At 48.6% G+C, this 57,671-nt stretch carries 50 protein-coding genes (1 of these 50 running past the window's edge); 27 read left to right on the top strand and 23 right to left on the bottom strand.

Features of this window, described 5'->3' with window-relative positions; translation table 11 throughout:
• From UF06_RS14715 to UF06_RS14690, 6 genes are all read right to left on the bottom strand, one after another.
• Positions 1 to 106: the 5' portion of a DeoR/GlpR family transcriptional regulator gene (locus UF06_RS14715; protein ID WP_039430350.1), read on the bottom strand. The gene continues 662 nt to the left of window position 1, outside the view; 106 of the gene's 768 nt are visible here — the first part of the coding sequence; its start codon is at positions 104 to 106; the stop codon falls past the left edge of the window.
• A 185-nt stretch (positions 107 to 291) separates the two neighbouring features.
• Entirely contained in the window at positions 292 to 1,809 is a 1,518-nt protein-coding gene (glpK, locus tag UF06_RS14710; RefSeq protein ID WP_045571111.1) for a glycerol kinase GlpK, read from the bottom strand.
• Between the two features lie 43 nt (positions 1,810 to 1,852).
• The gene (locus tag UF06_RS14705; RefSeq protein WP_045571110.1) at positions 1,853 to 2,704 is read right to left on the bottom strand and encodes an MIP/aquaporin family protein; all 852 of its coding nucleotides are present in this window, start codon (positions 2,702 to 2,704) and stop codon (positions 1,853 to 1,855) included.
• 546 nt (positions 2,705 to 3,250) lie between these two features.
• The gene (dapD, locus tag UF06_RS14700; protein WP_045571109.1) at positions 3,251 to 4,282 is read right to left on the bottom strand and encodes a 2,3,4,5-tetrahydropyridine-2,6-dicarboxylate N-succinyltransferase; all 1,032 of its coding nucleotides are present in this window, start codon (positions 4,280 to 4,282) and stop codon (positions 3,251 to 3,253) included.
• A gap of 248 nt (positions 4,283 to 4,530) precedes the next feature.
• A complete protein-coding gene (locus tag UF06_RS14695; RefSeq protein ID WP_045571108.1) occupies positions 4,531 to 4,839 on the bottom strand; it encodes a YebG family protein in 309 nt (102 codons plus the stop codon).
• 111 nt (positions 4,840 to 4,950) lie between these two features.
• Positions 4,951 to 5,844, bottom strand: coding sequence for a LysR substrate-binding domain-containing protein (locus UF06_RS14690; RefSeq protein WP_045571107.1), 894 nt, complete (start codon positions 5,842 to 5,844; stop codon positions 4,951 to 4,953).
• A gap of 106 nt (positions 5,845 to 5,950) precedes the next feature.
• On the opposite strand from UF06_RS14690, the gene UF06_RS14685 reads away from it, so the two are divergent.
• Complete coding sequence (locus tag UF06_RS14685; RefSeq protein ID WP_045571266.1) at positions 5,951 to 6,931, top strand: TDT family transporter; 981 nt, start codon at positions 5,951 to 5,953, stop codon at positions 6,929 to 6,931.
• Positions 6,932 to 6,964: 33 nt separating this feature from the next.
• Here UF06_RS14685 and UF06_RS14680 read toward each other — a convergent pair whose 3' ends face one another.
• Positions 6,965 to 8,791, bottom strand: coding sequence for a DUF3413 domain-containing protein (locus tag UF06_RS14680; RefSeq protein ID WP_045571106.1), 1,827 nt, complete (start codon positions 8,789 to 8,791; stop codon positions 6,965 to 6,967).
• Positions 8,792 to 9,044: 253 nt separating this feature from the next.
• Here UF06_RS14680 and recC point away from each other — a divergent pair, with 253 nt between their 5' ends.
• The 3 genes from recC to recD all read left to right on the top strand — a co-directional run bounded on the left by recC (position 9,045) and on the right by recD (position 18,537).
• On the top strand, positions 9,045 to 12,515 hold the full coding sequence (gene recC, locus UF06_RS14675; RefSeq protein WP_045571105.1) for an exodeoxyribonuclease V subunit gamma: 3,471 nt from the start codon (positions 9,045 to 9,047) through the stop codon (positions 12,513 to 12,515).
• A 287-nt stretch (positions 12,516 to 12,802) separates the two neighbouring features.
• On the top strand, positions 12,803 to 16,426 hold the full coding sequence (gene recB / locus UF06_RS14670; protein WP_045571104.1) for an exodeoxyribonuclease V subunit beta: 3,624 nt from the start codon (positions 12,803 to 12,805) through the stop codon (positions 16,424 to 16,426).
• Positions 16,423 to 18,537, top strand: coding sequence for an exodeoxyribonuclease V subunit alpha (gene recD, locus UF06_RS14665; RefSeq protein ID WP_045571103.1), 2,115 nt, complete (start codon positions 16,423 to 16,425; stop codon positions 18,535 to 18,537). The genes recB and recD overlap by 4 nt, the downstream gene beginning before the upstream one ends.
• A gap of 65 nt (positions 18,538 to 18,602) precedes the next feature.
• On the opposite strand, the gene UF06_RS14660 is transcribed toward recD, so the two are convergent.
• Both UF06_RS14660 and argA read right to left on the bottom strand, forming a co-directional pair.
• On the bottom strand, positions 18,603 to 18,785 hold the full coding sequence (locus UF06_RS14660) for a hypothetical protein (RefSeq protein WP_039430341.1): 183 nt from the start codon (positions 18,783 to 18,785) through the stop codon (positions 18,603 to 18,605).
• A gap of 220 nt (positions 18,786 to 19,005) precedes the next feature.
• Positions 19,006 to 20,343, bottom strand: a complete 1,338-nt coding sequence (argA, locus tag UF06_RS14655) for an amino-acid N-acetyltransferase (protein ID WP_045571102.1) — start codon at positions 20,341 to 20,343, stop codon at positions 19,006 to 19,008.
• 204 nt (positions 20,344 to 20,547) lie between these two features.
• Here argA and UF06_RS14650 point away from each other — a divergent pair, with 204 nt between their 5' ends.
• From UF06_RS14650 to csdE, 4 genes are all read left to right on the top strand, one after another.
• Complete coding sequence (locus UF06_RS14650; protein ID WP_226972192.1) at positions 20,548 to 20,961, top strand: DUF2850 domain-containing protein; 414 nt, start codon at positions 20,548 to 20,550, stop codon at positions 20,959 to 20,961.
• A 118-nt stretch (positions 20,962 to 21,079) separates the two neighbouring features.
• Positions 21,080 to 22,183 carry a murein transglycosylase A gene (gene mltA, locus UF06_RS14645; RefSeq protein WP_045571100.1) on the top strand — a complete coding sequence of 368 codons (1,104 nt, stop codon included), beginning with the start codon at positions 21,080 to 21,082 and terminating at the stop codon, positions 22,181 to 22,183.
• 82 nt (positions 22,184 to 22,265) lie between these two features.
• Positions 22,266 to 23,075 (top strand): tRNA cyclic N6-threonylcarbamoyladenosine(37) synthase TcdA, encoded by an 810-nt coding sequence (gene tcdA, locus UF06_RS14640; RefSeq protein WP_039430337.1) that lies wholly within the window; start codon positions 22,266 to 22,268, stop codon positions 23,073 to 23,075.
• 40 nt (positions 23,076 to 23,115) lie between these two features.
• On the top strand, positions 23,116 to 23,550 hold the full coding sequence (csdE, locus tag UF06_RS14635) for a cysteine desulfurase sulfur acceptor subunit CsdE (protein ID WP_045571099.1): 435 nt from the start codon (positions 23,116 to 23,118) through the stop codon (positions 23,548 to 23,550).
• 414 nt (positions 23,551 to 23,964) lie between these two features.
• Here csdE and csdA read toward each other — a convergent pair whose 3' ends face one another.
• The 4 genes from csdA to UF06_RS14615 all read right to left on the bottom strand — a co-directional run bounded on the left by csdA (position 23,965) and on the right by UF06_RS14615 (position 27,590).
• Complete coding sequence (gene csdA / locus UF06_RS14630) at positions 23,965 to 25,176, bottom strand: cysteine desulfurase CsdA (protein ID WP_045571098.1); 1,212 nt, start codon at positions 25,174 to 25,176, stop codon at positions 23,965 to 23,967.
• Positions 25,176 to 25,775 (bottom strand): DJ-1 family glyoxalase III, encoded by a 600-nt coding sequence (locus tag UF06_RS14625; protein ID WP_045571097.1) that lies wholly within the window; start codon positions 25,773 to 25,775, stop codon positions 25,176 to 25,178. Before UF06_RS14625 ends, csdA begins: the two co-directional genes overlap by 1 nt.
• Positions 25,772 to 26,662 (bottom strand): 2-dehydropantoate 2-reductase, encoded by an 891-nt coding sequence (gene panE, locus UF06_RS14620; protein ID WP_082069720.1) that lies wholly within the window; start codon positions 26,660 to 26,662, stop codon positions 25,772 to 25,774. The genes UF06_RS14625 and panE overlap by 4 nt, the downstream gene beginning before the upstream one ends.
• Positions 26,663 to 26,771: 109 nt before the next feature.
• Positions 26,772 to 27,590: an outer membrane protein OmpK gene (locus UF06_RS14615; protein ID WP_045571096.1), complete on the bottom strand. Its 819-nt coding sequence runs from the start codon at positions 27,588 to 27,590 to the stop codon at positions 26,772 to 26,774.
• Between the two features lie 309 nt (positions 27,591 to 27,899).
• Between UF06_RS14615 and UF06_RS14610 the strand changes: the two genes are divergently transcribed.
• The 3 genes from UF06_RS14610 (at position 27,900) to UF06_RS14600 (ending at position 29,847) form a co-directional block, all read left to right on the top strand.
• Positions 27,900 to 28,484, top strand: coding sequence for an LON peptidase substrate-binding domain-containing protein (locus UF06_RS14610; protein WP_045571095.1), 585 nt, complete (start codon positions 27,900 to 27,902; stop codon positions 28,482 to 28,484).
• Between the two features lie 116 nt (positions 28,485 to 28,600).
• A complete protein-coding gene (locus UF06_RS14605; RefSeq protein WP_045571094.1) occupies positions 28,601 to 29,185 on the top strand; it encodes an RNA polymerase sigma factor in 585 nt (194 codons plus the stop codon).
• Positions 29,182 to 29,847 (top strand): ChrR family anti-sigma-E factor, encoded by a 666-nt coding sequence (locus tag UF06_RS14600; protein ID WP_045571093.1) that lies wholly within the window; start codon positions 29,182 to 29,184, stop codon positions 29,845 to 29,847. Before UF06_RS14605 ends, UF06_RS14600 begins: the two co-directional genes overlap by 4 nt.
• 82 nt (positions 29,848 to 29,929) lie before the next feature.
• Here the strand turns inward: UF06_RS14600 and UF06_RS14595 are convergent, their stop codons facing one another.
• The 4 genes from UF06_RS14595 to UF06_RS14580 all read right to left on the bottom strand — a co-directional run bounded on the left by UF06_RS14595 (position 29,930) and on the right by UF06_RS14580 (position 33,707).
• On the bottom strand, positions 29,930 to 31,321 hold the full coding sequence (locus tag UF06_RS14595; RefSeq protein ID WP_045571092.1) for an MFS transporter: 1,392 nt from the start codon (positions 31,319 to 31,321) through the stop codon (positions 29,930 to 29,932).
• Positions 31,322 to 31,372: 51 nt separating this feature from the next.
• Complete coding sequence (locus UF06_RS14590) at positions 31,373 to 31,930, bottom strand: peptidylprolyl isomerase (RefSeq protein WP_045571091.1); 558 nt, start codon at positions 31,928 to 31,930, stop codon at positions 31,373 to 31,375.
• The gene (locus UF06_RS14585; protein WP_045571090.1) at positions 31,930 to 32,499 is read right to left on the bottom strand and encodes a YajG family lipoprotein; all 570 of its coding nucleotides are present in this window, start codon (positions 32,497 to 32,499) and stop codon (positions 31,930 to 31,932) included. Before UF06_RS14585 ends, UF06_RS14590 begins: the two co-directional genes overlap by 1 nt.
• Before the next feature lie 77 nt (positions 32,500 to 32,576).
• Positions 32,577 to 33,707 (bottom strand): methyltransferase, encoded by a 1,131-nt coding sequence (locus UF06_RS14580; RefSeq protein WP_045571089.1) that lies wholly within the window; start codon positions 33,705 to 33,707, stop codon positions 32,577 to 32,579.
• A gap of 205 nt (positions 33,708 to 33,912) precedes the next feature.
• On the opposite strand from UF06_RS14580, the gene bolA reads away from it, so the two are divergent.
• The 11 genes from bolA to dinB all read left to right on the top strand — a co-directional run bounded on the left by bolA (position 33,913) and on the right by dinB (position 43,475).
• Complete coding sequence (gene bolA / locus UF06_RS14575; RefSeq protein ID WP_045571088.1) at positions 33,913 to 34,224, top strand: transcriptional regulator BolA; 312 nt, start codon at positions 33,913 to 33,915, stop codon at positions 34,222 to 34,224.
• A gap of 484 nt (positions 34,225 to 34,708) precedes the next feature.
• Positions 34,709 to 36,049 carry a Na(+)-translocating NADH-quinone reductase subunit A gene (locus tag UF06_RS14570; RefSeq protein ID WP_082069718.1) on the top strand — a complete coding sequence of 447 codons (1,341 nt, stop codon included), beginning with the start codon at positions 34,709 to 34,711 and terminating at the stop codon, positions 36,047 to 36,049.
• A 5-nt stretch (positions 36,050 to 36,054) separates the two neighbouring features.
• A complete protein-coding gene (locus tag UF06_RS14565) occupies positions 36,055 to 37,299 on the top strand; it encodes an NADH:ubiquinone reductase (Na(+)-transporting) subunit B (RefSeq protein WP_039465269.1) in 1,245 nt (414 codons plus the stop codon).
• Entirely contained in the window at positions 37,289 to 38,056 is a 768-nt protein-coding gene (locus tag UF06_RS14560; RefSeq protein WP_045571086.1) for a Na(+)-translocating NADH-quinone reductase subunit C, read from the top strand. The genes UF06_RS14565 and UF06_RS14560 overlap by 11 nt, the downstream gene beginning before the upstream one ends.
• Complete coding sequence (locus tag UF06_RS14555) at positions 38,056 to 38,688, top strand: NADH:ubiquinone reductase (Na(+)-transporting) subunit D (RefSeq protein ID WP_045571085.1); 633 nt, start codon at positions 38,056 to 38,058, stop codon at positions 38,686 to 38,688. Before UF06_RS14560 ends, UF06_RS14555 begins: the two co-directional genes overlap by 1 nt.
• 7 nt (positions 38,689 to 38,695) lie before the next feature.
• Positions 38,696 to 39,292 (top strand): NADH:ubiquinone reductase (Na(+)-transporting) subunit E, encoded by a 597-nt coding sequence (gene nqrE / locus UF06_RS14550; protein ID WP_045571084.1) that lies wholly within the window; start codon positions 38,696 to 38,698, stop codon positions 39,290 to 39,292.
• 33 nt (positions 39,293 to 39,325) lie between these two features.
• Positions 39,326 to 40,549 (top strand): NADH:ubiquinone reductase (Na(+)-transporting) subunit F, encoded by a 1,224-nt coding sequence (gene nqrF, locus UF06_RS14545; protein WP_045571083.1) that lies wholly within the window; start codon positions 39,326 to 39,328, stop codon positions 40,547 to 40,549.
• Between the two features lie 153 nt (positions 40,550 to 40,702).
• On the top strand, positions 40,703 to 41,707 hold the full coding sequence (locus tag UF06_RS14540; RefSeq protein ID WP_045571082.1) for an FAD:protein FMN transferase: 1,005 nt from the start codon (positions 40,703 to 40,705) through the stop codon (positions 41,705 to 41,707).
• A 19-nt stretch (positions 41,708 to 41,726) separates the two neighbouring features.
• The gene (gene nqrM / locus UF06_RS14535) at positions 41,727 to 41,960 is read left to right on the top strand and encodes a (Na+)-NQR maturation NqrM (RefSeq protein WP_039430318.1); all 234 of its coding nucleotides are present in this window, start codon (positions 41,727 to 41,729) and stop codon (positions 41,958 to 41,960) included.
• A gap of 121 nt (positions 41,961 to 42,081) precedes the next feature.
• Entirely contained in the window at positions 42,082 to 42,315 is a 234-nt protein-coding gene (locus tag UF06_RS14530; protein ID WP_039433425.1) for a DUF2789 domain-containing protein, read from the top strand.
• A 95-nt stretch (positions 42,316 to 42,410) separates the two neighbouring features.
• Entirely contained in the window at positions 42,411 to 43,475 is a 1,065-nt protein-coding gene (dinB, locus tag UF06_RS14525) for a DNA polymerase IV (protein WP_039430316.1), read from the top strand.
• Here dinB and UF06_RS14520 read toward each other — a convergent pair.
• Positions 43,462 to 45,390 carry a RecQ family ATP-dependent DNA helicase gene (locus UF06_RS14520; protein ID WP_045571081.1) on the bottom strand — a complete coding sequence of 643 codons (1,929 nt, stop codon included), beginning with the start codon at positions 45,388 to 45,390 and terminating at the stop codon, positions 43,462 to 43,464. The genes dinB and UF06_RS14520 overlap by 14 nt on opposite strands.
• A gap of 204 nt (positions 45,391 to 45,594) precedes the next feature.
• Here UF06_RS14520 and UF06_RS14515 point away from each other — a divergent pair, with 204 nt between their 5' ends.
• From UF06_RS14515 to UF06_RS14505, 3 genes are all read left to right on the top strand, one after another.
• Positions 45,595 to 46,338, top strand: a complete 744-nt coding sequence (locus UF06_RS14515; protein WP_045571080.1) for a YggN family protein — start codon at positions 45,595 to 45,597, stop codon at positions 46,336 to 46,338.
• A 200-nt stretch (positions 46,339 to 46,538) separates the two neighbouring features.
• Positions 46,539 to 47,903 carry a sodium-dependent transporter gene (locus tag UF06_RS14510; protein WP_045571079.1) on the top strand — a complete coding sequence of 455 codons (1,365 nt, stop codon included), beginning with the start codon at positions 46,539 to 46,541 and terminating at the stop codon, positions 47,901 to 47,903.
• A 79-nt stretch (positions 47,904 to 47,982) separates the two neighbouring features.
• A complete protein-coding gene (locus UF06_RS14505) occupies positions 47,983 to 48,171 on the top strand; it encodes a DUF4250 domain-containing protein (protein ID WP_045571078.1) in 189 nt (62 codons plus the stop codon).
• A 53-nt stretch (positions 48,172 to 48,224) separates the two neighbouring features.
• Here the strand turns inward: UF06_RS14505 and UF06_RS26885 are convergent, their stop codons facing one another.
• The 4 genes from UF06_RS26885 to UF06_RS14485 all read right to left on the bottom strand — a co-directional run bounded on the left by UF06_RS26885 (position 48,225) and on the right by UF06_RS14485 (position 54,918).
• Positions 48,225 to 48,386: a hypothetical protein gene (locus tag UF06_RS26885; RefSeq protein ID WP_171816738.1), complete on the bottom strand. Its 162-nt coding sequence runs from the start codon at positions 48,384 to 48,386 to the stop codon at positions 48,225 to 48,227.
• Positions 48,387 to 48,483: 97 nt separating this feature from the next.
• On the bottom strand, positions 48,484 to 49,815 hold the full coding sequence (locus tag UF06_RS24580; RefSeq protein WP_171816737.1) for an RHS repeat-associated core domain-containing protein: 1,332 nt from the start codon (positions 49,813 to 49,815) through the stop codon (positions 48,484 to 48,486).
• Positions 49,816 to 49,818: 3 nt separating this feature from the next.
• A complete protein-coding gene (locus UF06_RS14490; protein WP_045571077.1) occupies positions 49,819 to 53,622 on the bottom strand; it encodes an RHS repeat protein in 3,804 nt (1,267 codons plus the stop codon).
• A gap of 99 nt (positions 53,623 to 53,721) precedes the next feature.
• Entirely contained in the window at positions 53,722 to 54,918 is a 1,197-nt protein-coding gene (locus UF06_RS14485) for a hypothetical protein (protein WP_045571076.1), read from the bottom strand.
• 351 nt (positions 54,919 to 55,269) lie between these two features.
• On the opposite strand from UF06_RS14485, the gene UF06_RS14480 reads away from it, so the two are divergent.
• Positions 55,270 to 56,019 carry a hypothetical protein gene (locus tag UF06_RS14480; protein WP_045571075.1) on the top strand — a complete coding sequence of 250 codons (750 nt, stop codon included), beginning with the start codon at positions 55,270 to 55,272 and terminating at the stop codon, positions 56,017 to 56,019.
• Between the two features lie 60 nt (positions 56,020 to 56,079).
• The gene (locus UF06_RS14475) at positions 56,080 to 56,532 is read left to right on the top strand and encodes a hypothetical protein (RefSeq protein ID WP_045571074.1); all 453 of its coding nucleotides are present in this window, start codon (positions 56,080 to 56,082) and stop codon (positions 56,530 to 56,532) included.
• Here UF06_RS14475 and UF06_RS14470 read toward each other — a convergent pair.
• Positions 56,529 to 57,671: IS1634 family transposase (locus UF06_RS14470; RefSeq protein WP_045571073.1), on the bottom strand; the 1,143-nt coding region annotated here is incomplete at its 5' end. The two genes, UF06_RS14475 and UF06_RS14470, sit on opposite strands and share 4 nt — an antisense overlap.

The following is a 57,671-nucleotide window of genomic DNA, read 5'->3' as shown; positions in this document are numbered from 1 at the left end:
TGGTCTGCGGGCTAACATTAAATTTCTCGACCAGCTCCTCGGTGCTGACGTATCCCTGCTTTTTCACCATTTCGATAATTTGTTGGTGTCTTGGTATCTGCTTCACTTTGTCTCCCTGATGCCTCTAACCAGCTTAGTCCTTAAGGGTTAGAAATGCTGGCATTCGAAAATAATCACTCGGGCTATTGTGCGCTAAATAACGCATTCATAGAAGCAACCAACATCAAGAAATCGGCTGAAACAACAAAAAAGGGCGCCATGAAGGCGCCCAAACATAGGGGGAGGTAAGAATTAATCTTCGAGATCGCGCATTTCAGACCAAGTTTGCGCACACTTAACGGCACGCTTCCAGCCTTTGTAGCGGCGGTTGCGTTTCTCTTCGTCGTGATGAGGAAGGAAAGAGCGATCGATTTCCGCTTTGTTCTTCAGCTCATCAATGCTGTTCCAGTAACCCACGGCAAGGCCGGCCAGGTATGCTGCGCCAAGTGCGGTTACTTCGGTCACTTTCGGACGGTGCACTTCGGTATCCAATACATCGGATTGGAACTGCATTAAGAAGTTATTGGCCACCGCACCACCATCGACGCGCAGCGCAGAGAGCTTGATGCCTGAATCGGCTTGCATTGCATCCAACACGTCGCGAGTTTGGTAGGCGATGCTTTCTAGTGTCGCGCGGATGATGTGATTCGAGTTCACGCCGCGAGTCAGGCCGACAATGGTGCCGCGAGCATAGGCATCCCAGTATGGTGCGCCAAGGCCAGTAAAGGCAGGCACCACATACACGCCGTTTGAAGTGTCAACTTTGGTAGCAAAGTATTCAGAGTCGTGCGCATCAGAAATCAGCTTAAGCTCATCGCGTAGCCATTGAATCGATGCGCCGCCCATAAATACCGCACCTTCCAGCGCGTAGGCGGGTTCGCCTTGTGGGCCACAAGCCAGTGTGGTCAGTAGGCCGTTTTGCGACGCCACTTTCTCTTTACCCGTGTTCATCAGCAAGAAGCAGCCCGTACCGTAGGTGTTTTTCGCTTGCCCCGCTTCAACACACATTTGTCCGTACAGTGCTGCTTGCTGGTCACCTGCGATCCCGGCGATTGGAATACGCGTACCACCTTTACCACCGATGTTGGTTTGGCCGTAGACTTCAGAAGAGCGTTTCACTTCTGGCATCATTGAGGCTGGAATGTCCATTTCGTCTAGAAGCTTCTGATCCCAACACAAATCGTTGATGTTAAATAGCATGGTACGAGAGGCGTTGGTGTAGTCGGTTACGTGCACACGGCCTTGGGTCATTTTCCAAACGAGCCAAGTATCGACGGTACCAAACAGCAGTTTGCCGGCTTCAGCGTCTTCGCGAGCGCCTTCCACGTTATCGAGAATCCACTTCACCTTGGTGCCCGAGAAGTAAGGGTCGAGCACTAGGCCTGTATTGTCACGGATGTAGCTCTCCAAGCCGCGTGCTTTCAGATCTTCACAGATATCGGCGGTGCGGCGGCATTGCCACACAATCGCGTTATACACCGGTTTGCCAGTCTCTTTGTTCCACACAATGGTGGTTTCACGTTGGTTGGTGATACCGATGGCGGCGACTTGGTCGCTACGAATGCCGGATTTACCCAAAACTTCCACTAAGGTTGAGCTCTGGGTGGCGTAAATTTCCATGGGATCGTGCTCTACCCATCCTGCTTGAGGGTAGATCTGAGTGAACTCGCGCTGGGAAACGGAAACAATATTCGCGTCGTGGTCTAAAACCACCGCGCGAGAACTGGTTGTGCCTTGGTCCAGCGCCACAATGTACTTCTGCTCAGTCATGGTAAGATCCTTTCGTTTCGTTAGTTATATTTTAGTCAATTTATTAAGCGCGAGCTTCTTCAACGTCTTCAGCAGCATCGCATTGATTCGGGATGGTGCAACCTTGGCCAACATTAGGTAGGTAGGCCGCAATCGCTTTTGGATACAACCAGCCACCAAAGCAAGCACCAGCAATCGGAGCAAGGATTGGCACGATAAAGTAAGGAATGTCTTTCGCACCAGTCAGGGCATAATCCCAGCCTGCAAAGTAAGCAAACAGTTTTGGTCCAAAGTCACGAGCCGGGTTCATGGCAAAACCGGTTAGTGGGCCAAGTGAGCCACCGATGACCGCAATCAAAATGCCGATCAACAGTGGGTTCATCGCGCCGCGAGAAGCGCCGTTGTGCTCATCGCCTAGCGCCAAAATGGCGAACATCAGTACCGCGGTAATCACAAATTCCACCGCAAAAGCGCCAAGGAAAGAGATTGAAGCGTGTGGGTAAGTGGAGAAAATACCAGCCGTTGCCAAGCCCTCTTTGCTGCCACGGATCAGGTTGTGCGCCAGTTCGTAGTCAGTGAAGAGGTTGCTGTACAGGCTGTAAACCAGCGCCGCAGAGCAAAATGCGCCAAGCAATTGAGCGATGATGTAAGGCACGACTTTCGCTTTATCGAAGCCATGGAAAGCAGCCAGAGCGATGGTCACCGCTGGGTTGATGTGCGCACCCGATACCCCTGCGGTGCAGTAGATAGCGATGGTGACCCCAAAGCCCCACACAATGCTGATTTCCCATTGACCAAATTGAGCACCGGCAAGAACCAGCGCGGCAACGCAGCCAACACCGAAAAAGATAAGTAGACCTGTACCGATGAATTCGGCCAGGCACTCTCCGAAGAGAGTTGTTTTTTTGTTTGTCATGGTAAGAGTCCTTTATGTTCCACAGTCGGCGTGCTTATTTTTATAAACCACATGCACAGCGGTTATTTTGCACATTTAAACGATTGCGAAAACAAACAAACAATCAAATTGAGCGTTCGAGCATAATTTTATTAATGATACGTATCTTTTTTGTTAAATAAGTCATTGTTTGAGTATTTTTCGCGCAATGAGCAATTGAAGACATAGCTTTCATAGCCAATCCACCATGTATTTGACGTTCAGAAGCCGCATATTCTCGTTAACTATCAGAGAATATTACATTTTATTAACTAGATAAGCAGAGTTAGGTTAGGGGAATGTGAGATGAGTTCGCGGCATGTTTGCTGTTTGGCTAAATAGCCAGCGACGGAAAATGAGACTGGTCATACCAAATGGAATTTAAAGGAAGGTTCGAAGTCGAGTGTTTAAGCAGCGAAATCGGGATCCGTTGGTAAAATAAAAGGCGACAGCCTGTGCTATCGCCTGAATGGCCAAGCAAGCGGAACAGTAAGCAAAGGTGCTGTACGTGCTCAGTGATGCTCTGGCTTAGTTATTTTTGTGCAGTTCGCTGTTGAGTTCTACCGCGGTTTTGTTGGCAAGGCACTCGATTTGCCCTGTCACTGAGTTGCGGCGAAACAGCAGATCAGAGACACCAGCCAGATCGCGCGCTTTGACCATTTCGACTTCTTGACCGCTTGAGTCAAGCATGCGCACTTTTGAACCAGCGGTGACGTACAAACCGGATTCCACCGTGCAGCGATCGCCCAGCGGGAAGCCAAGACCTGCGTTTGCGCCAAGCAGTGAGTTTTCACCAATCGATACCACCACTTTACCACCACCCGAAAGCGTGCCCATGATAGACGCGCCGCCGCCGATATCTGAGCCATTTCCGACTACCACGCCAGCAGAAATACGGCCTTCAACCATGCTCACGCCCGCCGTGCCCGCGTTAAAGTTGATGAAGCCTTCGTGCATTACAGTGGTGCCTTCGCCCACATGAGCGCCAAGACGCACGCGAGAAGTGTCTGCAATGCGCACACCCGTTGGTACGATGTAATCAACCATTTTCGGGAATTTGTCGACGCAATCGACAGTCAGCACTCGGCCTGCAAGGCGCGCTTCGATCTGGCGTTCTACCAGCTCAGGCAGATCGATCGGGCCTTCGTTGGTCCATGCAATGTTGTGCAGCAGGCCAAAAATGCCGTCCAGTACGGTGCCGTGTGGCTTGATCAAACGATGCGAAATCAACTGTAGCTTGAGGAAACCTTCCGCCACCGACTGAGATTGTTCATCTGTTGCGAGGATCACCAATACCAGCGGCTGGGCAGACTGTGCCGCTTTAGCCGCAAAGGCTGCGTTAGCCGCATCGCCGTTTTTCTCAAACGCGCTAGCAAGCTCGGCACTTTGCGCGGCAGAGATCTCAATGGCTTGGTTGCCTTGTTCGTATCCGGCCACGGCAGCCAGTGCGTCAACCAGCGCTTCGCTTGGGTTTAAAACTGGATGAGGAAAAAATGCTTCGATAATTTTGCCATCGCGGTTTTTAGTCGCCGTGCCAAAGGCTAGGGAAAAGTAAGCCATAGGAAATCTCCATTTGTTGAATCTTTGTGCTCGTCTGTTCACTGAAGAGCATGAATAAGGTTGAGTTCATCATAAAGAGACAAAAAACGAACTTAAAGGTCTAGCGGGGAGAAAGTCCGTCAGTGGATACCTTTTGTCTTTTTAGGGATATATTGCTTTGATGAGAAATTGCTTTGATGAGAAATTGTGTTGCACGACAAATAAAAACCGCCACTTGTGCGACGGTTTCTCGGAGGCGTGGTGAGAGCTTAAGCCGCGTCTTCGGCAGACTCTTCTGCTGACGGTTCATCTACAGCAGCCAGCTTTTTCTCTTTCTTTGGCGCTGGGCGACGTTTCGCCCCCAGAGCGTAGAGAAGCTCTTCTTTGTTTTGTGCGAGGAACATCGCCAGATCTTCCTGCTTGCCTTCATCTTCTAGAAGGTCGCTTTTACCCAGTAGTTCGAAAAGCTCGTCTGCCATATCGAGCATCTTGTCGTATGCGTCAGCATCCGCTTTAGAGGTAAAAGTCATTTTCTCTTCTCCGTTGCGTTCTACCACGTACTTGACGATAACAGCCATGGTTAATCCTCTAGGTTAGTCGTTGCGAAAATTTACTGTCTGTTTATACAGCTTTTGCTCAGCAATGTCCAATTGTGCCTGTCAGAATGAGAGTCTGGCGAGCATGCGGTTTTAGACGTTCTGCCACTCTTTACAAAAGGCGATAAACGCTTTCAAAAGCGGGTTTTGGTATTTCTCTTTGTGTACCAGCAGCCAAAAGCGGCGTTTCATATCCAGAGGCATGTTGAGCATTTTTACCCGCCCATCACGAATTGCGTGCTCAGCCGATAAGCGCGACAAGCAGCCAAGCCCGAGCCCTGCAGCGACGGAGTTAATCAGCGCCTCAGTGGTATTGAGCTGAAACGCTTCGTGCCATTGCTCTATGCGCGGTGCGATAACGCGTAAGAAAAACTCGCGGGAACCAGAACCGGCTTCGCGCAAAATCCACTCACTGTTTTCCAGTTCACTCAGCGTCATCATTTGATTGGCGTCGAAAGGGGCATCCATGGCGCAGATCACGCACATTTCATCTTGGCTAAATTGGCTGGAATGTAACTCTGGGTGCAGTGTTTTGCCTTCGATCAGCGCAATATCCAGCTCATAGTCCACAAGTTTGTCGCAGATCTGTGCCGAATTGGAAATAAACAAACTCTGTGACTGATGCTGGGTCTGACGGCGAAAATCACGCAACAGATAAGGGGCCACTTGGTTGCCGATGGTGTCACTCGCGCCAATTCGTAACTGGCCGGATAAGCTCGCGTCACCATCAAACAGGCTTTCGATATCTCGGGCGCGGCTGAGCAGTTCGTCGGCTAAAGGCAAGAGCTTTTGCCCTTCTTGATTGAGAATCAAACGGTTATTCACCCGATCAAACAGCGCGTGGCCGATCTGCTTCTCTAGTTCAGAGAGCGCCATGCTGACAGCGGCTTTGGAAAGAAACAGACTTTCGGACGCCGCCGTCAAGGTATGATGCTGCGTGATGGTGGTGAAGACTTTCAGTTGTCGCAGTGAAATGTGGCTGGCCATATTTGTTTAGATTCTCTGAACGTTGGTTGTAAATAATTAGATATCTTCAAACATGATGCAAGCTTAAAATGAGCTTGTTTCCTAAATACAGTAGGTCGAGGTCATGATGATTCAAGCAACAAAAGCAAAAGTGATGGGTGCTCCGACGCCGATGGCTGGCTTAGCGCTAGGAATTGCCAGTTTGGGGTGGTGCTGGGAAAACTTCGCCGAGTTCCATGCCTACGGGCAGTGGTTGAGCGCTGCGGTCGCCAGCGCCTTGCTGTTGATCCTCGCGGTAAAATTCCTTTTTCATCGCCATTTATTGAGACAAGATTTGGCGCACCCCGTTGTGGGCAGTGTGGTACCGACTTTTGCCATGGCGACCATGGTGGTATCGAATTCGCTAGGGCATTTCTTCCCTATCGCTGGTGATGTCATGTGGTCTGTGGCGGTTGCGCTACACATCGTATTTTTGCTGAGTTTTGTCTATCACCGTGCAAAAGAGTTTGAACTTCACCACATGGTGCCCAGTTGGTTTGTGCCTCCGGTTGGCATCATTGTCGCGGATGTCTCTTTCTCCGGTAACCCTGTATTGGCGCCTATTGCGCACGGTGCTTTGCTCTTTGGCATGCTTGCCTATGCGGTGATGCTACCCATCATGATCTACCGTTTCATGTTTACCCATGAAGTGCCCGATGCAGCCAAACCCACCATGGCGATTCTGGCCGCGCCAGCGAGCCTCTCTTTGGCCGGGTATTTGACCGTCACCGCGCATCCTTCGCCTGTGATTGTGGCGCTGCTGTTTGGCATTGCAGTGTTGATGACGGCCATCATCTATCTGGCGTTTTTTACCCTGCTGCGACTGCCTTTTAGCCCCGGTTATGCGGCGTTTACCTTCCCGATGGTGATTGGTTCGACCGCGCTGTTTAAAATGGCGGCTTGGATGAAAACCGTCGACATCAGTGCGGAATATGTGGCGCAGGTGCAGTGGCTGGCGAGCCTAGAACTTATTGTCGCCACCTTAGTGGTTGGCTATGTGGCGTTGCAATACAGTTATAACCTGCTTATTTTGCCAAAGATGCAGCAGGCTCAAGTAAGACAGTGCTAAAGTAGCAAGCCCGGCGGGAAGCCGGGCTTGGTATTAGCTTTTTTTAGCGAAAAAGCGCGACATTTCGTCGAGCGATTGTTGAATCACACTCGGCGGGATTGTCTCTTCCCGGACCACACTCAGTTGGCTGTTCAACTGTTTGGCATTACCTGCCGGATTAACCACCATCATGATCTCTTGCCCCACTAGCGCATAGTTGTAGTAACTGCCAGCAATAAACCACTCACGTTTCACTGAGTCATCAAACAAATTATGCCCGACGCTGTAAGTAGCGGTATCGGTTTGCTCACCGAATAAGCGCTCCATCAAGGTCGGCACAATATCAAAATGGGTGGTACGGTAATCGTAGCGAGCCGCTGGTTGGTCAGGCGTGTAAATGTACAGCGGCACATGGATCTGCGCTTGACTGTAGTTACCAGAGTGGCCCCAGTAGTTCATACCGTTGTCGTTAAACTCTTCACCATGATCTGATGTGAGTACTACGATGGTGTTGCTTAAATCTATATTTTTCAGCACCTTGCTAATCAGACTATCGATGTAGTAGAGCGAGTTTTTGTAGCGATTGTGGTAGAGCTCGGCGTCAAAATCGTTATTGAGCAGAATGTGATCCACACGTTCCCAGTAGGGGGTGAATTTCGCCCCTTCAGATTCAGGAAACTCAGTGCCGTGGGCTGAATCGTAAAAGAGAAAACCGAAGTACGGCTGTGAGTTCGGTTGCTGAACAAACTGCAGAAAGTCGTTTGTGATGCGCGCGTCACGCTCCACTTGGCTATCGCCTGGTGTTTTAAGACGTAAATCTTTCACCTTCTTAAACACGGTACGCGACAGCGGAGGGCTGGTGAGTGACGCAGAACCAAAGATCCCCATGCGGTACCCCGAATGTTGTAGCGCATCGAGAAAGATAGGCGCAGTTTGGCTGGCATAAACGCTGTCCCAGTACGTTGCGGGTAAACTATAAAACAGGCTAAACATCCCCGCTTGAGTCGAATTACCGCCACTCATGTGTTGGGAAAATTGCGCGCTCTTTTGGGCAAATTGGCTGACGTTTGGCATGATCTCGGCGGTTGCATCACTGTAGCGCCACGCGTCAATCAGGATAAACAGCACGTTTGGCTGCTGCTCTGGCGTTGTCACCGCGACAGGTTGCAACGGGTAGTGCAATGGACTGCTGGTGACATTTTTTAGCTCAACTCGATTGCGGGCGGCCACTTTCTCATCCACCCAACCGTGCTGATAAATCCAAGAGCGCGCGGTGAGTGGGTAGTACAGTGGCCAATTACTGGTGAACTGGCTCACTTCGTTGTCATACAAGGCATTCTTGTAAGCATGGATTGCTTGGCTACTCACGAGCAGTGCAAACCACACAGCCACCATCGCATATTTGCTTTTCCGTGTGGCTAAACGGCCTGTTAGCCAGACAGTCACGGCTAAGCCGATCAGCAGTACGGCGATTTCGGAGATAAACAGTGCCCAACTGAGCCACGAGATATGAAACACTTCGCTGCCACTGTCGACAAACATACGCACCAGCAAGCCATTAATGTGAAACTTGTAGTGCTGAAAGACGGTAATGTCCACTTGCAAAATGATCAACAAGAGGGCCGCGAGCAGCACCACGCCCCCCCTAAACCACTTGGTTGGCAACCAAGTCAATGGCAGAGCTAAAAGCACAAGCAAAAAGGCCAATAATCCCAGCCAGCCGAGTTGAGTGGCGATCAGATAGAACACTTGCAAAGTGCTGAACGTTTGCTGTGCATCGGCTGGGAGCAAAAATGGATAGCAAGCCAGAGCCAGAAACAGGCTAAAGCAGACAAAAAAAGCGACTAGCCAAGCGCTGTTGTCAGACAGTTTACGCAGCATACGAAAGGGCCCTCTGCAAGATTGGAAAGCGGAAGAGTATAAAACGGCGTTTTTTAACATGGAATAGTTGTGGGGTATGTCACACTTTGTATCACTGTGTCAGTAATATTTTACAGTCCACTTGGACAGCTAAAGAAATTTGTATGGAATGCGTTATAACCATTTAGCAAATCAGTGAGTTACAGCGGTGCTTGATTTTGCAGGCGTATGTTAAGCTTAGGCACAGTCACGCTTACTGCTCGGAAGCCTTATTTTGTTTACTGTTTATCACTCTAATCAGGTTGATGTTCTTAAATCTCTGTTGGTGGAACTGATCCGCCGAGAGCCGCTGCAAAACCCGTTCACGCAAGAGCGCATCTTGGTGCAAAGTCCGGGGATGTCGCAGTGGCTAAAGATCGAACTGGCCAAAGAGTTTGGTGTAGCGGCGAATATTGAGTTTCCGCTGCCGGCGACGTTTATTTGGGAGATGTTTACCAAGGTACTGCCGGATGTGCCCAAGCGCAGCGCATTTAACAAAGAAGCCATGACTTGGAAACTGATGCAATTGCTGCCGGGCATGCTAGATCAACCTGCGTTTACCCCTCTAGCGCGCTATTTGCAGCAAGATGAAGACCGCAGCCGGCTCTACCAGCTGGCCGAGAAAATCGCCGATATTTTCGATGGTTACTTGGTCTATCGCCCCGAGTGGATCGCCAAGTGGGAGGTTGGGCAAGCGGTGGAGGAAATTGCGGATGAGCACCCTTGGCAGGCGCCGCTTTGGCAGGCGCTCTATCAGCACACCTTGGCGTTAGGGCAATCGCCCTATCATCGTGCCAACCTCTATCAAGACTTTATTCACACTCTGCAAGCATCATCGGCAACTTTTGAACAACTGCCCGAGCGGCTGTTTGTGTTTGGTATTTCGTCGCTGCCGCCGCGTTATCTCGATGCGCTTAAAGCGCTCGGAGAGCATATCGATGTGCATCTGATGTTCACCAACCCTTGTCGTTACTACTGGGGAGACGTGCGCGATCGCAAGTTTCTCGCGCGCTTGGCGGCCAAGCATCGTCAGCATGTAGTGTGGCAACAAGACCATTCACAAGCGCTGGGTGAAAGTGAGCAGTTGAAAGGCTCGATTGAAGATAATCTTGCCGATGAACTGCATAGCCAAATGGTCGGTAACAGTTTGCTCGCCTCGATGGGCAAATTGGGGCGGGATAATATGTATCTGCTCTCGCAGCTCGAATCCCATGAGATTGAAGCGTTTGTTGAGGTGGAACGCGACACTCTGCTGCATCAGTTGCAAGCGGACATTCTCAATTTAGAAGAGCACCAAGACGACAATCAACTCGACCACAGTGGGCACAAACAGGTGGTTTCACTGGGTGATCAGTCACTGTCACTGCACGTTTGCCACAGCCCTATGCGGGAAGTGGAGGTGCTGCACGACCGTTTGCTGGCGATGTTTGACGCCGATCCCAGTCTAAAACCGCGCGACATTATCGTCATGGTGGCCGACATCAACGCCTACAGCCCGGCCATTCAGGCGGTGTTTGGTAACGCGCCGGGCGAGCGCTTCATTCCGTACTCAATTTCAGACCGCAGTGCCGCGCAGGAAAGCCCGATTTTGAGCGCTTTTCTACAGTTGCTGAACTTACCTCAAGCGCGCTGTTTAGCGTCAGAACTGCTCGAACTTCTGGAAACGCCGGCGATTTTGCGCCGTTTTGCACTCAGTGATGACGATTTTCTGCAAGCCAAGCAGTGGGTCGAAGCGTCCGGCATTCGCTGGGGGCTGGATGAGCACACGGGCGGTGAGTTCGAACTGCCGCAAACCGAGCAAAATACCTGGCAGTTTGGCATTCGTCGCATGTTGCTCGGTTATGCCATGGCCGATACGGCGGGCTTATTTCAATCGCGTAGCGGACTGATTGCACCTTACAACGAGGTGCAAGGAATGGGCGCTGAGCTGGCGGGCAAATTGAGCCATTTTATTCAAAAAATTACCGAATATCGCAGCAAATTAGCGCAAAACCTTCAAGTGGATGGCTGGCGTGACGCTTTGAATGCTTTGCTGGATGATTTCTTTCAGGTCGATCTGGATGGAGAAATGGCGCTTAAGTCGATTCGTGACACTTTAACGCAACTGAAAGAGCAGTTGAGCGATGCCGCATTTAGCGCGGACTTGTCTCCGGCGGTGGTGAGTGAATACTTGCACAACAAACTGTCGGGCACGCGGGTTAGCCAACGCTTTCTCGCCGGACAAGTCAACTTTTGTACTCTTATGCCCATGCGTTCTATTCCGTTTCGCACCGTTTGTTTGCTCGGCATGAACGATGGCGTTTATCCGCGCACGGTGCCGCCGGAAGGCTTTGACCTGATGAACGGCCGCGCTCGGCCGGGCGATCGCTCACGCCGCGATGACGACCGTTATCTGTTCCTCGAAGCCTTGCTCTCTGCGCAGCAGACGCTGTACATCAGTTATGTTGGCCGCTCGGTGCAAGATAACAGCGAGCGGGTGCCTTCGGTGCTGGTCTCTGAACTGCTGGAATATTGCCAGCAAAACTACTGTTTGGTGGGCGATGAAGCGCTGGCGGTGGATGCTTCCGGTGAGCGTTTGGTGCGCAGCATACAAACTCATCATCCTTTGGTGCCGTTCAGCCCTAGCGCGTTTCAAGGTGAGATGAGCAGCTACGCCAAAGAGTGGATCCCGGCCGCGCAGTTGCAAAGTCAAACTTCACTCAATCAAAGCCGCGGCGCATTTTTACGTGCATTGGATGACTATTGGTTGGGGATAAGTTTTCCTTACGAGCTGGATCTGGTTGAACTGCACCGCTTCTGGCGTTTACCGGTCCAGTACTTTTTCAATCGCCGCTTAAAAGTCCTGTTTGAACCGCCGCTGCCGGTGATGGAAGATGATGAGCCTTTTACTCTCGACGGGCTCAGCAGTTTTCAATTGCGTGATGAGCTCCTTGACCGCTTGCTTGAAGCGAGTGTGGCTCAGCAAGATCCACAAGCGGTGATTGAACAGTTTTTACAACAGCAGCGAGCTTGCGGCCATTTGCCCGTTGGCGCTTTTGGTGAAATCGAGTTTGCCGCTAACCGTGCTCAAGCAGAAGCGCTGGTGGATAAGCTGACCTTTCTCGCAGTACGTGAGCAAGAAGACATCGAGATCGATTTGACCTTTGATCTGCTTGGCGAAGGCAAGCCGATCCGCTTAACGGGCTGGTTAACGCGTCATTATCAATGTGGTTTGATACGTTACCGCAGTGGCCGGATCCGCGCGCAGGATTATTTGGCTGGCTGGATAGATCACCTAGCGATGTCCGCCAGTGGCTTGGCTCAGCCGACACACCTGATTGGTTACGATCGCAAAGAGGGCGTGCAGCATCTTATCTACCCGGCGCTTACTCAACCAGAGCAAGCCAAAGCCTTGCTTGCCGAGCTGGTGCGTCTGTTTGTCGAAGGGATGAATCGCCCCTTAGCCTATTTCCCGCACACCGCCTTGGCGGCGATTGAAGCGGGCTTTAACCGCGGCCAGTGGGTTGATGACCAAGAAAAAGCCCACAAAAAAATGGCCGATACCTTTAACGATGGCTTTTTAGGCGCAGGTGAGGGCAGTGATGTCTATATTGCGCGCATCTGGCCGCAGTGGAACGAAACGTTGGTGCATGAAGTCCGTCTGCTCAGTAGTTTAGTGTTGCAAGGAGCAAGGCTGAGTGTGGTTGACGGTGAGGATGCGTCTTGACAGTGCGGGTGATGATGAGAAGTGCAAGAGTAGAGTGGCCGCCAGAAAATCATTATTGGTGTAGGGCGTTCGCTGTACGGCCACGAGGTCAGAGGGACCACGATTCGATGGAGAATACCGTCAACAGTACGGCAGAGCTCGTGAGGCGCATACTAACCAGAGCCGCACAGAGCTTCCGTGAGTGAGATCTCACAACATCCTAATATTTATACACTTTGCATATATTCATAGAATTTTTGATGTTTGATCACAGTTCGATTAGCAGATAATCCGGAGATATTACGCCGATGACTGACAAGCCTGTCGCCATTCCTTTGCACACCATGCAGTTTCCCTTGCATGGCGCGCGCTTGATTGAAGCGTCTGCCGGAACGGGCAAAACCTTCACCATCGCGGGCCTCTATTTGCGCTTGCTGCTCGGCCACGGCAGTGACGATACCCGCCACCGCGTGCCGTTAACCGTCGATCAAATTCTGGTGGTGACTTTTACCGAAGCGGCCACGGCCGAACTGCGTGATCGGATCCGCGCGCGCATTCATGCCGCAAGATTGGCGTTTTCCCGTGGGCAAAGTGATGATGCGGTGATCAAGCCGCTGTTGGCCGAGATTGACGATCATCGTCAGGCCGCGCAGATCTTGTTGCAAGCGGAACGGCAAATGGACGAGGCTGCGGTGTATACCATTCACGGTTTTTGTCAGCGCATGTTGTCGCAAAACGCGTTTGAGTCCGGTAGCCGTTTCAACAATGAGTTCGTCACCGATGAAAGTCAGCTCAAAGCGCAGGTGGTCGCCGACTACTGGCGACGCAATTTCTATCCTTTACCGCAGGCTTTGGCCGCGGAAGTGCGCCAATTGTGGAGCTCGCCAGCGGCACTGCTCGCTGAGATTGGCTGCTACTTAACGGGCGCGCCGCTCAAACTGACAGTAGAGCCGATGGCAGGCAGTTTGGCCGAATTGCATCAAGCCAATCTAGAAAAAATTGCCGACTTAAAAGCGCGTTGGCGCGCGGTGCAAGACGACCTCATGCCTTTGATTTCGGCGTCCGATGTCAATAAACGCAGTTACAGCAAAAAGTCGCTGCCAGAATGGCTCGCCGCCGTCAATCAGTGGGCGGCGAGTGAAACCAGCAGCTACGATTTTCCGGACAAGTTGGTCAAGTTCTCACAAACCGAACTGACAGAGAAAACGCCGCAGGGCGTAGTGCCCGAGCATGAGATTTTTCTCGCTATTGATGCCTTTCTTGCTCAGCCGATCAGTTTAAAAGCGCCGCTGTTGGCTCATGCGATTGCGCAGTGCCGCACTTGGCTGGCGAAAGCCAAAATGCAGAAGCAGTGGCTCTCTTTTGATGACTTGCTCACCCAGTTATCCGCAGCAATTGATAATGATGAGCAAGATTTGCTCGGCAGCCGAATTCGCACCCTCTATCCGGTGGCGATGATTGACGAATTTCAGGACACCGACCCGCTGCAATACAGCATTTTCAGCCGTATCTATCTCAACCATCCTGAGTGCGGTCTATTTATGATTGGCGATCCCAAGCAGGCCATTTACGGCTTTCGCGGCGCAGACATCTTCACCTACATCAAAGCGCGTAATCAAGTGAGTGCTCACTATACGCTTGGCACCAACTGGCGATCGAGTGCCGAGATGGTGCAGGCGGTTAATCAGGTATTCCAACGGCCGGATAGCCCGTTTATCTACGATCAAGACATTCCCTTTCTGCCCGTTAGCGCCAGCCCGGGTGCGGAACATCGCTTTTGGATCATGGGTGGTCAAAAGCAACCTGCGCTCACTTACTGGTTGCAAGAGGCGCAGCAAGGCCCGGTCAGCAAAGGCGAGTACCAGCAAGTGATGGCCGCGTCGAGCGCGAGTCAAATTCAGCACGTGCTCAGCCAGTCGCAACAAGGCCATGCGTGGCTGCTGCGAGGAGAAGAGCGAAAAGCCATTTTGCCGGGCAACATTGCGGTGCTGGTCAGAACCGGGAGTGAAGGACGTTTGATCAAAAAAGCATTGGCAGAGCAGGGCATCGCTAGTGTCTATCTCTCCAATCGTGACAGCGTCTTTCTTAGTCCGGTTGCGCAGGACATCCAGCGTCTTTTGCAAGCGGTGTTAACCCCAGACAACGATCGCGCGCTGCGCGCTTCGCTGGCGTCTGAGCTGTTTGCTTTAGATGCCGCCACGCTTGATGCGCTTAACAATGACGAGCTGGCTTGGGATACGGCGTTGAATGAATTTCGCGAGTACCGTCGCCTGTGGCAGCAGCGTGGCGTGCTGCCTATGCTGCGTTCGGTGATGGCTAAGCGCCACGTCGCAGAGCGCCTACTCGGTGAAGAGAACGGTGAGCGAGTACTGACGGACCTGATGCACATTGGTGAGCTGTTGCAGCAAGCCAGTGGTGAGCTCGACAGTGACCACGGCTTGCTGCGCTGGCTGGCACAGGCGATCAGTGATGCACAAACGGGCATGGGCGGCAGTGACGAGCAGATCCAGCGCTTGGAATCAGAACGGAATTTGGTGCAGATCGTCACCATCCACAAATCGAAAGGGTTGGAATACGATCTGGTGTTTCTGCCGTTTGTTTTTGCTGCCCGAGAGGCGAGTGAAGCGAAATATTACGACGCGCACAGTGACACTACGGTGCTGGATATCACCCGCCACGAAGCGGCGTTAAAGCAGGCAGACAAAGAGCGCTTGGCCGAAGATTTACGCCTGATCTATGTGGCGCTGACCCGCGCCGTGTATGGCTGTTTTATCGGTAGTGCGCCGCTGCGCAATGGCCGCTCAACCAAAGAGCCGACAGGGGTACATCAAAGTGCGATGGGCTACCTGCTGCAAAATGGTCAACAGGGCGGTATTGCCGATCTCACTGCGGCGCTGTTGCAGCAAAAAGCGGCGTTGGCGTGCGTCGACGTTTGCGCGCCGTTGCCGCTGCCGGAGGAAAAATTTCAGCCCAGTGCGCAGCCCGTCGGTGCGCTCGCGGCGCGAGAGCTGCACACGCCGATTGATCGTCTGTGGCGCATGACCAGTTATTCTGCCTTGGTCAAACAAGGATCGCAGCACAGTGATTACGATGTCAGTTTGGAACTCGGCGGCTTTGATATCGACTCGTCGGCGGAGCGAGATGAGAGCGCGGTGCTGGAAGTGGAGAAAAATATTTTTAACTTCCCTCGCGGCGCCCGTCCGGGCACGTTTTTGCATGCCCTGTTTGAAGAGGTGGAGTTTACCGAGCCAGCCACATCAGAGCACAATACCCAAGTCATCTCAGAGCTGATGGCGCAAGAGCAGATTGATAGTGATTGGTTACCCGTACTGCAACGCTTAATTGATACTGTGCTGGAGACGCCGCTGGATGGCAAAACACTGCGCCTTCGAGACAAAGCGCCTAGTCAGCGTTTGGTCGAGATGGAGTTCTTTCTCCCCATCGAAGTGCTGAGCGCCGCCGCGCTCAACCGTGTTTGCCAGCGGCACGATCCGCTCTCTGCCCAAGCTGGCGACCTCGGTTTTCAAACTGTGCAAGGCATGCTCAAAGGCTTTATTGACTTAGTGTTTGAACACAAAGGACGCTATTACGTACTCGACTGGAAATCCAACCACTTAGGCGATGCGACGCACTTTTATCACGGCGAAGCGCTCAAAGGGGCGATGGTCGATCACCGTTATGATTTGCAATACCAGATTTATGCCTTGGCGCTGCACCGCTTTTTACGTAGCCGAGTCGCGGATTACGATTACCAGCGTCACTTTGGCGGCGTCTACTACCTGTTTCTGCGTGGCATGGATGGCGAAAGTGGCAGCGGCATCTTTTCGGCGCGCCCTTCGCTGGCGTTTTTACAACAAATGGATCGTCTGCTGGATGGTCAGGAGCCACAAGAGCCAGCCAGCAGTCAATCTGGTCAGATGGAGTTATTATGAGCGCCCATTCAGCGATGCATTTTTTGTCATTACTTGCCGATCTTGCCAAGCAAGGCAGTCTGCGCCAGCTTGATTACCAGTTTGCCCGTTTGATTGCCTCGCAAAGTGACGATGAGGCACTGGCGCTGTTAGCGGCGCTGGTCAGCGCGGAAGTGGGGCGTGGTCATATCTGTTTGCCATTAATCGATTCACACGGGCAGGGCCTCGATATCGCGGCGCGCTTGGGGTTATACGGTGAGGCGGCGCAAGCGCTGAATACTCAGTTGGCGTCGATTGATTGGGCCGAAAAGCTCAAAGCATCGCCAATTGTCGGCGAGAGCCATGAGGCTTTACCGCTGATCTTTGATGGGCTGCGACTCTATTTACAGCGCTACTGGCACTATGAAGTGATGGTTGCTGCCAAGCTCAACCAGCTCAGTAGCGCGGTAAGTTTAGACGCCGATGAGATGAAAAAACTGGCCAACTTGCTTGATCACCTGTTTGCGCGTGATTATCGCTTTTTGCTTGAGGCGCTGCTGCGTGGCCGCAACGAAAGCACGGACTCGGCAGGCCTGCGCCAGCAGTTAGTGTGCGATCATCTGGATGTGGTTAATGCAAGTCAGCTTGACTGGGCGGCGATTGAGCGCGTAGTCGTGGCGGCGACTAAGGTCGAGCAGCTCAGCGCCTTGGATAGTTTGGTGCCGCAAAGTGTGTGTCTCAACTGGCAAAAAGTGGCGGCTGCGGTAGCGTTAACGCGCCGCTTTACGGTGATTTCCGGTGGGCCGGGGACGGGCAAAACCACCACAGTGTGTAAACTTTTGGCGGCCTTGATTGAGCAAGCTGGCGATCATGATCTCACCATCAAACTGGTGGCTCCAACCGGAAAAGCCGCCGCGCGCCTGACGGAGTCGATCGGTAAAGCGGTATCGGCTCTGCCTGTGTCCCCTGAGTTGAAAAACAAAATTCCGACCGAATCGTCAACCTTACACCGCTTACTGGGCGCGATTCCCGGCAGCGCCGAATTTCGTCATCACAGTAAAAACCCGCTGCATCTGGACATTTTGGTGATTGATGAAGCGTCCATGGTGGATTTATCCATGATGTACAAAGTGATCGATGCCTTGCCTAAGCAGGCCAGAGTGATTTTGCTTGGCGATAAAGATCAGCTCGCCTCGGTGGAAGCAGGCGCAGTGCTGGGCGACATTTGCTCCTTTTCTCACACCGGTTACCGCCCGGAGCAAGCGAGCGCGTTGGCGCGTTTGACTGGCTTTGCCAGCTTAACTTCGCTGGGCCGAAGCAAAGTGTCGATTGCGGACAGCTTGTGCATGCTGCAAAAAAGCTTTCGCTTTGATGCCCGTTCAGGGATTGGTCAGTTGGCGCGTGCAGTTAACGCGGGGGATGCGCACGCGGTGGATCAAGTCTGGCAGCGAGAGATGAGTGACATTACCCACTGGGATCTCAATGCGCAGAACTACCATCAGATGATCCAAACGCTGGTTAGCGAATATGGCCGCTATCTCGCCCGCCTGCAAGAGACTCAGCTCAGCCCAATGACGGGCGAAAGCGAAAGTAGCGCTGAGAAGGCCAAAGTGGTCTTGGCGCTGTTCAATCAATGCCGCTTATTGTGCGCGCTGCGTGAGGGCGACTTTGGTGTCAGTGGGCTTAACCAACGGATTGAAAAAGCGCTTGCGGCGCGCAAGTTGATCCGCACTCAAGATGAGCTCTGGTACCACGGTCGCCCTGTGATGGTGACGCGCAACGACCATGCGCTGGGCTTGTACAATGGCGATATTGGCATTTGTATGCGTGATGAGAGTGAGGACGAGGTGCGCTTGAAAGTCTTTTTTGAACTGCCTGACGGCAGCATGAAGGCGATCTTACCGAGCCGTGTCCCCGAGCATGAAACAGCCTATGCCATGACCATTCATAAATCGCAGGGTAGTGAATTTGACTTCACACTGATGGTGCTGCCAGCAGAGTTTAGCCCGATCCTGACACGGGAGCTGATTTATACCGGTATTACTCGAGCAAAGAAAAAACTGGCGCTGTATGCCGACGGCCAAGTGCTCAAGCGAGCGATTCGTGTCCGCACTCAGCGGGCGAGTGGCTTGGTGGAGCGCTTACAAGGATAGGCCGTTGTCACCGTGTATCGCACTGATGCAACAAGGCCGGGATAACCCCGGCCTTGTAAAACTGTTTAAGCATGAAACGCTTTGGTAAAAGTGATGCTGCGAATTCGGTATTGCTGTTGGTAGTTCATGATGAACTCTTTTAACGCGGCGTTCACTGGGAAAACACAGTGAACATCCAGACCTTCTAGAAACTGGTTATCTGCCATATCCCAGAAGCTTTGCAACGAATTACAAATAACGGTTTTCATATCAGTGCTCTTTATTGCTTAGCCGTGGCCTACTGACGGCGGTTAAGTAATCAATCGAGCAATCCGTGCAATGGTGTATTTCCTATGTCCTTGGTTCAGGTTGTAATCCTGAATGGCGCGCATTATAAAGTAGTGCGCTGATTAAAAAAAGAACAAAATGTGAGCAAAAATAATGTAAAGCATTGCATATCGGATTTCACGCTTTTGCCAGTAGGAAGCTCTACAAATGCAGCGCTAAGATCTTAGAACGGCGCTGATAGTTGTAGAGATTTTTCTTCGCCATCGGCAGAGAATCCACGCCAATCTCATAAAAACCTTGTTCTCTAAACCAGTGTACACTGTGGGTGGTGAGAACAAAGATCTGCTGAATACCGATTGGTTTCGATTTATGTTTCATATGGTTAAGTAACATCAAGCCACGGTTGCCATCGCGATAATCGGGATGAATCGCCACGCAAGCCATCTCCGCCATCTTCTCTTCGATATAAGGATAAAGTGCCGCGCAGCCGATGATCAGGCCATCTTTCTCGATGATGGTAAAACGTTCCACCTCTTGCTCTAACTGCTCGCGCGAGCGTCTCACCAAGATGCCTTGCTCTTCCAGCGGGCGAATCAGATCCAAAATGCCACCGATATCGTCAATATCTGCCTGACGAACCTGCTCAGAGCTGGCCATGACCACCTGTGTGCCGATGCCGTCAAACGAGAACAGTTCTTGGATCAGCGCACCGTCGATCTTGTAACTGATCAGGTGGCTGCGGGGCACCCCCGCGCGACACGCGGACACTGCTCCTTTGAGAAAGCGCAATGTACCTGAACTAAAATCGCTGCTGAGATCGACATCTTGCGACAGCTTTTTGATCACCGCATCCGCTTCACTTGGGAACAGCTCAGCGACTGCATTGCCGTTCTCATCGATCACCCCTTGCTCGGAGCAAAATCCGATCAGCTTATCGGCATTGAGGCGAATCGCGACCTGAGTGGCGACCTCTTCCGACAGCAAGTTAAAACATTCGCCTGTCACCGAGCTGGCAATCGGACCAAGCAGCACAATCGATCCTTGACTGAGCGAGCCATTAATCGCTTCGGTATCGATACGACGGATACGCCCACTGTGGCAGTAATCGACGCCATCATCCACGCCAAGCGGCTGGGCGATGACAAAGTTGCCACTCACCACATTCAGTTGAGTACCCGCCATGGGCGTGTTGTTAAGGCTCATCGACAGGCTGGCGGTGATCGCCAGTTGCAGTTGTCCTGCTGCCTGCATAACTACCGAAATGGTGTTTTCATCAGTCACACGAATGTTTTTATGATAAGGCGTTTGGCACGCTTGCTTCTCCAGTAAGTGATTGATTTGTGGTCTGGCACCATACACCAGAACAATCTTCACGCCGAGACTGTGCATTAATGCTATATCATTAATTATGTTGCCAAAGTTTTTATCTTCAATCGCTTCCCCACTGAGCAAAATCACCATGGTTTTGCCACGGTGAGCGTTAACATAAGGGGTTGACTGTCTAAAACCTTTTACGAGAGCGGTGCTGCGAATTTTCACAATTGGATTTCCTTGTGATTTTTTATGCACAAATTTTGTCTTTTTATTTTTATTTTAGCAAGGTGTTTTTTTGTTGAGATAGCAACTATTGATCTGCGTGATTGTTCAGCGCGACCAGAGGTGTAATATAGCCGGGTTGTATTAATGAAAGATAGCAAGATGCCACCGACTGTTAAGAAGAATCAAACCGACTTAGATAGCGCAATGGAGATGGATGCGCAAAAGCGTAAGCAGCGCAAAATTGTGGAACGACTCCTGATGGGGATAGCCCTTGTAGGTACGGTGGTGGTGCTGTTTTTGTATGGTGATTTGATTTCGCGCGCGATTAATCCACCGCTGCCGAAAAGCCTGATTTATGGCAAATGGGTGGAACAAGATGTGCCCCATTATGACCGTGAAGTGTTTGAGATCAGCGCGGAAGGGGTGACGTCAAACGGCTCAGTGGTGGCGACCAGTTTCGAGTTCGATGGTAAATACTTTTCCTACCAAACCGGGGGGAAAGAGCGCCGCTTTCGTATTTTAGGTCAGCAGCAATACGTTGAGATGAAGCTGGATTCCAACGATCACTACTTGCCTATCTTCCGCTTAGAAGGGCGGCAAAACCTCTCTTTACGTTAGTTGTCAATCCTATCGGGTCAGATTTGTGTCAGTCTCACAGTCGGTTACGCCTTTATCATTGCGCTTGTGGCGTGAGTTTGCCATCCTTCACTTCACCTTGATTGATGGATGATAACGTGTGCTAAAACCTTCCTTTCCTCTGTTTGCTTCTTTACTTCTATTTGGCTGTGCGCAGCCAACCGATCGGGCTCAGCAGTATCTTGATGGCGAGTTCGTCGATTCGCTCAATAAAGTGGAGCAAGTCAACTCAAGCAAACCGCGCGATTTTACCGAATTTGCCCGCCAGTCTGAGGCGGTAGTAAGCAACTCTCCATCGCTGGCAGCGCTCTACCAACCGCTGTACGAAAAACTCAATGAATGGGTGTTGCAAAGCGGCGAGCCGAGTGAGTTGAGCGCGTTTGGCATTCAAACCGCGCAGCTCGGTGGTGGAGATAAGCAAGGCAATGTATTGTTTACTGGCTATTTTTCTCCGGTGATGGAGCTTCGCCATCTGCCTGATGAGCGTTTTCGCTACCCTGTTTACCGCAAACCGGAGTGTAGTGAAGATTGTCCGACTCGCGCGCAAATTTATGCTGGTGCGCTGCAAGGACAAGGATTGGAGCTTGGTTACGCAGAGAATTTGATCGATCCGTTTATCATGGAAGTGCAAGGCAGCGGCTTTGTTCATTTTGGTGACGACGATACGCTGGAATATTTCGCTTATGCTGGGAAAAACAACAAAGCGTACGTCAGCATCGGTAAGGTGTTGATTGAACGCGGCGAAGTGGCACGAGAAAAAATGTCGCTCAAGGCGATCAAAGATTGGGTACTGCGTAATGATGAAGCCCGTGTGCGAGAACTGCTCGAACAGAACCCTTCTTTTGTCTTTTTTGCGCCGCGCGCCGCAGCGCCTGTGACGGGAACGGCTGGGATCCCTCTGCTGCCGATGGCTTCGGTTGCTGGCGATCGCTCGATTTTCCCGATGGGCACGCCGATTTTGGCTGAAGTACCGCTGCTCAACGCTGATGGCACTTGGAGTGGGGCTCACCAATTGCGCCTGCTGATTGTGCTCGATACGGGCGGGGCGGTGAAACAGAACCACCTTGACCTCTATCATGGTATGGGGCCGCGAGCGGGAACGGAAGCGGGCCACTACAAACATTTTGGCCGAGTATGGAAATTGGGTTTGGAAGGCACGCCGACGCAAGCCCCTTGGGCAATGCCACCGGAAAAGCGACAATAGCTTTTCCTCATCTGGACATTTCCTCTTAGAGTGCGTATAAATCGCACTCTTTGTTTTTCTGGCGAGCTTTGGAACTTAGATTATGCGCGAACTCGATACCCCAGCCTCTGATAGCTACAACCAACGATTTGGTGGCACGCGTCGTTTGTATGGCAACAGTGAAGTAGAGATACTTCGCGCCGCGCACGTGTGCGTGATTGGTATTGGCGGCGTGGGCTCTTGGGCGGTCGAAGCGTTAGCGCGAACGGGGATTGGCGAACTGACGCTGATCGATATGGATGATGTGTGTGTGACCAACATTAACCGCCAAATTCATGCGATGAGCGGTACCATCGGGCAAAGCAAAATCGAAGTGATGGCTGAGCGAGTCAAGCTGATCAACCCGGAGTGCAAAGTGAACCTGATTGACGATTTCATTACGCCCGACAATCAGCACCAGTATCTCAGTAAATCATTCGATTACGTGCTGGATGCGATTGACAGCGTCAAAGCCAAAGCGTCGCTGCTGGCATACTGTCGCAGCAATAAAATCAAAGTGATCACCATTGGCGGTGCGGGTGGACAAGTGGATCCGACCCAAATCCAAGTGGCGGATTTGACCAAGACGATTCAAGATCCGCTGGCGAAAAAGATCAAAGATACTTTGCGTCGCCATCATAACTTCCCGAAAAATCCGGCGCGTAAGTTTGGCATAGACTGCGTGTTTTCCACCGAGCAGTTGAAATATCCGCAAGCGGATGGGTCTGTTTGCGCGGTGAAGTCGAGCGCCGAAGGACCAAAACGGATGGACTGTGCCAGTGGTTTTGGCGCGGCGACGGTGGTCACGGCCTCGTTTGCTTTTGTCGCCGTGGCGCGCATCGTGGAAAAGTTAATCCAAAAGCACAAACAGTAAATATTTGTCTCAACTTCCCTGCAATATTAGGAGCCTCACCATGTCTGATTTTCCCGCTTCCCCTTTTGGTCATGAGATCAACTGTGATGAGATTGTGTCGGTGATGCAAGGTTTCTCTGGTTGGGAAGATCGCTATCGTCAGGTGATTTTGTGGGGCAAACAGCTACCAGTCATGCCTGAAGCGTTAAAATCGACGCAAATCACGGTGGCCGGCTGCGAAAGCCAAGTTTGGCTCTTGAGTCAGCAGCGGGATGGACGTTGGTACTTCTGCGCCGATTCAGACGCACGCATTGTGCGTGGCTTGATTGCGCTGGTGATGGCCGCTTTTGACGGCAAGAGCGCCGAGCAGATTTTGGCCTTTGATATCGATGATTACTTCGCCAAACTGGGTTTGATTGCTCACCTTAGCCCGTCGCGTGGCAACGGGCTAAAAGCGATTGTGGAGCAGATCAAACAGCAAGTTCAAGCCGACTAGACAACTCGTCCGCAAAAGAGAGACTCGCTACCCAGCACCCAGCACCCAGCACCCAGCCCTTCCACAGGACCATAGGACCGCTCTTAACCGCTTTTCCTAGCACCTAGAACCCAGCACCTAGAACCCTGCCCTTTCACAGGACCATAGGACCATAGGACCATAGGACCATAGGACCATAGGACCATAGGACCATAGGACCATAGGACCGCTGTTAACCGCTCTTCCTAGCACCTAGCACCTAGAACCCTGCCCTTTCACAGGACCATAGGACCATAGGACCATAGGACCATAGGACCATAGGACCATAGGACCATAGGACCATAGGACCATAGGACCATAGGACCGCTGTTAACCGCTCTTCCTAGCACCTAGCACCTAGAACCCTAGCACCTAGAACCCTAGCACCTCTCTTCCTCACAACAACTCGAGTGCTTTTTTCACCGCATTGATGAGACGTTCAACGTCATCCATGGTGTTGTAAATCGCAAACGACACCCGCACAGTGCCCGAGACGCCCAGCGCGTCCATCAAAGGATGGGCGCAGTGGTGGCCTGCACGCACCGCAATGCCTTGCTGGTCGAGCAAAGTGGCGATGTCTTGATGGTGTACGCCGTCGACGACAAAAGTCAGCACCGACGCATTGGCTTGGTAACCGAGCACACGAATATCATCGATGTTGACCAGCGCCTGATACGCTGCGGTTTGCAACTGATGCAAATGCGCTTCGACTTCTTGGCGCTCAAAGCCCTGATACCACTCAATCGCTTTCGCTAGGGCAAGTGCTCCCGCAACGTTGGGCGTGCCTGCCTCAAATTTGCCCGGCAAAGCGGAAAACGTCGTTTTGTCAAACGATACCCTCTCTACCATTTTCCCGCCGCCATGCCAGGGTGGTATCGTTTCCAGCAGGGCGAGCTTGCCATATAACACGCCAATACCTGCGGGTGCGTAAAGTTTATGCCCTGAAAAAACGTAAAAGTCGGCGTTTAACTCCGCGACCTTCACAGGTTCGTGCACGATGCCTTGCGCACCGTCGACCACCACAATGGCCCCCACTTGGTGGGCAAGTGTAATGATCGCTTCAATCGGTTGACGGCTGGCGGTGACGTTAGTGATTTGCGCCACGGCAACAATTTTACATCGGTTGCTTAAACGCTGCGAAAAGGCCGCCATGTCCCATTGGCAATCTTGAGTCATGGGGATTTTCACCACTTTTGCCCCCGTTTGCTCGGCGACCATTTGCCATGGAACGATATTGGCGTGATGCTCCATCTCACCAACCAAAATCTCATCACCGGGCTGCAAAGTGCTGCGCGCATAGGTCTGGGCGATCAAATTGAGCGCTTCGGTGGCGCCGCGTGTCCAGATGATCTCTTGGTCACTTTGCGCGCCGATAAACTGCGCGATGCTATGCCTTGCCTGCTCAAACTGACTGGTGGCTTCGGCGGTTAAACTGTGGCTACCGCGATGCACATTGGCATTGTGTCGGCTGTAGTAGTGGCTGATGGCATCAATCACGCATTGGGGTTTTTGCGTCGTGGCCGCGCTGTCCAGATAGACCAGCGGTGACCCATGGACGCTTTGTTGCAGCGCGGGAAATTGCGCGCGTACCAAATCGACGTCAAACATCACTCTTCACCCAGCTTGTGGTAGTTCAGCACTGGAACCGTCACCATCGGCTCAGCGACTTGGCGAGCATGCTGTTTGCCGGAAAGCAGAATGATGATTTCCATAGCAAATTCCAACGCAGTCCCGGGCCCTTGGCTGGTGAGCAGATTGTGGTTGATATCGTAAGTCACCCGTTTGGCGCGCCAGTTATCTTGTGGGATGTGCGTGCGAAAATTGGGGTGACAGGTCATGAGCGCCTTGGGGTAGAGGTTGTGGTGTTGCAATACCAGTGCTGGCGCGGCGCAGATTGCCGCCAGCAGTTTGCCTTCGTACATATGCTGTTTGATCATCTCTAGCAACAGTGGGCTGTCGCGAAACGCCTCAGCACCCGCAACGCCGCCAGAAAGGATAATTACGTCAAAGGGTTCATCGGCGACGTCGATCAAAAGGCACTGAGCCCCCAAAATCACGCCGCGCGACGCCGTGATCGTGAGGTTGCCCTCAAAGTCGGCGCTGGCGACCGTCACCTCATACCCGGCGCGCACCATCATATCAATGGCGGTAACCGCTTCCATCTCTTCGGTTCCCGGTGCAATCGGCACCAAAATTCGTTTTGTCATGATGTTGTCCAGCTCTGTTCTATCTGTTTGATTTGTTCAAACAGTTTTTGATTGTGAGGAGTCTTGATGTGATGTTTGGCAGCGCAGCGCAGTAAGTAACCGTTAATAAAGTCAATTTCGCTTTTGCGTTGGTAATAGATGTCTTGCTGCATGGAGGAGTAATTTTCGGCGGTTGCCTCAACTACCTGCATGACGCTGCGCAGCAGATGCGAGTGATCGCTCGCTATTCCTTCCCGTTGCATCACGGAAACAAGCTCTGCGCTGATTTCACTCAGCATAGGCGCAAAACGAGCGTCTGCCAGTTGACCGTTTTTGCATTGATGAATGGCGGTGAGCGGGTTGATGGTGCAATTGATCGCCAGTTTGGTCCACAGGGCGTGCTCAATCTGCTCATTCCAGTGCACAGCGGGCAGGGCGTGGTCAAACACGTCAGCGAGAAAAGCGCACTGCTTACCAAGCGCATTCACTCCGCCAAGTTGGGTAGTGCCTATGCCAGTGTGCAAAACCTGCTGGCGCGAAGGCTTGTAAGCCCCATGTGTGGTGGTGGCGACGACCAGAGGATTACCCGGCAGCAAAGCCGTTACCTGTTCAGCCGTGCCCATGCCGTTATGCATTAGCACAATGATGCTGTCGCTTGACAGTGAATCGACCAGCGGTGCCAAAGCCTCTGCAACCTGCCAAGCTTTAACGGTGACAAGCAACAGATCCGCATGCTTTATCTCTTGCGGCGACTGATTAATAAAAGAGTATAAGGGGCCTTGTTCCAACTGCAATGAGAGTGTCGGAGCATTCTCTCTTGCCCACAGTGCCACTTGGTGGCCAGCTTGCTGTAATTTGAGCGCCCAAAGTGAGCCAACCGCGCCCGGGCCTAAAATGACAATGTTCACCAAATCATCTTCATCAAAAAGGATTTGCTGCAAGGATAATGAGGGAATTGGCGAAAGCAAATAAAAATGGCGCTCGAAAGCGCCATTTTTGCATTACAACTCAGTTCAATTAGAACTTGTAAGTGACTGCAACGTAGTGACCTACACCAGACGATTCTGGTTTGTGACCCCAAGCTAGAGCTTCGCCATCTGCGAAACCGTACACATCTTTGTATGCTTTTAGGCCGTAACCTACTGCAAAGCGGTCTGAGTGCCAGTAGATACCGTTAAACATCGCGCCGCCACTGCTAGCAGTAGTGTCGAATTTGCTATCAATCTTGTCATCGTCCATTGCAAATTGCCAATCAATGTAGCCTTGGTAAGAGATAAATGAACCGTTTTCAAAGAAGTAGAAAGGTTTAAACCAGTTGGTAGACAACTGGAAACCGTTCCAGTCTTTCTTATTACCATCGTAGAATGCGTAAAGGTTTAGACCGATTTTACCCAGCCAAGGCACATTCACATCAGAACCTAGACCGATTTTTTGGTTGTTTACAACAGAGCTACCACCCCACTCGATTAGAGATGCAACGTACAGTTCTTGTACTGGACCGAAAGAGAGATCTTTGCCCGTCACCGCATCAAGAGACATACGCGGTGCGAACTTCATAAAGATTTTTTCTGCGCCAGCTTTATCACTACCAGGATCTGAAGCTAGGTTAAACACATCTACGTAACCGTATAGGTCGAAAATACCAGAGCGGCCGCCAAATTCCATTTCTAGGTAATCATGAGAAGATTCAGAATAACCTTTCTCGTCGAATGCACCCATTAGGTTGAATTGCATCCACTTGTAATCGTTCTTGTGAACGTCGCCAGAGTAGTCAGCAGCCATAACTGGAGCAGCGGTGGCTGCTAGCAGACCAAGAGTCAATAGTGTTTTACGCATAGGGGAACTCTCTATATTTGTAACGGTGTTAAGACACACTGTTCGTGTGCTTGTGTTCTATGATTTGCGCGCATCATAGCGATTTAAATCGCAAATAAAAGTGATGTGAGTGCAATTTTTCTTCAATTTGGGTGATCACGATCTCCTTTTGAAACGAAAGTTGGGAACTTTTATAAAACTATCAATCTGGATGCAGGCGAGGATTTGTTGAAAGCGAGAGAGAGGCAGGGTTGTTAATAAATTGCCTTCATTGTGATCTAGGTAAAGGTTTGCGCGTAGAAAGCTGCAGAAGTTTTAAGCGGGGTGACTATGACGCAACTAATGCTTTTTCCTCTCAGCTCAACCGTGTTGCCTAGCGGAAAAATGAAATTGAGGATTTTTGAGCCAAGATACCAACGCATGGTGAAAACCTGCTGTGAGCACAATTTGACCTTTGGCATGTGTTTGGTGGATAGGAGTGCAGGGCGCAGTACCTTATCCCAATGTGGTACGGAGGTGAAAATCATCGATTTTGATGTCTTGCCTGATGGCCTGTTGGGGATTACCGTGCAGGGGGTGCAACGCTTTACTATCGAGCAAATTGCGCTCGAACAGGATGGTTTGCGTTTGGCGACCGTGCAACCTCTGTCACCTTGGCCGCAAGCCGATCTGCCAGAGCAAGAGAGCTACCTTGGCAAACAGCTTGACCAAGTCTATGCGCAATTTCCTCAGTTAGCTGATCTGTACCCGCAAAGGCTCTACGCTGATGCGAACTGGGTGACTCAGCGTTGGCTGGAAATTTTACCGCTCAGCGTGCAACAATTTGAACAATTTGCCGGGCATCCTGATTGCTCTAGTGGGCTAAACTTTCTCAGCCAAGTAGTGGAGAATGACAATGCACGCTACCAGCACTAAGCAAAGCGTCTATTTAAGCGTTAAGCGAGAAAAATTTGTGTGATGAGACTGATCCACACGGTGAACAATAACGTACAACCACCAAAGCGAGCATAACGCCTTCAGAAGGACTGGCTATGTTGAATGAAAATCCTCAAGCGATGACCCGGCAAGATTGGTCGGCGTGCATGGAAAGAGTGAAAGAGAAAGATCGGCAGGCATTTGCTGTGATTTTCAACTTTTACGCGCCCAAATTACGTCATTTCGCTTACAAGCATGTGGGTAATGAGCAAGTTGCTTTGGAGTTAGTCCAAGATACCATGATGACGGTGTGGCACAAGGCACACCTGTTTGATGGCAGCAAAAGTGCGCTTTCTACTTGGGTTTACACCATTGCTCGCAATCTCTGTTTTGATTTGTTGCGCAAACAGAAAGGCCGAGATTTACACATCCATGCCGACGATATTTGGCCGAGTGACTACTACCCACTCGACTTAGTGGATTGCTACAGCCCAGAACAAGATCTACTCAAAGAGCAGGTGTTGAAGTTTCTTCAGTGTCTACCCAAGGCACAACGAGAAGTGATGCAGGCGGTGTACATCGAGGATTTACCACAACAGCAAGTGGCAGAGATGTTCGATATTCCTCTGGGGACGGTTAAGTCACGTTTAAGACTTGCGGTAGAGAAGTTAAGACACAGTATGCAGGCGGATAAGTTATGAGTTTTCACCCCGACATTACCATGTTGCAGGCGTATGCCTGTGGAGAAGTTGACGCGGTCACAGGGTTGATGGTCGCTACCCATTTGGAAACCTGTCCTGAGTGTCAGAACGCCGTGGCGCACATGGAAGGCGCGCAGGCACAAACTATGTTTGAACCAAACTCGGAACCGCTGGCTGAGATCGATTTTAGCCACATGCTAGCGCAAGTCATGGACAGCCAGATCCGCTCCGATGCGCGCGAAGTCTATGATCGCCGTTTTGTTACGGTGAAAAACCGTCGTTTCATGTTGCCCCAAACGCTGAGCCGCTACGCCGACTTGGTGGCAGAGTGGCGCAGCTACGGTGGCAAAGTCTACAGTGCACCAATTGACTTTGGCGAAGAGGCGAGAGTCAATCTGATGTATATATCCGAAGGAGTGCAAATTCCGCAGCACACACACAAAGGCTTGGAAGCAACTTTAGTGCTGCACGGCAGTTTTGGTGATGAAGATGGTGAGTACCAAGCGGGAGATTTCTTACTGCGTGATGCTTCGGTTAAGCACAGCCCAAGAACCAAAGCAGATACCGATTGCTTGTGTTTGACGGTGCTTACCGAGCCAATGGTGTTTACCCAAGGCGTGGCGCGCATCTTTAATATGTTCGGACGTGGTATGTACCCTTAAAAAGCACAAGGCTTGCAAATTCTGCAAGCCTTTCTCTTATCCTGTTTGTCGTTTATATCTATCTCTGTTATTGCTCTTTTTGCTATTGCGCCTTTAACTCACTATCCGTTTTTGCGTCTACTTGGTCGTTTTGTGCTGCTTTCTTTAACACATCGCTAAAGTAGTGCCGCAGCGAGTAGAGCATTAACAAACTCGGGATCACCATAATGGCCGTAGCGATAAAGAACATCGACCAATTGTCCAGATAATCCACCAGTTCGCCACTGAACGATGCCAGCGTCGTGCGGCCAAAGTTACCCAGTGATGCCAATAGCGCGTACTGAGAAGCGGAAAAAGCTTGGCCAGTGACCACGGTGAGGAAAGAGACAAAGGCGACGGTTGAAAAGGCAGATGTAAAGTTATCGACCACGAGAGTGGCTAAAAATAGCGGCTCATTTGGTCCGACTTGCGCAATCCAAGCAAACATCAAATTACTTGCGGCCATCGCCGTGCCGCCTATCATCAGCCCTTTGACGATGCCAAAGCGAACATTCACCATACTGCCAATTAAGGTGAAAAACATGGTGATTCCCCAACCGAGCAGTTTGGAGTAGTAGCCGATTTGTTCATTGCTAAAACCAATTTCCTTGTAAAAGGTGATCGACATGCGGCCAAGAAAAGCTTCGCCAATTTTGAACAGGAAAACGAACAAAAGCAGTGTGATGGCGACGCGCGTACCGTTGCGTTTAAAAAAGTCGATAAAGGGTTCCAGTACCGTCACACTCAGCCAAGCGACCCATTTCGAGCCGACGACATCACCATGGCGCTTTTGCGCGGCGGCTTGCAGTTCGTCGCGGTGGGTAACAGGTTCACCCACGAGCAAGGTAAACAGCATGAGTAAAGCGACAATGGCCGCCATGCCGTAGTAAACGCCGTTCCAGCCTATGGTGTCTGCGTTCACAAAAGCCAAGTAGCCCGGCAGTGAATACCCCGTCCACCAACCGATCACCGCCATGGCAGACGCTTGTGGCAACTTAGAGGTGTTGGACTTGGGAAAGGTATCGATACGAAAGGCGTCAATCGCGACATCTTGCGTGGCGGAGGCGATGGCAATCGCCAGCGCTAATGCGGACGTTAAAGCGAGATTGTCGGCCGGATTGACCCCAGCAATCAGCAAAGTTGCCAGCAAAACAAAAATCTGACAAAGGAAAATCCAGCTGCGTCTTTGGCCCAAACGTGCGTGCAACAGCGGAATTTTGACCCGGTCCACCAGCGGCGCCCAGAGAAAGTTGATCGCATAGACGGCAAACACACTGCCGAAATAGCCGATTGCAGCTCGAGTGAGCCCAGCATCTTTCAACCAGCCAGACATGTTTGATCCAATCAGAACCCAAGGAAAGCCGCTCGAACATCCGAGCATAAATACCCACAGCAAACGTCTATCTAGGTAGCTTTGTAAGGTCTCGCGCCAAGAAATGGCAGGGGAAGAAGACATAACCTATCCCGGAAAAATAGAACGCGCCCCTTTTTATCAAGGGGCGGGTCATTATGGAAGTAAAGTGGCTTTGGTGATGACAATCGGCACGACCGGAATGTCGCTCATCCGACCTTGGCTCTTGGTTGGCTTAGTGGCCATCTCTTGCACCACGCTAAAGCCGTCGGTCACCTTGCCAAACACCGCATAACCCGGAGGCTGCACATCGTAGTTGAGAAAATCATTGTCATTGAGATTAATGAAAAACTGCCGTGTGGCTGAATGTGGGTCTTGAGTGCGTGCCATGGCAATGGTCGCTGTGTCGTTTTTTAAGCCGTTATTGGCTTCGTTTTTAATTGCATCGTAGGTCGGCAAGCGATTCATCTTTTCATCAAAACCACCACCTTGTGCCATAAAACCAGGAATAACGCGGTGGAACTGTGAACCGACGTAGCTGCCATCATTCACATACTTAAGAAAATTGGCGACGGTGTTTGGTGCTTTTTCTTCATCCAACTCAATGGTGATCGTGCCGAGCGTCGTTTCAAACGCCACTTTAGGGCCTGCGTATGCTAGAGAGCTGAGCAAAGCCATCGTCGTGATTATGGCTTTCATGGTCGGTTTAAGCATTAGAAACGTTCCTTCATGTATGATTGCAGTTCTTGATCATTGGCAATTTCAGCCATGACCAAATTGAGCACGTCATTGAGCACCATTTCGATCTCTTCGTCCGAAGCGCTCAAAGAGCCAGTGCGCTGCGCGGTGCCGTTGTAGGTTTTTTCCAACTTACCACGCGGTGTCTCTGCGGTAACCACCAACACCACTTTGGCGTCAATCTCATTTTGCATCACGCTGTGGCGCACATTGACCAGAGCTTCACGTATCTCTAAGTTGATCAAGTTATTGCTGTTGAGATCCACTTTATAGCCTTGTGAGGAGAATTGCTGCTCGAGCAGGCTTTCCAGTAGAATGCGCATATTCTGTTTGGCATGCAGTGGCAGAATATTGGAGCGCCCACTATCGAGCAGGGCAACGTATTGTGCGGCGCGCAGATCTTTACTTGTTAGACTGTAAGTTTTGCCTTGTACAAGTGGATTGGTGCTTAAGGTCGCTTGCGGGTTCAGATTGAGTTGTTCCTGCTGAGGAGTCGAACAGGCCGCAAGCAGGGCGATAGAAGCAGCGATAACCAGTTTTCTCATGGTGTATTCCTTTGTTAGCAACGATGGCTTATAACCTAACATTAAAATCAAGAATGGAGCGGATTAAAACTAGCAGCTTATTTAGTTGCCTGTAAAATCACAAACTTACTATTTGAAGCGACGAGCTTTACATTCTTCTCACCGTAAAGGCGTCTTAGTTTGGCATCGTACCCTAAATGGCGATTGCCGATCACCAAAAGTTTCCCCTCTTTTACCAGCACCCGTTTTGCATCACAAAACATCTGCCAAGCAATATGGTCAGTGACGGTTTGTTGCTGATGAAATGGCGGGTTACACAAGATCAGAGCAGCGCTTTGCGGCGAAAATCCTTCCAAGCAGTTGTTGGCAATAAATTCCACTTCGGCCGTGTGCTCCGCATTGTGTTCAATGTTGAGTTTTGCACTGGCCAACGCCATAAAACTTTCATCCACCAAGGTGATTTTTGCCTGTGGGTTGAGCCGCGCGGCTTTGACCGACAACACCCCGTTACCGCAGCCTAAATCAATGATGTGTGTGAGTTTTTCATCGCTTGGAATATGCTCTAACATAAAGCGAGCGCCTAAGTCTAAGCTTTCACCCGAATAGACATTTGGCAGATTTTGCAGCGTCATTTGATGCTCTGGCACATCCCAACTGACGAGCGCAGCTGGTGTGTCTGGCTGCAAACTGTTGGCGTGACAAAAGACAAGGCGATGTTTTTTCCACGCCAGTGATGTCGTAGTCGTACCGAGATATTTCTCAAACAGATTCAGCGTGGAAGTGTGAATGTCTCTGGCCTTGTTGACTGCAATCACTGGCACATTACTCGGGAGGGCTTGGCGAAGTTGGCTTAGTTGCCATACCAGATGGCGATTGCTTTTTGGCAATTGCATCACAACGACATGGGTGTCATTGGGTATGGCGTCCATCGATGTCAGGATGGTGACATTATGACATTGATTCTCTAGCAAATTGTTCCGTGTACCTTGATGAGAAATATAGGAATCGCTCATCAAAGTCACTTTATGCTTGGCCGAGAGCCAGCAGGAAAGCGCTCCAAAATGGTCGTTCAACACCAGAATGTTCTGCCCCGGATTTAAGTCGAGCGCTTCGACATGATTGATCAGATACTCATCTCCGGCGTCCCACGCTTGCAGTGTTTCATTGGTTAATTTTGGATATCTGAAGAGAGTGAGGTTTCTGTCGTGAAGAGAAAGATCGGTTTTCATAAAATGGTGCGTGTCATATTGAGTTCTAACAATATTCTCGCAGATGGCTGGCAAACAAGATAGGCAGAGTCTACAAAAAAACACAACGGATCTTCTTCTGTAGCGGTTGATGTTGATAGAATGTTCAGTCTTATTCTATTCATCAGACCAATGTCGGTAAAATAGGGTATATACTTGTAGGGTTCGTGAGCAAAGGGGATGAAATATGATCCAAGAAGTCATAGAAACGAAGCTGCACAATACGTTTGAGCCAGATTATCTGAGCGTCGTGAACGAAAGTTACATGCACAACGTACCACCAGGCTCAGAAAGTCACTTCAAAGTCATTGTGGTGACTAACAAATTTGAAGGGCAGAGACTGCTTGCCCGTCATCGTCAAGTGAATCAAGCATTAGCCGATGAGCTGAATAATCACATCCATGCGTTGGCGATTCACACCTACACTGAGAAAGAGTGGCGATTAGAACGCGGCGGCGCGCCAGACAGCCCAATGTGTATGGGCGGCAGCCGTGTTTAAAATCGGTCTTTGTACCAAGGCTGGTTTGTTTGATGATTGAGGGAAAGATGGTGTAAACCATCTTTTTTTATGTCCATCAATGGTTCGCTTTCTTAGCGATACTGATTAAAAAATGTATTAACAGCGTTTCAACAAATGAGTGTAACAAATGATAGGTCGAGATCGATAGTTTCTGCCTATGCTAGAAGTTTGTAATCCGGTTGCCATTTGTGCGACGTGTCAAAGTTATGAACAATAGTTAGTCTATATCTCTCAATTCATTCGAAATAAAACGGCTAATGCGTTTATTGGTCATGGCATCAAGTTCGCAAAAGATGCTAAAATATCGCACCTGATAAATCTCTCCAATTTCATGTGAAGAGATTTTTAAAAGGATGTTGCGATTTTGGCGTTTAAAACGACGCCAGAACCGGACACAAATGTCGTGTCTAAAAGTTACGCAATCAAAAGAATCTTTTTCCCGATAAAAGTAGTGCAAGTGCGTATGATTACAATAAAAAAGGGTTTGGACCTTCCTATAGCAGGAGCTCCTACCCAGGTGATTAATGATGGCAAAGCCATCAAAAAAGTCGCCTTGCTTGGCGAAGAGTACGTTGGCATGCGTCCTACGATGCATGTACGCGTAGGTGATGAAGTGAAGAAAGCCCAAATTCTTTTTGAAGACAAAAAGAACCCTGGCGTGAAATTTACTTCTCCAGTGAGCGGTAAAGTTATCGAAGTCAATCGTGGCGCGAAACGTGTCCTTCAATCGGTTGTGGTTGAAGTGGCAGGTGACGAGCAGGTTACTTTTGATAAGTTTGAAGCTAGCCAACTGGCAGGTCTTGATCGCGCAGCGATCAGAACTCAACTGGTTGAGTCTGGGCTTTGGACTGCTCTGCGTACTCGTCCGTTCAGTAAGGTTCCGGCAATCGAGTCTTCAACTAAGGCGATCTTCGTGACGGCAATGGATACCAATCCTTTGGCAGCGAAACCTGAGTTGATTATCAATGGACAAGCTGAAGCTTTCGTTGCTGGATTGGATGTGCTTTCCGCTTTGACTGAAGGCAAGGTTTACGTGTGTAAATCTGGCTCTAGCCTGCCACGCAGCGCGCAGTCTAATGTCGAAGAGCATGTATTTGATGGCCCGCATCCAGCTGGCCTAGCTGGCACCCACATGCATTTCCTTTACCCTGTAAATGCACAAAACGTGGCTTGGAGCATTAACTATCAGGACGTTATCGCTTTCGGTAAATTGTTCCTGACTGGTGAACTGTATGCTGAGCGCGTAATTTCTCTGGCTGGTCCGGTTGTCAACAATCCTCGCTTGGTTCGTACCGTTATCGGTGCAAGCCTAGATGAAGTGACCGATAACGAGATCATGCCCGGTGAAGTGCGTGTCATCTCTGGCTCGGTACTTTCTGGTGTGCATGCAACGGGTCCTCACGCTTATCTGGGTCGTTACCACCTGCAGGTTTCTGTTCTGCGTGAAGGTCGTGACAAAGAGTTCCTTGGTTGGGCAATGCCTGGCAAGAACAAGTTCTCTGTTACCCGTTCATTCCTTGGTCACTTGTTCAAAGGTCAGTTGTTCAATATGACAACCTCGACTAACGGTAGTGATCGTTCAATGGTACCGATTGGCAACTACGAAAAAGTACTGCCGCTCGACATGGAGCCAACGTTGTTGCTTCGTGATCTTTGTGCTGGTGATTCTGACAGTGCGCAAAGCCTAGGTGCTTTGGAGCTGGACGAAGAAGATCTCGCGCTGTGTACCTTTGTGTGTCCAGGCAAATACGAGTACGGTCAGCTACTGCGTGAATGCCTCGACAAGATTGAGAAGGAAGGGTAATTTTCATGGGCCTCAAAAAGTTTCTTGAAGATATCGAGCATCACTTTGAGCCGGGTGGTAAACATGAAAAATGGTTTGCCCTGTATGAAGCTGTCGCAACAGTTTTCTACACACCTGGTCTGGTGACGAAAAAAAGCTCACACGTTCGTGATAGCGTTGACCTAAAACGTATCATGATCATGGTTTGGCTAGCCGTGTTCCCAGCGATGTTCTGGGGGATGTACAACGCGGGTGGTCAAGCAATTGCCGCGCTCAATCATATGTATGCTGGTGATCAGCTGGCAGCAATTGTTGCTGGCAACTGGCACTACTGGTTGACAGAAATGCTCGGTGGCACACTGGCCGCTGATGCAGGTTGGGGCAGCAAAATGCTGCTGGGTGCGACTTACTTCCTGCCTATCTACGCGACGGTATTCATAGTCGGTGGTTTCTGGGAAGTGCTGTTCTGTATGGTGCGTAAGCACGAAGTTAACGAAGGTTTCTTTGTGACTTCTATCTTGTTCGCACTGATTGTTCCGCCAACACTTCCGCTATGGCAAGCTGCGCTGGGTATTACCTTCGGTGTGGTTGTCGCGAAAGAAGTCTTCGGTGGTACTGGTCGTAACTTCCTGAACCCAGCTCTCGCGGGCCGTGCATTCCTATTCTTCGCCTACCCAGCGCAAATCTCGGGTGACCTAGTTTGGACTGCGGCGGATGGTTTCTCTGGTGCTACTGCTCTGAGCCAATGGGCGCAAGGCGGTAACGGTGCGCTAGTTAATGCCGCAACAGGTCAGGCGATCACTTGGATGGATGCCTTCATCGGTAACATTCCGGGTTCAATCGGCGAAGTATCGACTCTTGCTCTAGCTATCGGCGCTGCGTTTATCGTGTACATGGGTATTGCTTCATGGCGCATCATCGCAGGTGTGATGATCGGTATGATCGCTCTGTCTACCCTGTTCAACGTGATTGGTTCAGACAGCAATGCGATGTTCAACATGCCTTGGCATTGGCACCTCGTTTTAGGTGGCTTTGCATTCGGTATGTTCTTCATGGCGACCGATCCGGTATCAGCTTCGTTTACTAACAATGCGAAATGGGCCTACGGTATTCTGATTGGCATCATGTGTGTGCTGATTCGTGTGGTCAACCCTGCATATCCAGAAGGCATGATGCTAGCGATTCTGTTCGCTAACCTATTTGCCCCTCTGTTCGACCACATCGTTGTGGAGAAAAACATCAAGCGGAGACTAGCACGCTATGGCAAGTAATAACGATAGCATTAAAAAGACGCTGTTTGTTGTTATCGCGTTGAGCCTAGTGTGCTCAATCATCGTATCGGCAGCGGCGGTTGGCTTGCGTAGCAAGCAAAAAGCAAACGCACTCCTAGATAAACAAAGTAAGATTGTCGAAGTAGCTGGCATTACAGAAAAAGGTTCTGTACCCGAATTGTTTGCCAAATACATCGAACCACGTCTGGTTGATTTTAAATCTGGCGACTTTGTTGAAGGTGACGCAACCACATTTGACCAACGTAAAGCAGCAAAAGATCCTGCGGAATCGATCAAGCTATCAGCCGATCAAGATGACGCAAAAATCCTTCGTCGTGCAAACACGGGTGTGGTTTATCTGGTTAAAGATGGCGCTCAAGTGTCTAAGGTGATCATTCCGGTTCACGGTAACGGTCTGTGGTCAATGATGTACGCGTTTGTTGCAGTAGAAACTGACGGCAATACCGTATCTGGTATCACTTACTACCAACAGGGTGAGACTCCGGGATTGGGCGGCGAAGTAGAAAACCCATCTTGGCGTGCGCAATGGGTTGGTAAGAAACTGTTTGACGAAAACCACCAACCAGCGATCAAAATCGTCAAAGGTGGCGCACCTGCAGGTTCTGAGCACGGTGTTGACGCTCTATCAGGCGCAACATTGACCAGTAACGGCGTTCAACACACATTCGACTTCTGGTTAGGTGACATGGGCTTTGGTCCGTTCCTAGCTAAAGTTCGTGACGGAGGTCTGAACTAATGTCTAGCGCAAAAGAGCTGAAAAAGAGCGTGCTAGCGCCAGTATTGGACAACAACCCAATCGCGCTACAAGTTCTCGGTGTTTGTTCTGCACTGGCAGTAACCACCAAACTGGAAACGGCGTTTGTTATGACTATAGCGGTAATGTTTGTTACTGCATTTTCTAACTTTTTCGTTTCACTTATTCGTAACCACATTCCTAACAGCGTGCGTATCATCGTGCAGATGGCGATCATCGCATCTCTAGTAATCGTGGTTGACCAAATCCTGAAAGCGTACCTGTACGACATCTCTAAACAGCTGTCGGTATTCGTTGGTCTTATTATTACCAACTGTATCGTAATGGGCCGTGCGGAGGCGTTTGCGATGAAGTCGGCACCAATTCCATCGTTTATCGACGGTATTGGCAACGGTCTAGGTTATGGCTTCGTTTTGATTACCGTTGGTTTCTTCCGTGAGCTTTTGGGTTCAGGCAAACTATTCGGAATTGAAGTGATGCCACTGATCAGCAATGGCGGTTGGTATCAACCAAACGGCCTAATGTTGCTGGCACCTTCAGCGTTTTTCCTGATCGGTTTCATGATTTGGGCGATTCGTACGTTCAAGCCTGAACAAGTAGAAGCGAAGGAGTAAGGTCGTCATGGAACATTATATTAGTTTGCTGGTTAAATCGATTTTCATCGAGAACATGGCACTCTCTTTCTTCTTAGGTATGTGTACCTTCTTGGCGGTATCGAAGAAAGTGAAGACCTCTTTCGGCCTAGGTATTGCGGTCGTGGTTGTATTGACTATTTCTGTGCCAGTTAACAACTTGGTGTACAACCTAGTGTTGAAGCCAGATGCATTGGCTCCTGGAGTCGATTTAAGCTTTCTGAACTTTATTACCTTTATCGGTGTAATTGCGGCACTGGTACAGATTCTGGAAATGATCCTTGATCGCTTCTTTCCTCCTCTGTACAACGCACTGGGCATCTTCCTACCGCTGATCACAGTAAACTGTGCGATCTTCGGTGGTGTATCTTTCATGGTACAACGTGACTACAACTTTGCTGAATCTGTCGTGTACGGTTTCGGTTCTGGTGTGGGCTGGATGCTAGCTATCGTCGCTCTTGCAGGTATCCGTGAGAAAATGAAGTACTCTGACGTACCTCCTGGTCTGCGTGGTTTGGGTATTACCTTCATCACGGCTGGCTTAATGGCGCTAGGCTTTATGTCTTTCTCTGGTGTTCAACTGTAAGTCGGGTAAACCGCAACAATAAAGGAATAGTCAATGGACATTATTCTTGGTGTAGTGATGTTTACTCTGATTGTGCTAGCTCTAGTACTGGTGATTCTGTTCGCCAAGTCTAAGCTGGTACCAACAGGTGACATTACAATCTCTATCAATGGCGATCCTGCAAAAGCGATCGTAACGCAACCAGGCGGTAAACTGCTGACTGCACTGGCTGGTGCCGGTGTCTTCGTTTCGTCTGCTTGTGGTGGTGGTGGCTCATGTGGTCAGTGCCGCGTAAAAATCAAATCTGGCGGTGGTGACATTCTACCTACTGAGCTTGATCACATTACCAAAGGTGAAGCTCGTGAAGGTGAGCGTCTAGCTTGTCAGGTTGCTGTGAAGAACGATTTGGATCTTGAACTGCCAGAAGAGATCTTTGGTGTTAAGCGGTGGGAATGTACGGTTATCTCTAACGATAACAAAGCGACATTCATCAAAGAGCTTAAGCTGCAGATCCCTGATGGTGAGTCTGTGCCATTCCGTGCGGGTGGTTACATTCAGATCGAAGCGCCTGCGCATGAAGTTAAGTACGCTGACTACGATGTTCCGGAAAAATTCCGTGGTGACTGGGACAAGTTCAATCTGTTCCGTTACGTTTCAAAAGTGGATGAGCCAATTATTCGTGCTTACTCTATGGCGAACTACCCGGAAGAATTTGGCATCATCATGCTGAACGTACGTATCGCGACGCCGCCACCAAACAATCCAAACGTACCACCGGGTCAGATGTCTTCTTACATCTGGTCGCTAAAAGCGGGTGATAAGTGTACGATTTCTGGTCCGTTTGGTGAGTTCTTCGCCAAAGATACCGATGCAGAAATGGTCTTCATTGGTGGTGGTGCGGGTATGGCACCAATGCGTTCACACATTTTTGACCAGCTAAAACGTCTGCAGTCTAAACGTAAGATGTCTTTCTGGTACGGTGCGCGTTCTAAGCGTGAAATGTTCTACGTAGAAGATTTCGATGGCCTAGCGGCTGAAAACGACAACTTCGTGTGGCACTGTGCGCTGTCTGATCCGCAACCAGAAGATAACTGGACGGGTTACACCGGCTTCATCCACAACGTACTGTACGAAAACTATCTGCGCGATCACGATGCGCCAGAAGATTGTGAATACTACATGTGTGGTCCACCAATGATGAACGCTGCCGTTATCGGCATGCTGAAAGATCTTGGTGTTGAAGACGAAAACATCCTACTGGATGACTTCGGTGGTTAATTCCGCTAAGTGACTGAAACTATGGCTGGCCCTTGTGGGTCAGCCATTCTTTTTTCTTATTAAATGATTTTGACGTAATAGAGTTGATATAGAAAATGGAGGCCAAATTTTGCACCTATTTTCTATATCCATTCCACAATAGGAGTTAAACAAGTGAAAAAGTGGCTTGTTGCATTTGCTTCTCTATTGATTCTCGCTGGCTGTGAAAAGCCTGCAGAACAAGTTCATCTTAGCGGCCCAACCATGGGCACGACGTATAATATAAAATACATCGTTCAACCCGACATCCCGAGCGCTGAATCGATCCAAGCCGAAGTGGATCGCTTGTTGGAAGAAGTGAACGATCAGATGTCGACTTATCGCAAAGATTCAGAGCTGAGCCGTTTTAACCAATACCAAGGTTCAGAGCCGTTTACTGTTTCTGAGCAAACCGCAACGGTGGTGAAAGAAGCTATTCGCCTTAATCAGTTGACTGAAGGAGCGTTGGATGTCACGGTTGGGCCGTTAGTTAATCTGTGGGGATTTGGCCCAGAAGCACGCCCTGAAGTGGTGCCGAGCGATGCTGAACTCGCACAGCGCAAAGCCAAAACGGGCATTCACCATTTATCCGTACAAGGCAATCAACTGACAAAAACCTTGCCGAACTTGTATGTGGATCTTTCGACCATTGCTAAAGGCTGGGGGGTGGATGTGGTGGCCGATTACATTCAGTCGCAAGGCATTAACAACTACATGGTTGAAGTGGGCGGGGAGATTCGTTTAAAAGGCGTCAACCGTGAGGGTATTCCTTGGCGCATTGCTGTCGAGAAACCTTCTGTTGAAGAGCGTGCGATTCAAGAAATTATTGAGCCGGGCGATATGGCGATTGCCACTTCTGGCGATTATCGCAACTACTTTGAGCGTGATGGGGTCCGTTATTCACATATTATTGACCCGACGACCGGTAAACCCATCTCCAATAAAGTGGTGTCGGTGACGGTGCTGGATAAGTCGTCCATGACCGCCGATGGCTTAGCGACGGGGCTGATGGTGCTTGGCGATATCAAAGGAATGGAAGTAGCCAACCAAAACAACATCCCCGTACTAATGATTGTAAAAACGGATGATGGTTTTAAAGAGCTGGTTTCTAAAGCCTACCAACCATTTGTGAAAAAATGACAGGATTGAGTTTAAGCGTATGAGTACATTTCTAATTACCTTTGCGGTGTTTGTCGCGGTGATCGCCGCGATGGCTGTGGGTTATATCTTCCAGAAAAAAGTGGTGAAAGGAAGCTGTGGCGGTTTGGGCGCGGTTGGGATTGAGAAAGTCTGCAACTGTCCAGAACCGTGTGATGCGCGCAAAAAGCGTGAAGCACGAGAGGCGGCCCGAGCACAAAAACTCTCAGAGTGGGAAAAAGACCGCATAGCATGACCTTGTCATTACTCAACCCAGCTTCGGCTGGGTTGTTTTTTCTTTGCAGGGGTATGTGCTAGCACTTGGTTCTATACTTAGGAAATTGGACTTGAAAACCGTTGTTATGTCAGGAGGTACTATGCAACTTCATCAACACGGTATGGCTGAGCTGTTTGAACAGTTAGGGCTTGGCAGTTCACCTAGGGAGATAGATGAGTTTATCGACGCTCACCGTCATCCACGCGACACCACACCACTGCACCAGGCCAGTTTTTGGACCCAAGCTCAAGCGAGTTTTCTGCGTGAAGCGATTGAAGAAGATGCCGATTGGGCAGAGTTGGTCGACCAGTTAGACGTGATGCTGCGCAAATAATGTTAGCCCATGGCGTGACATCAGCGACGTCTTGCTTTGCAAAATCGAACACTGTCCTTATACTGTGTTTTTAAACAGTGTTATCCAGGCGCAAAATGTCAGAACGTGTGAGAAAAATCATTCACGTTGATATGGATTGTTTCTATGCCGCAGTAGAAATGCGTGACAATCCCGATTACCGTGGCCGCCCTTTGGCGGTCGGTGGGCATGAAAAGCAGCGAGGGGTGCTGAGTACCTGTAATTACGAGGCGCGCAAATTTGGCGTGCGCAGTGCTATGCCAACCGCGCAAGCGCTCAAGCTTTGCCCCTCATTGCTGGTAGTGCCAGGAAGGATGCAGGTGTATGTTCAGGTCTCGCGACACATCAGGGAAATCTTCTCCCGCTATACCGACCTTATCGAACCACTCTCGTTGGACGAAGCGTACCTAGACGTCAGCGACTCAACCCAATGTCATGGTTCTGCCACGTTAATCGCACAAGCGATTCGCCGTGATATCTGGCAGGAATTGCAACTGACAGCATCAGCCGGAGTCGCGCCAATTAAGTTTCTGGCCAAAGTGGCTTCGGATATGAACAAACCCAACGGACAATTTGTTATTCCGCCAGAGAAAGTGCAGGAGGTGGTGGACAAATTGCCGCTGGAAAAGATCCCTGGGGTTGGCAAAGTGAGCCTAGAAAAACTCCATCAAGCAGGTCTCTATCGTTGTGAAGACATTAAAAACAGTGATTATCGCGAGTTGCTACGCCACTTTGGCCGTTTAGGGGGATCGTTGTGGAAACGCAGTCACGGCATTGATGAGCGTGAAGTGGTGGTTGAACGTGAGCGAAAATCCGTTGGTGTTGAGCGCACTTTTAGTCAGAACATTTCCAGTTATCAAGAGTGCTGGCAAGTGATTGAAGAAAAGCTCTATCCCGAGTTGGAAAAGCGTTTGCAAAAAGCCAACCCAGACAAAGCGATTATCAAACAAGGGATCAAAATGAAATTTGCCGACTTCCAACTCACCACCATTGAACATGTGCACAGTGAGCTGGATTTGGCCTATTTTCGTCAGTTGCTACAAGATGTATTGCAACGGCAAAAAGGGCGGGAGATTCGCCTACTTGGGTTGAGCGTGATGCTAAAACCGCAAGAGCAAACTCGGCAACTTAGCTTTTTCTAAGCTGCTCTACTTGTTGGTAAACCTTGCTGTATGGCACGCTCTCAAGCTTGGCGAAACCCGTCAGCTTCTTGGCTTTCAGTTTGGTCAGCAAGGGCGTATTGATGCCACAGAGAAAACGAGTGATCAACTGCGAGCTCAATGGCGTTGCACTTTGCGCTTGTAACTCATCGAGCCAACCCTGCGCCTTGTCGTTTGGAAAAATTTGCTCCACTTCAAGCGGCAGATGCGCCACTTGGCCTCGGCACACCGAACAGTGTCCGCAGTGCTTTGGTGCTTGGCTGTCGGCAAAATAGCTGGCAAGGGTGTAGCTTAGGCAGGAGTCAGCTTGGAAAAAATCGAGCATCTGATGTATGCGAGCGACATCGCTCCGCTCTTTGTCTTTGAACAGTTGATACAAGCGCTCAGCCAGCGTGCTAAGTGGTTCTTGGAACGGAAACACCCGATAGACATCGGTCATCTGTTTGCTTTCCAGTTCGATCCAACCTTGCTGATGAAAATACTCTAAGGCGGCCACTATGCGCTGTCTTTCGGCTCGGTAGGTGAGCCAAAGCGCTTCGAAATCGGTTTGACACCATACTCTGGATTGTGCAGAGCAGTGGAAAATGGCCTCCACAAACTGGCGTCTTTCACCGGAAAAGCGCTGCAAAATCGCGTTGGCGCTGTCGATAAATTTGAAACGATAATCAGCAAAATAGGCAAACTGCGCTTCGATTTGCCCCGCCAGTTCGAGATAAACCAACAGCGTTTTTAGCGGCAGTTGACGGATATTGGCCTCATTTGCCAACCTATTTAGCATCACTTCCCATCGCTCACCTGCATTGGCAATTTGTCTCAGAACGTATGCAATGTCGGCCAGCTCTGGGGTATCGCCGTAGACAAAGTTTTCCAGCACGCTCAAGCCATTTTGATTGGCGAGCAGAATGCACTGTGACGCAAGCCCATCACGTCCAGCACGGCCAATTTCTTGCGCGTAGTTTTCAATCGATTTGGGCAAGTCAAAGTGGATTACGCGGCGGATATTGGCTTTATCGACGCCCATACCAAAGGCGATGGTGGCGACAATGCAATCGAGTTCGCCTTGCATGAACTGCGTCTGAATGGCGTCACGTACGTTGTGATCGAGCCCGGCGTGGTAAGCCGCCACTTTCACACCCGCAGTTTGTAGCATTTGAGCGACAACTTCAGCCGTGTGCTGCAAAGTAACGTAAACAATGGTTGGCGCATGAGGGTCTTGCGCCAGCAAACTTAACAAGGCCTCGCCTTTATTCTCCTCGCGACAAGGCGAGACACAGAGATCCAAGTTGGGGCGATAAAAGCCAGTAATCGTGACATGCTGTGGCGCGATGGCGAATTTATCCTGCATGTCCTCGACCACTGCTTGTGTGGCCGTTGCGGTGAGCAGCAGTACTTGAGGAATATTCAATGCGCGTTGGTATTGAGGCAGTTTGAGATAATCTGGGCGAAAATTGTGGCCCCATTCCGAGATACAATGCGCCTCATCGACCACCATGAGCGAGATAGCCACTTCTGAGATAAATTGACGAAAACGTTCGTTCTTCAACCGCTCAACCGAGATCATCAACACCTTTATTTGCCCCTGTTTGACGGCGTTCATCACCGCCTGAGTCTCTTCTTTGGCTTGACCCGACTCAATAGCCGCAGCGGCAACACCTTTGCTGTGGAGAAAAGCGAGTTGATCTTTCATCAGTGCAATCAGTGGGGAAACGACCAAAGTTAAGTGAGGTAGGCACAGGGCCGGAAGCTGATAACAGAGTGACTTGCCAGAACCTGTGGGGAATATGGCCGCGGCAGAGTGTCCCGACAGCACGTTGTCTATCACGCTTTGCTGTCCGTGGCGCAAACGGTCAAAGCCAAATACCGATTTGAGTGTTGCTTCGAGGTTCATCTCGCTCATGTTTCATTCTCTCCAGTGACGTTCTTGACTATCATAACCGGAAAGCCAGCAAATCTCATGGGGTAGAAGAAGGACAATAGTATGAATCAAAGGGAGGAATCCGTCAGTTTGTTTCCTTGATGTATGCGATAAGTTGTGACAATTTACTGACAAAATACCTATTACGAGCTGTTACAGTTTGGCAAAAATCGTTAAGGAAGCGTAATGAAAAAGCTAGCCGTTTTAATCTCCATGCTAACCACTTTCTCGGTTTCTGCAGCGCAGTGCCGTGTTGATATAAAAAATGAAATCCGTCTTGATGGCGAAGCGGTGGAAATTCATCAACAAAATGGTGACAAAGCCCGTGTGGATAGCCATAACAACCTCTATATTCATGGGGAGAAGATCGAACTCAGCCAAGATCAACAAGCCGCTATCGAATCTTATCGTGAAAACCTCAACGCCTATCTGCCAAAAGCAAAGCAGTTGGCCGCCGATGGGTTAGCGTTTGCCAATGATGTGATTGATGACATCGCAGCCAGTTTGGATGCACCTGGCACTTTTGATAACGTCAAACAGGCGGTGGGCAAGTTCTTTGCCGAGGTTGAATCGCGTTATTACCAAGATGGTAAGCTGGTTCTGCCTGCGGAAAGTTTCTCTTCGATGACCCAATCTTGGCAAGAGGATTTTCAGCGCGCTCAAGAGATCTTCAATAAAGAGTTTTTTGCCAGCGCCTTTGAGGCTCTCTCGAGCAAAATGAAAGGCGAAGGCGGCTTTAACCTCTCGGCACTGTCCGACAGCATGGCCGAGTTGAAGAAAAAGGTCGAAGAGAAGGTAAAAGCGCATAGCAAAGAGGTGGAAAAGCAGACACAAGATTTCTGTGATTCACTGGATGACATGGCGGCACAAGAGCAAGAGATGCAGAAGAAAATCCCAGAACTGAAGAACTATCAAGTCTTTACTATTTAAAGCCAAGATTGGCTTAGCGATGAAACCATCATGAGAGCGCCACAGAGCGCTCTTTCTTTATTCTGGTGTACTGTAATTTTTACAAAGTGATTCGCTGCTTATTTTTCTATTTGCCGAAGATTTGACCAGTTGTGAATGGTTTGACCCAAGATGTTTTGTTATTGTACTTGCTAACTAGTTCATGAGTGCAATTTGGTCGTATGTCACAACAAACTTCTTCTCAACCGCGGGAGCTTTTTGGCTCTCGTCTTGGTTTTATTCTTGCGGCCGCTGGTGCAGCGGTTGGTCTTGGCAATATCTGGGGCTTTCCTACACAAGCCGCATCAAATGGTGGCGGTGCTTTCCTTTTAGTCTATTTAGTGATGATTTTGATCGTCGCTTTCCCGATGCTGGTGGTGGAGATGGCGATTGGTCGTCATGGTCAGGCCAACCCCGTCGACAGTATGCGCGCACTCACCAATCATCCTGTAGGTAAGAAAGTCGGTGGTCTGGTTGGCTGGATTGGTCTTAGCGTGCCCAGTGCCGTACTGGCGTTTTATTCCATCGTCGGCGGCTGGATCATCTGTTTTATGCTGGGAGCGATCACCGATCTGCTCAGTCTCGACGCTGCCAGTGCGTGGTTTAAAGGCTTTAGTGTTGAGCGCAACCTGTTTGGTACCTTGGTTTTCTATGTGTTGACCATTTTGATCGTGCAAGGTGGCGTAAAACAGGGGATCGAAAAGTGGTCTACCCGCTTGATGCCAGCACTGTTTGTGCTGTTTGCTGTGCTGTTTGTCTACATCATGACGCAAAATGGCGCGATGGAAGGGTTGAAACACTATCTCGTGCCCGATTTCAGCAAAGTGTGGGATAGAAAACTGCTCCTTGCGGCAATGGGGCAAGGTTTCTTCTCGCTCACCATCGGTGGTTGTTCGATGCTGATCTACGGCTCTTACCTGAGTAAGAAAGAGAACCTGCCCAAAATGGCGATGAATGTCACCTTAGTCGACACCGCCGTGGCCTTTATCGCTGGCTTAGTGGTGCTTCCTGCCATGTTTGTCGCAATGCAAAAAGGGGTGAAAATTTACGCGGAAGATGGCTCTTTGCTGAGCTCAGATACCTTGGTATTTACTGTATTGCCTTTAATGTTCGACAGCCTCGGCTTGCTCGGACAGCTGTTTGCCGTGGTGTTTTTCTTGCTGTTGACCATCGCTGCGCTCACTTCGTCAATCTCCATGTTGGAGTGCCCGGTTGCGCTTGTCGGTGAACGCTTCAACACCAAGCGCAGCAGCACCAGTTGGGTGCTCGGCGGTTTGATTGCGCTGCTGAGTGTGGTGATTGTCTACAACTTTGGTGCGTTGTTTGGATTGGTCGCGACCATAGCCACGCAATACCTACAACCAACCGCGGCGCTGTTATTCTGCTTATTTGGTGGTTGGGTGTGGAGCCGTCATGCCAAAGTGAAAGAGTTAGAGCAAGGCTATGAAACCTTCTCGCTCGGCTGGTTTGGTAAGCTTTGGCCTGCGTATGTGAAGTTTGTTTGCCCAGTGCTGGTGGCGACCGTGATTTGGGCTTCCTTTGGCTAACTCATTCTTTGGTGGCTACTATGCAAAATGCAACTTTGTTATAGTGGTCACCGTTATTTAGTCAGTATGAGAAAACCTGATGAGTTTAGAGCGTTTTGAAACGATGGATCCCTTTATCCTGTTGAGCATGGTCAATATGAAGCTGCGCGATGAGTTTGGCGATCTCGATAGCTTAGCGAAATTTTACGATATCGATAGAGCGAAATTAGAGCGTAAACTGGCCGAAGCGGGATTTGAATATCTCTCTGAAGTGAAGCAATTTCGCTAACGACAAGCGTTTTGAAAAAATAAGACCAACCCCAAAGTGGTTGGTCTTTTTCATCACAATTGCCGACCAGTGGATATCGCCGCCATCAACTCTTCTCGGGCAATTTCTTCGCTGACAGGTAAAGTGCGTTTTTTCACACTGAGCAGTAAAAAGGTAGTGTTATTATTTTTGTTCTCCTCAATCCCTTGATGAACAATAGATAGATTCGGGTACACAGAAGCCAATCCACAAGACCCAATCGCAGCTGTCCCTGTTGGAAGCGTCTGCTCTGCAACCATATCTACATATACACTAGTAGGTAGTGTATGCGTGTTAATAGTAATTATTATATATTTCATCATCTATTTGTCGCCAAATCGATTTTTTCTCCATCTTTTTATCAAAATGTTTTAAATGATTTTGCACATTTAATGTATACAGCGATGTTGTTCCGCATAAAAACGACACCGTATTCCATTGTCGGTTTTCATCGCTACCCGGTTCGGTAAATAGCATGGCGACCAAACCTGTTACATGAGAAAGGTCGGTAAACCGGCCCGAAAGATAGCCGACAGGATCGGATTTCAAGTTTTTAATCGGACTTAAATATTTGCTACCTAAAGCTCCTGTAATAGAGCTGGTAAAGTGGAAGAAACGCATGGCTAATTCACTATTTCGTGAGCTCTTACCTAAATGGTTCATAGTGTTAAAGGCAATTCCTGCTGTAGCGCTTGAAATACCGGTAGTGATGCTCAATCCTGTGAATGCTGCTTCTCTCAACGTGAGATAAGTGCTGGGGTCAGTGCCGAAGTATCTGTTACTAATGACATTATCTATGTCCCCACCTTGTTTATACCATTTCTTAAATTTCCTGAATTCGGAGACAGATGTAGCCACTTTACCTCTGGCTATACTTTTACCTAAACCTACGGCACCTTTAACACCGTAGCCAACGCCAAATATTGCTAAGGAAAACCCTAATACTTTACCGATCACTTGCAGACCCTTTGACGCATTGGGTTGCATTGACAACGCGGTGACGGTGGATATCGGGACGGATGCAAACTCAGCTACCGCCGCCTTGGCGATGGTAAGGCCAAGCTGAGCAGTTGTTTTGGAAGCGGACGCGGCTACCCCGATACCACCCGTGACAAAGCCAACTGCTGCCCCTATCACAACTTGCTTCCAATCAAACTTATGTTCGGGATTGATCGCACATTGTATACCTTCTACCGCGGCCGATGCCGCTGCCCCGACGATGGCACCAATAATGGCGCCTATCAAAATGCTCAGTAAGGCAAAATGGCCGCTTGGATCCCGTTGGTTAATCGGATCACCCAAACAATAGGCATAGCCATTGGTTCCTCCTTTACCGAAAGGGCTCATCGAATCATAGCTATGAAAACGCATTAGCCTCGGATTGTACATGCGAGTACCTTTACCCAAATAATAGTTACCTGTAATAGGATCTTGACGTTCGGCGTTAAAGCCTAACGGGTTGGCTTTGATCACCATGGGGGGCGGTGCTGAGTTCGCGAAAGCAATCGGAGGCAAGGTAATGCCTGACATAGCCAAGGTACTTATGCCACTGGCCTGTTTTAAGAAGCGTCTTCTACTGGAGTAGAATTGGCTGTTGTTGGTAGTGTTGTATTTTGGATTAATCATAACTTAGCCCTCACCGTAAGGTGTATATTTACGCGTGGTTTTCTCTCTCTCTTCCCCATCAGAACTTGAGTAGGTTTCTAAGACACTACCCTGGCTGTTGCCGAAACTAAACTGATGTATCTCTTCTTGAGGAGAGTTGACATTGCGCGATGTTAAACCAGGTCCTATGTTGTGGAAGCTGCTGTGTGCGGACTCATTTCTCTCGTTAATTAATTGATTATTGAGATAGAAAAGGTAGATCAAACTTTGCTCAACACTTTGTGTAACAACCCGTCCTCCGGCATCGTACTGATACTCGGACAAAACCGAGCCATTTTCAGAAACCGAACTCATTTGGCCCAGTGCGTTGTAACTATATTGGCGACCCTTTTCATCATTGAGCAAGTTGCCCGCCTCATCGTAGGAAAAGTCGACGCTAGACGGGTAGTAATTGTGTGTATTGGTCAACCGTTCCAGACGTTGCGGATTGTTACTTGGATAGGAGAAAGTGGCGGTATTGTTGCTGCCGTTGCTAAATACACTGGTGGCTTGGGTGATATTTCCGTAAACATCATGGGTGAAACTCTGTTCAACAATCACGTTGCCATAATCATCTTGCGGCGCATTAGGACCGCTCACTTGATAGAGAGTCAAGCGGGCCAAATCATCATAGAAAAAGGTCTCTTGAGTGGATTCTCCATGCTGAGTAAAAGTACGCGAATCGAGCAGTATGCGTTGGTTAAATACTTGATCGATAGTAAAAATCAGGCTGCCATTAAAGCGAGCCTCACGCTTGGTTTCTACGCCAAAGGCGTTGTATTCAAGGCGAATTTCAGCGCTATCTTGTGCGCGTAGCGTGGTGTATTGAATGGGCCTGCTGAAAACATCGTAGCCAAAGGTAGTCGAGGTGTGTATGCCAGAGACGACCTCTTCTGCCTGAGCGAGGCGGCCAAGATTATCGAAGTAAAAAGCCGTTGTGTTGCCAAAATAGTCGGTTCTGCTGAGAAGTTTGCCCAGTAGCGAATAGCGAAAGTTGGCCGTTCTCTCTTCGCCGTCAATTTGCATCGTTTCCGTAAGCACGCGATTGTATGAATCTCGAGAGACTAAGCGTGTCCCAGATAAGTTTTGATTACTCAGAGGCAGGCCGCTTTGAGCGTCGTAGCTAAAACCGCTATCTAACTGAGTTTGCCCAGAGACTGAAATGGTCAGTGGGACATGCAAATAAGAGTTATTAGTGAAGTGCAGTTGGCTGCCACTGGCCAAGTTAATCGATGTTGGTTCTGGAGAAACACCAGAATAAGAGTAGTGCGTTGTTCCAGCATTAAGAGTGGTTTTTTGCATTAAGCGCATTAAGCCATCAAACGTCTGTTGGCCTTGGCTAGCTCCATCAACGAGCACCTCACTAGGCACATCAGATCGAGTGAAGTCGGGGTAGTGATAGTTTTCCGTTACGTTCTGGCCGTCAATGATACGAGTGGTTTCAACCAGCCTGTCTAGACGGTCATAACGGTGTTTTATCACCCGGCCTTCCGTATCGGTAACCGTCAGCAGATTGTCATAACCATCGTAGTGATAATCGGTTTTCGCCAGCAAGGCCCCTGACGCATCATAGGTTTTTTTGTTTATTTCACGCCCCGATAGGTCATACTGAGTCCATTCACTCATCAGAGTTTGGTTGCTCAAACCGGACTCATGTTGGTAGTGCGTGGTTAGCGTCACCGGATCTTGGGTAAACTGCTCTTTACGGCCATCGGGATGTGTGACTGAAGATATCTCGCCATTCACATCATACTGATAGGTTGACGTTAGCGGCAGTGCAACGCCGTCCAGCCAATCGGTTTCGGTTTTGGACACCAATAAACCGAAGTCATCATAGAGACAAGATTGCACTGTGTATGGTGTCTCACCGTAAGGGGTTTGCAATACTTCAATCACTTTGCCTGCATTATTAAAGCGCGTTTGCAAAGCGTTGCCTTTGGTGTCGACTTGAATCATAGAATTGACGCCATCACCAACATGATAGGTAATGGTTTGGCTTGCTTCAAAAGGTGTGCCAGGGGCTGTCACCGCAGCTACTTTTCTCCCTAAAACGTCATAGCTAAAGCGTGTGACAATACCTTGTTCGTCAATATGTTTGGTTGGTTCGCCGAAAAAGTAGTCGAGGGTTTTCGTTTCAAGCGTCTCAAGATTATCGTGGCTTCGAGTTAATACGGAACTCGTCATCCCGTCAACGCCAAAGTCATAATGACAAGTGATCGACGTTTCATAACCGTTATACCGGAGGGTTTTCGTCTTCAACAAACCGTAGGTATAAAGGTTGCCGACATAGCTGTAATATTCAAAATCCTCGCTTTGATTCTCATCGGATTGACTAGCCAGCAACACAAAATAGCCATTCGGGTCGTCGAGCTTGGGTAGGGAGCTATAAGTAAAAACTTTTGTACGCGCTGTATCGCCATTGTTTGGTGTAAAGGTCTCGGTTTTTATTAGAGAGACAAAGCCGTTTGGTTCGGCAGGGCAATTGGTACCCTCACCCGATGCGGGATAGTAACTACGCACCATTTTTGAACCATCAGGTTGAGTTTCCGATAAAAGATTCGCGTATTCATCATAGTCATATTCGCTGGTAAAACTGCGGCTTTGCCCACCAAGGTAGTGAGTAGTGGTCTGCGATTTGGCTAAACTGTACGTGGCGGGTTGAAGATCTATGCCCTGATCAAGATCGGCGAAATAGGTATAGCTTTCCTCTTTATATAAATGCCCTCCTTCATAGTAGTGTGCTGAGTTCATCAAGTGATATTTGTTGTACTCGCGAGTGACCGATTTTGTACCATTGACGATCTCTGTTGAAGAATAGGTGTAGTCTCGGTGCGCTTTAAATAAAGTATCTTCCCCGGCGACCCACGCGCGATCAGAAGAAAATCCCAAATAATTCTGATCAGAAAACTCATATTCAGTGATTTGCGGTGGTTGGTTTTCTCCAGGGAAAACGGTATGCCGATGAACATAAGGAAACGTGTCTATGGGGGCATCTTGAGGTAAATAGTGTCCTTGGTCGTAGTAGAGCATCTCTTCGACCAAGCCGTTGGCGTGAGCCACTCGCTCAATCACATCATAGTTGCAAGCACCAATGTAGCGATATTCAAAGTGAGTTGTAGAATCGATACCGGGAAAACGGATTGCATCCAAACGAGTATAGATATTCCCATTGCCTGTTTTATCAATTTCGATGGTTTGTCGAACCGTGCCAAGAACCTTATGAGTAACTACGGTTTTCCACTTACTCGTCCACCAATCAATTTCCAACTCGCGATCAGCATTTTTGTCGTAGATGTGCCACAGCACTTGCTGAAAATCTTTTTGTCCGTATTCAAAGCCAATTTCCAGCCCGTTAGCAGAAACGACTCTTGTGGTGATCCCTTCGTTATAGCTGATAAACTCTTGCTTACCATCCTTGTAGACCACCTGAATCTCTTCGCTCTCGTCAAGATAAAAAACGCGCAGATCTTTGAGTTTACGATAGGGAATGTCATATTCATTGCGTTGATGATTCCATTCGACCTCAAATGCTTGGCCTGTTGAGAGAGAAAGAAAATTCTTCTCTTTGTCAAATCGGCTTATTGGAATATTCCAGCCTCGTCCAAATCCGATATCAAGTGTACTTGCTGCACTGTAATTTAATACGATGGGAATATCTTCTCCTACACCTCGGTAGGATGAGAAGGTTCCTAAATTAATACTAATAGAGTACATTCCTGTTCTTGGGTCAACCCCAGAAGAAATATAATCTGAAAAGTTATCGGCATTACTTACGACATTACTGTACATAGTATGTTCCTTATCGCAATTATATATGTGATAAGAAGGTTTTATTGTTACTTATCACATATCGTTTTTATTGCATTTTTATGGTAATGGCAGATTTGTTTAATGATCGCTTTGGTTTGAAAGTTCAATCATTATGCTTTCTTCATCATATTTAAATTGAATTGAGCTGGTTGTCCCATAGATGTCTGTAATTTTTAGAAAAGAACTTTCTATATCACCTCCGTAGTTAAAATTGTTAGTGCTCGAATAAGCATCATCATATTTGTCATCGTAACATATAGAATAATTACCTTGATCAGTGCAAGTGGATGAATATTTAAAATATGATTTTTCATTCTTTAATTTTCTATTAATAAAAGTTCCTATATAGTCACTTCTGTTATTGGGATTAATTGATCTTTCTTCTAAATTAAATTCTATATTCCCATTAAAAATAACAGGTAATGAATAAAGATTGCTAACAAAAGAGTAATTGCTATTATTTTGTTCATAGAAAAAATAGGTATCAACATAGACAGCTCCTTTATCATTTGATTTATCATAAACTCTCATGAACTGATTATTTTCTGTCAGGTAGGGAGCATAGAAATATCTAATTTTAACTATTTGTGGAGTTTGATTGGTTGAGAATAGCTCGCGATAATCAACTCTAGTAAATGAGTTATCATACACATTTACATAGTCTTCAAAATAGAAATTGTTGTTAGTTAGATAGACGGGAGGGATGCTGGTCAGAGTAACGCTAGAATCAATATTACCGCTATCACAAGTTTTTGCTAAGTAATTTTCATTAATAACAGTTGATGTGCCGTCAGAATTCTCTTGATAAATCTTAAATCTTTGGGTAATACAAAACTCAACTGAGCCCAAAGTGTTTTTGTCTGGCCCAATATATTTAGTAATGTATTGTCTACTGCCGCTCGTTAATGGCTCAGTGGTTTGTGTATTATAAGAGTTGAAACCGATCTGGTGACTATAACCATTATCATGTTCTTCCTCACGCCAGCCACTAGTTAATAAAGGATCATGGGTATTGACAATGCCATAACCAGTAGCTTTAGGAATGGCTGAGTAGCCATCGGCAACTTCATAACCAATAGAAATTTTAGCGGTCATAACGCCATTCCCATAGATAGGGCCTTGTCCTATTCGATTGACTGTTAAGCTCTTTATATATTCATTAGGAGGACCAGCAAAAACAGTACTGGATACAGCCAATGAAAAGAAAAGTAATGCACATTTGGTAGTGGATTTATGAGGAGTAGTAGAGCTAGGGTCATTGAGGTAAGTAAGCATAGTATTTATTCCTTTATTCCATTCATATAAGCATAAATAAGTATAATTAATGCCACTAGATGAATAACTTTCTTTAATTAAATAGTGACATATATATCAATATTTAATTGTTGGTATAAGGTATTCACAAAATGAAAGTTAGTGCAAAAAAAATGTTCTATCAAAGTTTTGGTGAGAAACATAATGATTCAATATTTAAAATCACAATGTTTCAAAATAAATTAAATGAAACTGTTTGATTGTTGAACAAAATGCATATATAAAAATTACGTGTGCTATTTTGTGTTTAGTAATCAATATGATAGATATTACTGGATAATGTGTTAGAAATTTGAAAAGAGGGAAAATGATATGAGAAAAACCATAGGTGATTGCTTAAAAAGAGTGATATTAATACTGAGCCTTATTTTTTCATTTAGTGCAGTGTCTGAGCATAATGAGCCATATCATCCGTTGGGATCATATCCCGATTATTTCACGTTTCTTGAGGTTGATAATTCGAGCAGTGACAACCGAATTCTGCAGAGCAAGTCTGTCTTCTTTATTCATATAAATGATGATGATCAATCAATCAATCGTAACACGGCATTTTTTATCAGGACAAAACGCGATGATGACAAGCTATGTGCGATAACATCAGGACATTCATTTGAGGACTTAACAAAAAATGAATTCATCTTTGATGGCTACTTTAACTACCTAGGCAAAGATGATCACTATACCGTTGATAGCACTTCTCTGTTTTTTTCATCAACCACTCGGGTCGATTTTAAAAGTAACATTAAAGGAGAACTGGTTGTGGATGGTGGAGTGAGGAATGATGAGACAGCAGATATTGCCCTTTTTTTAGTGGATAAAAAAGATCTACCTCAGTTGGAAATGCTGGCTGAGTCGGGATATCAGTTTGACAATGTCACGCATAATTTTACTTACGCGATCCATCACGCAAAAGGCTGGCCACAGAGAATATCTTATTTTACCTATTTTATGCCTTATTCCGAACCATTCAAAATCTCTGCGATTGCCAATGCAAAAATGATGGTTTCTGAAGCATCTTCTGGTTCACCCATAGGTATTTTAAACAGTCAAAATCAATTCTGACCCTATATTGGCGTTTTAGAATCAGGCGTAAATGTAAAAGAAATTCCTGAAGATGAAAAAATGATTAGTGATAAGGATGATGAAATATACTATGCTGGTATAATAAACTATACAACATTATCCTCTATAGAGGACGCAATTAAAAGAGAATGTCTAAAACTAGATCAAGATCAAATACCTTTTATCCCATTTTTAGCGATTCCCCTTTTGAATACATTTAATACATGCAAAGGAAATAATAGAGTATTAAAAGATAATGAAATTCCTACTGGTGGGGATAATTATTGCCTAGAAAATACATTTAGTTTAGTTAATTCAACGAAATATAAGATGCCACTAACTATATATGGAGAGTCACAAAACGATAATGCGTATATAAAAGATACGCAACAACTTCAGCCATATTCAAAACTTGTTTTTCGATATAGTGATAGTATGAGCGGATACGTTTATGATACTCACAATGAAACGGATGAAATTAGAGTTGTATCCGACATTCCGCAGCTAATTTAGGAATAAACTACCTCATAGAATCTACCGAGTAATTTGAGTAGTTGTGTTTGGTGCTCTTGAAGTCCAGTGATGAACCGTTGGCCGTTAATCTCTAGCGTATCTATGCCTTCGAATTGCAAGAAGACCCAACGTGCCGTCGGTCTGGAGGTCGTCTTGTTCTTTACCATACTTGGGAAGAACGCTTCGGTTTGTGCGAGTTGCTCTCTGATTTTGTGTTCTAAACTGGCGTAAACAAGCAAGCTCAACGTCATTATCATTAGCAACGCTTCAATGCGTTCAGGCTTTTTCAAGAAGATGGAAGAGGTTAAAAATTCAGGGCTTTTTAGAAAGCGGAAGCCGCGCTCGACTTTTTGTTGCGATTTGTAATGTGCTAGAAGAGCCGTCATGGTGAGTTCTTCATTGTCGGTGTCATTTGTCGCGAGGATAAACATGCCTACTTTGAGCTTAGCCAGTTTTACTTTTTCTAGGTCGGTGAATGGAGCGGCTTCGATAAAGTATTGGTATCCTGTCGGTGCTTCATCTGTCTTTGGGCGGCCCGAATGAGAGTAAGTCGGCAGTTTGATGAGAGTGCCTTGTTCAAACCCTAGTAAGTCAGATTGTTTCTTGAAATCGTTAAACGCTAATTCTGCGTCAACTTCACAAGCGAATGGTTTTTTACTTAGCTTTTCCAACGCTTTGATTTCTTTTGCTATGTTTTTCTCTAAGTTCTTAAAGAAAGTGATTTCTTCCCGCTTGGTGGCCTGTTCACTGTGAACGAGCAACCAACGTTGATTGACCTTTCCGTAATCCGAGTCTATCCAACATCCTGAGTAGCCATCATCAATAGCGATTAATTGCTCTGGCTCTAGCGCAAACAGTGCTTGTTTTGCGAGCTTGATGGTCATGGGTACACGGGTAATGAACTTTTGATTTTGCTCATCTAGCGAGGAGATGCTTTCTTCGGTGTACAAGGCGGCATCAGCGATAAAGTAACGACTATTTTGCGCGGCTTTTAGGCAATGTATGTGTCTTTTAGTGACTTCAGCGAATGCCTTGGCATCATTGGTGTTGCCACTCAGTGCTTGCATGTAAACAGGAATACCTGCTTGGTTTTCACAGATGAGTTCAAGCACCACTTGGTTAAGCTCTGGCCTATGATC

Origin of the sequence: Vibrio sp. S234-5, from assembly GCF_000960595.1 — a bacterium.
Lineage (GTDB): Bacteria > Pseudomonadota > Gammaproteobacteria > Enterobacterales > Vibrionaceae > Vibrio.
The sequence above is the reverse complement of the archived record's forward strand: the minus strand, read 5'-3'. Positions and strand labels throughout refer to the sequence as shown.

What these genes read in the sequence shown, in the direction of transcription:
- nqrM (WP_039430318.1), top strand. Translation starts at nt 41,727, where the DNA reads ATGAGTACATTTCTAATTACCTTTGCGGTGTTTGTCGCGGTGATCGCC.
- UF06_RS14685 (WP_045571266.1), top strand. Translation starts at nt 5,951, where the DNA reads ATGATTCAAGCAACAAAAGCAAAAGTGATGGGTGCTCCGACGCCGATG.
- UF06_RS14490 (WP_045571077.1), bottom strand. Translation starts at nt 53,622, where the DNA reads ATGTACAGTAATGTCGTAAGTAATGCCGATAACTTTTCAGATTATATT.
- UF06_RS14585 (WP_045571090.1), bottom strand. Translation starts at nt 32,499, where the DNA reads ATGAGAAAACTGGTTATCGCTGCTTCTATCGCCCTGCTTGCGGCCTGT.
- UF06_RS14515 (WP_045571080.1), top strand. Translation starts at nt 45,595, where the DNA reads ATGAAAAAGCTAGCCGTTTTAATCTCCATGCTAACCACTTTCTCGGTT.
- UF06_RS14615 (WP_045571096.1), bottom strand. Translation starts at nt 27,590, where the DNA reads ATGCGTAAAACACTATTGACTCTTGGTCTGCTAGCAGCCACCGCTGCT.
- UF06_RS14530 (WP_039433425.1), top strand. Translation starts at nt 42,082, where the DNA reads ATGCAACTTCATCAACACGGTATGGCTGAGCTGTTTGAACAGTTAGGG.
- nqrF (WP_045571083.1), top strand. Translation starts at nt 39,326, where the DNA reads ATGGACATTATTCTTGGTGTAGTGATGTTTACTCTGATTGTGCTAGCT.
- UF06_RS14555 (WP_045571085.1), top strand. Translation starts at nt 38,056, where the DNA reads ATGTCTAGCGCAAAAGAGCTGAAAAAGAGCGTGCTAGCGCCAGTATTG.
- dinB (WP_039430316.1), top strand. Translation starts at nt 42,411, where the DNA reads ATGTCAGAACGTGTGAGAAAAATCATTCACGTTGATATGGATTGTTTC.
- bolA (WP_045571088.1), top strand. Translation starts at nt 33,913, where the DNA reads ATGATCCAAGAAGTCATAGAAACGAAGCTGCACAATACGTTTGAGCCA.
- UF06_RS14680 (WP_045571106.1), bottom strand. Translation starts at nt 8,791, where the DNA reads ATGCTGCGTAAACTGTCTGACAACAGCGCTTGGCTAGTCGCTTTTTTT.
- csdE (WP_045571099.1), top strand. Translation starts at nt 23,116, where the DNA reads ATGTCTGATTTTCCCGCTTCCCCTTTTGGTCATGAGATCAACTGTGAT.
- UF06_RS14510 (WP_045571079.1), top strand. Translation starts at nt 46,539, where the DNA reads ATGTCACAACAAACTTCTTCTCAACCGCGGGAGCTTTTTGGCTCTCGT.
- UF06_RS14520 (WP_045571081.1), bottom strand. Translation starts at nt 45,390, where the DNA reads ATGAGCGAGATGAACCTCGAAGCAACACTCAAATCGGTATTTGGCTTT.
- glpK (WP_045571111.1), bottom strand. Translation starts at nt 1,809, where the DNA reads ATGACTGAGCAGAAGTACATTGTGGCGCTGGACCAAGGCACAACCAGT.
- UF06_RS14480 (WP_045571075.1), top strand. Translation starts at nt 55,270, where the DNA reads ATGAGAAAAACCATAGGTGATTGCTTAAAAAGAGTGATATTAATACTG.
- UF06_RS24580 (WP_171816737.1), bottom strand. Translation starts at nt 49,815, where the DNA reads ATGATTAATCCAAAATACAACACTACCAACAACAGCCAATTCTACTCC.
- UF06_RS14660 (WP_039430341.1), bottom strand. Translation starts at nt 18,785, where the DNA reads ATGAAAACCGTTATTTGTAATTCGTTGCAAAGCTTCTGGGATATGGCA.
- csdA (WP_045571098.1), bottom strand. Translation starts at nt 25,176, where the DNA reads ATGTTTGACGTCGATTTGGTACGCGCGCAATTTCCCGCGCTGCAACAA.
- recB (WP_045571104.1), top strand. Translation starts at nt 12,803, where the DNA reads ATGACTGACAAGCCTGTCGCCATTCCTTTGCACACCATGCAGTTTCCC.
- UF06_RS14610 (WP_045571095.1), top strand. Translation starts at nt 27,900, where the DNA reads ATGACGCAACTAATGCTTTTTCCTCTCAGCTCAACCGTGTTGCCTAGC.
- UF06_RS14605 (WP_045571094.1), top strand. Translation starts at nt 28,601, where the DNA reads ATGTTGAATGAAAATCCTCAAGCGATGACCCGGCAAGATTGGTCGGCG.
- UF06_RS14475 (WP_045571074.1), top strand. Translation starts at nt 56,080, where the DNA reads ATGATTAGTGATAAGGATGATGAAATATACTATGCTGGTATAATAAAC.
- nqrE (WP_045571084.1), top strand. Translation starts at nt 38,696, where the DNA reads ATGGAACATTATATTAGTTTGCTGGTTAAATCGATTTTCATCGAGAAC.
- UF06_RS14590 (WP_045571091.1), bottom strand. Translation starts at nt 31,930, where the DNA reads ATGCTTAAACCGACCATGAAAGCCATAATCACGACGATGGCTTTGCTC.
- UF06_RS14505 (WP_045571078.1), top strand. Translation starts at nt 47,983, where the DNA reads ATGAGTTTAGAGCGTTTTGAAACGATGGATCCCTTTATCCTGTTGAGC.
- UF06_RS14485 (WP_045571076.1), bottom strand. Translation starts at nt 54,918, where the DNA reads ATGCTTACTTACCTCAATGACCCTAGCTCTACTACTCCTCATAAATCC.
- UF06_RS14560 (WP_045571086.1), top strand. Translation starts at nt 37,289, where the DNA reads ATGGCAAGTAATAACGATAGCATTAAAAAGACGCTGTTTGTTGTTATC.
- UF06_RS14650 (WP_226972192.1), top strand. Translation starts at nt 20,548, where the DNA reads ATGGAGATGGATGCGCAAAAGCGTAAGCAGCGCAAAATTGTGGAACGA.
- UF06_RS14690 (WP_045571107.1), bottom strand. Translation starts at nt 5,844, where the DNA reads ATGGCCAGCCACATTTCACTGCGACAACTGAAAGTCTTCACCACCATC.
- UF06_RS14600 (WP_045571093.1), top strand. Translation starts at nt 29,182, where the DNA reads ATGAGTTTTCACCCCGACATTACCATGTTGCAGGCGTATGCCTGTGGA.
- recD (WP_045571103.1), top strand. Translation starts at nt 16,423, where the DNA reads ATGAGCGCCCATTCAGCGATGCATTTTTTGTCATTACTTGCCGATCTT.
- UF06_RS14695 (WP_045571108.1), bottom strand. Translation starts at nt 4,839, where the DNA reads ATGGCTGTTATCGTCAAGTACGTGGTAGAACGCAACGGAGAAGAGAAA.
- dapD (WP_045571109.1), bottom strand. Translation starts at nt 4,282, where the DNA reads ATGGCTTACTTTTCCCTAGCCTTTGGCACGGCGACTAAAAACCGCGAT.
- UF06_RS14595 (WP_045571092.1), bottom strand. Translation starts at nt 31,321, where the DNA reads ATGTCTTCTTCCCCTGCCATTTCTTGGCGCGAGACCTTACAAAGCTAC.
- UF06_RS14565 (WP_039465269.1), top strand. Translation starts at nt 36,055, where the DNA reads ATGGGCCTCAAAAAGTTTCTTGAAGATATCGAGCATCACTTTGAGCCG.
- UF06_RS14570 (WP_082069718.1), top strand. Translation starts at nt 34,709, where the DNA reads ATGATTACAATAAAAAAGGGTTTGGACCTTCCTATAGCAGGAGCTCCT.
- tcdA (WP_039430337.1), top strand. Translation starts at nt 22,266, where the DNA reads ATGCGCGAACTCGATACCCCAGCCTCTGATAGCTACAACCAACGATTT.
- UF06_RS14625 (WP_045571097.1), bottom strand. Translation starts at nt 25,775, where the DNA reads ATGACAAAACGAATTTTGGTGCCGATTGCACCGGGAACCGAAGAGATG.
- UF06_RS14580 (WP_045571089.1), bottom strand. Translation starts at nt 33,707, where the DNA reads ATGAAAACCGATCTTTCTCTTCACGACAGAAACCTCACTCTCTTCAGA.
- UF06_RS14705 (WP_045571110.1), bottom strand. Translation starts at nt 2,704, where the DNA reads ATGACAAACAAAAAAACAACTCTCTTCGGAGAGTGCCTGGCCGAATTC.